The 57671-nt window shown below is 31.4% G+C and carries 48 protein-coding genes and 2 pseudogenes (2 of these 50 cut by a window edge); 20 read left to right on the forward strand and 30 right to left on the reverse strand.

What is annotated here, in order from left to right:
- From BLT88_RS10725 to BLT88_RS10750, 6 genes are all read left to right on the forward strand, one after another.
- Window positions 1-5356: the 3' end of an Ig-like domain-containing protein gene (locus BLT88_RS10725; protein WP_091954718.1), read on the forward strand. 14954 nt of this gene lie to the left of the window's left edge; the window shows 5356 of its 20310 coding nt (coding positions 14955-20310); the start codon falls outside the window, past its left edge; its stop codon occupies window positions 5354-5356.
- 190 nt (window positions 5357-5546) lie between these two features.
- On the forward strand, window positions 5547-5948 hold the full coding sequence (locus BLT88_RS10730; protein ID WP_091954720.1) for a hypothetical protein: 402 nt from the start codon (window positions 5547-5549) through the stop codon (window positions 5946-5948).
- A gap of 28 nt (window positions 5949-5976) precedes the next feature.
- Window positions 5977-6624, forward strand: coding sequence for a pyridoxamine 5'-phosphate oxidase (gene pdxH / locus BLT88_RS10735; protein WP_036783903.1), 648 nt, complete (start codon window positions 5977-5979; stop codon window positions 6622-6624).
- Window positions 6625-6655: 31 nt separating this feature from the next.
- Window positions 6656-7144, forward strand: coding sequence for a histidine phosphatase family protein (locus tag BLT88_RS10740; protein ID WP_036783901.1), 489 nt, complete (start codon window positions 6656-6658; stop codon window positions 7142-7144).
- Between the two features lie 6 nt (window positions 7145-7150).
- The gene (locus tag BLT88_RS10745; RefSeq protein WP_091954721.1) at window positions 7151-8047 is read left to right on the forward strand and encodes a Ppx/GppA phosphatase family protein; all 897 of its coding nucleotides are present in this window, start codon (window positions 7151-7153) and stop codon (window positions 8045-8047) included.
- A 95-nt stretch (window positions 8048-8142) separates the two neighbouring features.
- On the forward strand, window positions 8143-9243 hold the full coding sequence (locus tag BLT88_RS10750) for an OmpA family protein (protein ID WP_231959981.1): 1101 nt from the start codon (window positions 8143-8145) through the stop codon (window positions 9241-9243).
- A 66-nt stretch (window positions 9244-9309) separates the two neighbouring features.
- On the opposite strand, the gene BLT88_RS10755 is transcribed toward BLT88_RS10750, so the two are convergent.
- Window positions 9310-9798 carry a thioredoxin family protein gene (locus BLT88_RS10755; protein WP_157691211.1) on the reverse strand — a complete coding sequence of 163 codons (489 nt, stop codon included), beginning with the start codon at window positions 9796-9798 and terminating at the stop codon, window positions 9310-9312.
- A gap of 150 nt (window positions 9799-9948) precedes the next feature.
- The gene (gene lpxK, locus BLT88_RS10760) at window positions 9949-10974 is read right to left on the reverse strand and encodes a tetraacyldisaccharide 4'-kinase (protein ID WP_091954726.1); all 1026 of its coding nucleotides are present in this window, start codon (window positions 10972-10974) and stop codon (window positions 9949-9951) included.
- A 53-nt stretch (window positions 10975-11027) separates the two neighbouring features.
- On the opposite strand from lpxK, the gene BLT88_RS10765 reads away from it, so the two are divergent.
- A complete protein-coding gene (locus BLT88_RS10765; protein ID WP_091954727.1) occupies window positions 11028-12122 on the forward strand; it encodes a Nif3-like dinuclear metal center hexameric protein in 1095 nt (364 codons plus the stop codon).
- A 2-nt stretch (window positions 12123-12124) separates the two neighbouring features.
- The gene (locus BLT88_RS10770; RefSeq protein ID WP_036783891.1) at window positions 12125-12898 is read left to right on the forward strand and encodes a zinc ribbon domain-containing protein; all 774 of its coding nucleotides are present in this window, start codon (window positions 12125-12127) and stop codon (window positions 12896-12898) included.
- Between the two features lie 72 nt (window positions 12899-12970).
- Here the strand turns inward: BLT88_RS10770 and BLT88_RS10775 are convergent, their stop codons facing one another.
- The 4 genes from BLT88_RS10775 to BLT88_RS10790 all read right to left on the reverse strand — a co-directional run bounded on the left by BLT88_RS10775 (window position 12971) and on the right by BLT88_RS10790 (window position 17733).
- Window positions 12971-14956, reverse strand: coding sequence for a DUF349 domain-containing protein (locus BLT88_RS10775; RefSeq protein ID WP_091954729.1), 1986 nt, complete (start codon window positions 14954-14956; stop codon window positions 12971-12973).
- A 106-nt stretch (window positions 14957-15062) separates the two neighbouring features.
- The gene (locus BLT88_RS10780; protein ID WP_091954730.1) at window positions 15063-15821 is read right to left on the reverse strand and encodes a shikimate dehydrogenase; all 759 of its coding nucleotides are present in this window, start codon (window positions 15819-15821) and stop codon (window positions 15063-15065) included.
- Window positions 15802-16809: a DUF368 domain-containing protein gene (locus tag BLT88_RS10785; protein ID WP_091954732.1), complete on the reverse strand. Its 1008-nt coding sequence runs from the start codon at window positions 16807-16809 to the stop codon at window positions 15802-15804. The genes BLT88_RS10780 and BLT88_RS10785 overlap by 20 nt, the downstream gene beginning before the upstream one ends.
- Window positions 16810-17733, reverse strand: a complete 924-nt coding sequence (locus BLT88_RS10790; RefSeq protein ID WP_091954733.1) for a DUF368 domain-containing protein — start codon at window positions 17731-17733, stop codon at window positions 16810-16812.
- Window positions 17734-17904: 171 nt separating this feature from the next.
- On the opposite strand from BLT88_RS10790, the gene BLT88_RS10795 reads away from it, so the two are divergent.
- From BLT88_RS10795 to BLT88_RS10815, 5 genes are all read left to right on the forward strand, one after another.
- Entirely contained in the window at window positions 17905-18471 is a 567-nt protein-coding gene (locus BLT88_RS10795) for a Crp/Fnr family transcriptional regulator (protein ID WP_036783882.1), read from the forward strand.
- An 83-nt stretch (window positions 18472-18554) separates the two neighbouring features.
- The gene (locus BLT88_RS10800) at window positions 18555-19922 is read left to right on the forward strand and encodes a TolC family protein (protein WP_091954735.1); all 1368 of its coding nucleotides are present in this window, start codon (window positions 18555-18557) and stop codon (window positions 19920-19922) included.
- A 22-nt stretch (window positions 19923-19944) separates the two neighbouring features.
- On the forward strand, window positions 19945-20904 hold the full coding sequence (locus tag BLT88_RS10805) for an HlyD family secretion protein (RefSeq protein ID WP_091954736.1): 960 nt from the start codon (window positions 19945-19947) through the stop codon (window positions 20902-20904).
- Window positions 20905-20911: 7 nt separating this feature from the next.
- Complete coding sequence (locus tag BLT88_RS10810) at window positions 20912-22090, forward strand: ABC transporter permease (protein WP_091954738.1); 1179 nt, start codon at window positions 20912-20914, stop codon at window positions 22088-22090.
- A 158-nt stretch (window positions 22091-22248) separates the two neighbouring features.
- Window positions 22249-23163 carry a phospholipase A gene (locus tag BLT88_RS10815; RefSeq protein ID WP_091954739.1) on the forward strand — a complete coding sequence of 305 codons (915 nt, stop codon included), beginning with the start codon at window positions 22249-22251 and terminating at the stop codon, window positions 23161-23163.
- A 141-nt stretch (window positions 23164-23304) separates the two neighbouring features.
- Here BLT88_RS10815 and BLT88_RS10820 read toward each other — a convergent pair whose 3' ends face one another.
- The gene (locus tag BLT88_RS10820) at window positions 23305-24675 is read right to left on the reverse strand and encodes a lipopolysaccharide assembly protein LapB (protein WP_091954741.1); all 1371 of its coding nucleotides are present in this window, start codon (window positions 24673-24675) and stop codon (window positions 23305-23307) included.
- Between the two features lie 222 nt (window positions 24676-24897).
- On the opposite strand from BLT88_RS10820, the gene pyrR reads away from it, so the two are divergent.
- From pyrR to BLT88_RS10845, 4 genes are all read left to right on the forward strand, one after another.
- Window positions 24898-25437 (forward strand): bifunctional pyr operon transcriptional regulator/uracil phosphoribosyltransferase PyrR, encoded by a 540-nt coding sequence (gene pyrR / locus BLT88_RS10825; RefSeq protein ID WP_091954742.1) that lies wholly within the window; start codon window positions 24898-24900, stop codon window positions 25435-25437.
- Between the two features lies 1 nt (window position 25438).
- On the forward strand, window positions 25439-26368 hold the full coding sequence (locus tag BLT88_RS10830; protein ID WP_036783869.1) for an aspartate carbamoyltransferase catalytic subunit: 930 nt from the start codon (window positions 25439-25441) through the stop codon (window positions 26366-26368).
- Between the two features lie 4 nt (window positions 26369-26372).
- On the forward strand, window positions 26373-26705 hold the full coding sequence (locus tag BLT88_RS10835; protein ID WP_091954744.1) for a hypothetical protein: 333 nt from the start codon (window positions 26373-26375) through the stop codon (window positions 26703-26705).
- A gap of 261 nt (window positions 26706-26966) precedes the next feature.
- Window positions 26967-27881 (forward strand): ribonuclease Z, encoded by a 915-nt coding sequence (locus BLT88_RS10845; protein WP_091954746.1) that lies wholly within the window; start codon window positions 26967-26969, stop codon window positions 27879-27881.
- A gap of 71 nt (window positions 27882-27952) precedes the next feature.
- Here the strand turns inward: BLT88_RS10845 and BLT88_RS10850 are convergent, their stop codons facing one another.
- The 4 genes from BLT88_RS10850 to BLT88_RS10865 form a co-directional block, all read right to left on the reverse strand.
- Window positions 27953-28315 (reverse strand): CoA-binding protein, encoded by a 363-nt coding sequence (locus tag BLT88_RS10850; RefSeq protein WP_091954748.1) that lies wholly within the window; start codon window positions 28313-28315, stop codon window positions 27953-27955.
- Window positions 28316-28587: 272 nt separating this feature from the next.
- Complete coding sequence (locus tag BLT88_RS10855) at window positions 28588-29403, reverse strand: GLPGLI family protein (RefSeq protein WP_091954749.1); 816 nt, start codon at window positions 29401-29403, stop codon at window positions 28588-28590.
- Window positions 29404-29659: 256 nt separating this feature from the next.
- Window positions 29660-30667, reverse strand: a complete 1008-nt coding sequence (locus tag BLT88_RS10860) for a 3-oxoacyl-ACP synthase III family protein (protein ID WP_091954751.1) — start codon at window positions 30665-30667, stop codon at window positions 29660-29662.
- Window positions 30668-30779: 112 nt separating this feature from the next.
- Entirely contained in the window at window positions 30780-32360 is a 1581-nt protein-coding gene (locus BLT88_RS10865) for a GMC oxidoreductase (protein ID WP_231959983.1), read from the reverse strand.
- A gap of 148 nt (window positions 32361-32508) precedes the next feature.
- On the opposite strand from BLT88_RS10865, the gene htpG reads away from it, so the two are divergent.
- Complete coding sequence (htpG, locus tag BLT88_RS10870) at window positions 32509-34419, forward strand: molecular chaperone HtpG (protein WP_091954752.1); 1911 nt, start codon at window positions 32509-32511, stop codon at window positions 34417-34419.
- Between the two features lie 256 nt (window positions 34420-34675).
- On the opposite strand, the gene BLT88_RS10875 is transcribed toward htpG, so the two are convergent.
- The 19 genes and pseudogenes from BLT88_RS10875 to BLT88_RS10960 form a co-directional block, all read right to left on the reverse strand.
- Complete coding sequence (locus tag BLT88_RS10875; protein ID WP_091954754.1) at window positions 34676-36688, reverse strand: LruC domain-containing protein; 2013 nt, start codon at window positions 36686-36688, stop codon at window positions 34676-34678.
- A 440-nt stretch (window positions 36689-37128) separates the two neighbouring features.
- Window positions 37129-38178, reverse strand: a complete 1050-nt coding sequence (locus tag BLT88_RS10880) for a cytochrome D1 domain-containing protein (RefSeq protein WP_231959984.1) — start codon at window positions 38176-38178, stop codon at window positions 37129-37131.
- The gene (locus tag BLT88_RS10885; RefSeq protein ID WP_091954755.1) at window positions 38178-39857 is read right to left on the reverse strand and encodes a GMC oxidoreductase; all 1680 of its coding nucleotides are present in this window, start codon (window positions 39855-39857) and stop codon (window positions 38178-38180) included. The genes BLT88_RS10880 and BLT88_RS10885 overlap by 1 nt, the downstream gene beginning before the upstream one ends.
- 8 nt (window positions 39858-39865) lie before the next feature.
- The gene (locus tag BLT88_RS10890; RefSeq protein WP_091954757.1) at window positions 39866-40441 is read right to left on the reverse strand and encodes a gluconate 2-dehydrogenase subunit 3 family protein; all 576 of its coding nucleotides are present in this window, start codon (window positions 40439-40441) and stop codon (window positions 39866-39868) included.
- A 198-nt stretch (window positions 40442-40639) separates the two neighbouring features.
- Window positions 40640-41830: a glycosyltransferase family 2 protein gene (locus tag BLT88_RS10895; RefSeq protein ID WP_091954758.1), complete on the reverse strand. Its 1191-nt coding sequence runs from the start codon at window positions 41828-41830 to the stop codon at window positions 40640-40642.
- Between the two features lie 9 nt (window positions 41831-41839).
- On the reverse strand, window positions 41840-42439 hold the full coding sequence (locus BLT88_RS14405) for a DapH/DapD/GlmU-related protein (RefSeq protein ID WP_091954760.1): 600 nt from the start codon (window positions 42437-42439) through the stop codon (window positions 41840-41842).
- Window positions 42433-43662, reverse strand: coding sequence for a glycosyltransferase (locus tag BLT88_RS10905; protein ID WP_091954761.1), 1230 nt, complete (start codon window positions 43660-43662; stop codon window positions 42433-42435). Before BLT88_RS10905 ends, BLT88_RS14405 begins: the two co-directional genes overlap by 7 nt.
- A gap of 60 nt (window positions 43663-43722) precedes the next feature.
- A complete protein-coding gene (locus tag BLT88_RS10910) occupies window positions 43723-44910 on the reverse strand; it encodes a glycosyltransferase family 2 protein (protein WP_091954763.1) in 1188 nt (395 codons plus the stop codon).
- Entirely contained in the window at window positions 44907-45818 is a 912-nt protein-coding gene (locus BLT88_RS10915) for a glycosyltransferase family 2 protein (RefSeq protein ID WP_091954764.1), read from the reverse strand. Before BLT88_RS10915 ends, BLT88_RS10910 begins: the two co-directional genes overlap by 4 nt.
- A 6-nt stretch (window positions 45819-45824) precedes the next feature.
- Window positions 45825-46985, reverse strand: coding sequence for a glycosyltransferase family 1 protein (locus tag BLT88_RS10920; RefSeq protein ID WP_091954766.1), 1161 nt, complete (start codon window positions 46983-46985; stop codon window positions 45825-45827).
- A 53-nt stretch (window positions 46986-47038) separates the two neighbouring features.
- Entirely contained in the window at window positions 47039-47329 is a 291-nt protein-coding gene (locus BLT88_RS10925; protein WP_091954767.1) for a hypothetical protein, read from the reverse strand.
- 62 nt (window positions 47330-47391) lie between these two features.
- Window positions 47392-48873: an O-antigen ligase family protein gene (locus tag BLT88_RS10930; RefSeq protein ID WP_091954769.1), complete on the reverse strand. Its 1482-nt coding sequence runs from the start codon at window positions 48871-48873 to the stop codon at window positions 47392-47394.
- A 1-nt stretch (window position 48874) separates the two neighbouring features.
- The gene (locus tag BLT88_RS10935) at window positions 48875-50251 is read right to left on the reverse strand and encodes a lipopolysaccharide biosynthesis protein (RefSeq protein ID WP_091954770.1); all 1377 of its coding nucleotides are present in this window, start codon (window positions 50249-50251) and stop codon (window positions 48875-48877) included.
- 12 nt (window positions 50252-50263) lie between these two features.
- Window positions 50264-52642 carry a hypothetical protein gene (locus tag BLT88_RS10940; protein ID WP_091954772.1) on the reverse strand — a complete coding sequence of 793 codons (2379 nt, stop codon included), beginning with the start codon at window positions 52640-52642 and terminating at the stop codon, window positions 50264-50266.
- Window positions 52643-52646: 4 nt separating this feature from the next.
- Complete coding sequence (locus BLT88_RS10945) at window positions 52647-53396, reverse strand: TolC family protein (RefSeq protein ID WP_091954774.1); 750 nt, start codon at window positions 53394-53396, stop codon at window positions 52647-52649.
- 26 nt (window positions 53397-53422) lie between these two features.
- Window positions 53423-53794, reverse strand: a pseudogene (locus BLT88_RS14540) (sugar transferase); the annotation flags it as partial.
- Window positions 53795-53983: 189 nt separating this feature from the next.
- Window positions 53984-54622, reverse strand: a pseudogene (locus tag BLT88_RS14545) (sugar transferase); the annotation flags it as partial.
- 34 nt (window positions 54623-54656) lie between these two features.
- Window positions 54657-55058 carry a response regulator gene (locus tag BLT88_RS10955; RefSeq protein ID WP_368086541.1) on the reverse strand — a complete coding sequence of 134 codons (402 nt, stop codon included), beginning with the start codon at window positions 55056-55058 and terminating at the stop codon, window positions 54657-54659.
- Window positions 55058-55432 carry a hypothetical protein gene (locus BLT88_RS10960; RefSeq protein ID WP_091954776.1) on the reverse strand — a complete coding sequence of 125 codons (375 nt, stop codon included), beginning with the start codon at window positions 55430-55432 and terminating at the stop codon, window positions 55058-55060. The genes BLT88_RS10955 and BLT88_RS10960 overlap by 1 nt, the downstream gene beginning before the upstream one ends.
- Before the next feature lie 587 nt (window positions 55433-56019).
- On the opposite strand from BLT88_RS10960, the gene BLT88_RS10965 reads away from it, so the two are divergent.
- Window positions 56020-57372, forward strand: coding sequence for a sigma-54 dependent transcriptional regulator (locus BLT88_RS10965; protein WP_091954778.1), 1353 nt, complete (start codon window positions 56020-56022; stop codon window positions 57370-57372).
- A 157-nt stretch (window positions 57373-57529) separates the two neighbouring features.
- Window positions 57530-57671, forward strand: the 5' end (the start) of a protein-coding gene (locus BLT88_RS10970) for an FIST N-terminal domain-containing protein (RefSeq protein ID WP_091954779.1). The gene runs 731 nt beyond the window's last position; 142 of the gene's 873 nt are visible here — the first part of the coding sequence; it begins with the start codon at window positions 57530-57532; the stop codon falls past the right edge of the window.

A 57671-nucleotide genomic window follows, 5' to 3' on the forward strand; every position in this document is an offset into this window, starting at 1 on the left:
TATTAGATATACGATTGCTGCTGATGGTGATTGTGCTGCAACAACTGATGATGTTACTTTTGATGTAACTCCTGTCTGTGATGTAGTTGCAAACAATACGACTTCAACTGCTGATATTACTGAAGGACAAACGAAAACATTGATAGCAACTCCTGCTGGAGGAACTTGGTCAATCGTTTCTGGAGGCGGATCTATTACTGGATCAACGTATACGCCTGATGATATCAATACTGATACAACAATCGTAATTAGATATACAATTGCTGCTGATGGTGATTGTGCTGCAACAACTGATGATGTTACTTTTGATGTAACTCCTGTCTGTGATGTAGTTGCTAACAATACGACTTCAACTGCTGCTATTACTGAAGGACAAACGAAAACATTGATAGCAACTCCTGCTGGAGGAACTTGGTCAATCGTTTCTGGAGGCGGATCTATTACAGGAACTACCTACACTCCTGCAGATATCAATACAGATACAACGGTAACGATTCGATATACAATTGCTGCTGATGGCGATTGTGCTGCAACAACTGATGATGTTACTTTTGATGTAACTCCTGTCTGTGATGTAGTTGCAAACAATACGACTTCAACTGCTGCTATTACTGAAGGACAAACGAAAACATTGATAGCAACTCCTGCTGGAGGAACTTGGTCAATCGTTTCTGGAGGCGGATCTATTACAGGAACTACCTACACTCCTGCAGATATCAATACAGATACAACGGTAACGATTCGATATACAATTGCTGCAGATGGTGATTGTGCTGCAACAACTTCAGATGTTACTTTTGATGTAACTCCTGTCTGTGATGTAGTTGCAAACAATACGACTTCAACTGCTGATATTACTGAAGGACAAACGAAAACATTAACTGGTACTCCTGCTGGAGGAACTTGGTCAATCGTTTCTGGAGGCGGATTTATTACTGGAACAACATATACTCCTGCTGATATCAATACAGATACAACGGTGACTATTAGATATACGATTGCTGCTGATGGTGATTGTGCTGCAACAACTGATGATGTTACTTTTGATGTAACTCCTGTCTGTGATGTAGTTGCAAACAATACGACTTCAACTGCTGATATTACTGAAGGACAAACGAAAACATTGATAGCAACTCCTGCTGGAGGAACTTGGTCAATCGTTTCTGGAGGCGGATCTATTACTGGATCAACGTATACGCCTGATGATATCAATACTGATACAACAATCGTAATTAGATATACAATTGCTGCTGATGGTGATTGTGCTGCAACAACTGATGATGTTACTTTTGATGTAACTCCTGTCTGTGATGTAGTTGCTAACAATACGACTTCAACTGCTGCTATTACTGAAGGACAAACGAAAACATTGATAGCAACTCCTGCTGGAGGAACTTGGTCAATCGTTTCTGGAGGCGGATCTATTACAGGAACTACCTACACTCCTGCAGATATCAATACAGATACAACGGTAACGATTCGATATACAATTGCTGCTGATGGCGATTGTGCTGCAACAACTGATGATGTTACTTTTGATGTAACTCCTGTCTGTGATGTAGTTGCAAACAATACGACTTCAACTGCTGCTATTACTGAAGGACAAACGAAAACATTGATAGCAACTCCTGCTGGAGGAACTTGGTCAATCGTTTCTGGAGGCGGATCTATTACAGGAACTACCTACACTCCTGCAGATATCAATACAGATACAACGGTAACGATTCGTTATACAATTGCTGTTGATGGAGATTGTGCTGCAACAACAGATGATGTTACTTTTGATGTAACACCTGTCTGTGATGTAGTTGCTAACAATACGACTTCAACTGCTGATATTACTGAAGGACAAACGAAAACATTGATAGCAACTCCTGCTGGAGGAACTTGGTCAATCGTTTCTGGAGGCGGATCTATTACAGGAACTACCTACACTCCTGCAGATATCAATACAGATACAACGGTAACGATTCGATATACAATTGCTGCTGATGGTGATTGTGCTGCAACAACTTCAGATGTTACTTTTGATGTAACTCCTGTCTGTGATGTAGTTGCAAACAATACGACTTCAACTGCTGCTATTACTGAAGGACAAACCAAAACATTAACTGGTACTCCTGCTGGAGGAACTTGGTCAATCGTTTCTGGAAGTGGGTCTATTACTGGATCAACGTATACGCCTGATGATATCAATACTGATACAACGGTAACGATTCGATATACAATTGCTGCTGATGGCGATTGTGCTGCAACAACTGATGATGTTACTTTTGATGTAACTCCTGTCTGTGATGTAGTTGCAAACAATACGACTTCAACTGCTGCTATTACTGAAGGACAAACGAAAACATTAACTGGTACTCCTGCTGGAGGAACTTGGTCAATCGTTTCTGGAGGCGGATCTATTACAGGAACTACCTACACTCCTGCAGATATCAATACAGATACAACGGTAACGATTCGATATACAATTGCTGCAGATGGTGATTGTGCTGCAACAACTGATGATGTTACTTTTGATGTAACTCCTGTCTGTGATGTAGTTGCAAACAATACGACTTCAACTGCTGCTATTACTGAAGGACAAACGAAAACATTAACTGGTACTCCTGCTGGAGGAACTTGGTCAATCGTTTCTGGAGGCGGATCTATTACAGGAACTACCTACACTCCTGCAGATATCAATACAGATACAACGGTAACGATTCGATATACAATTGCTGCTGATGGTGATTGTGCTGCAACAACTTCAGATGTTACTTTTGATGTAACTCCTGTCTGTGATGTAGTTGCAAACAATACGACTTCAACTGCTGCTATTACTGAAGGACAAACCAAAACATTAACTGGTAGTCCTGCTGGAGGAACTTGGTCAATCGTTTCTGGAGGCGGATCTATTACAGGAACTACCTACACTCCTGCAGATATCAATACAGATACAACGGTAACGATTCGATATACAATTGCTGCCGATGGAGACTGTGCTGCAACAACTGATGATGTTACTTTTGATGTAACTCCTGTCTGTGATGTAGTTGCTAACAATACGACTTCAACTGCTGATATTACTGAAGGACAAACGAAAACATTAACTGGTACTCCTGCTGGAGGAACTTGGTCAATCGTTTCTGGAGGCGGATCTATTACAGGAACTACCTACACTCCTGCAGATATCAATACAGATACAACGGTAACGATTCGATATACAATTGCTGCTGATGGCGATTGTGCTGCTACCACTTCAGATGTTACTTTTACAGTAACAACAGGTTTAGGAAGTATTGGAGATACAGTTTGGTTTGATACTGATGGAGATGCTATAAAAGATGCAAATGAAGATGGATTAGGAGGTGCAACTGTTACTTTAGACCCAGGTACACCAGGAGATCCTAGCGATGATACAACAGCGACAACCGATGTAAATGGAAACTATTTATTTAACAATTTACCACCAGGACATTACATAATAAGTGTAGATGTAAGCGCAGTAACTTCTGGAATTCCAGTGGGTAAAACACCTTCAGACTTGATACAAACATATGATTTTGATAGTGTAGGTACTCCAAATAACAGCGCGATTAATTTACCTTTAGGTCAAAACAATCTAGATCAAGATTTTGCTTATGGAGTTTCTTCAGGAAACACGGGAACAGGTAATAACGGTGGAGTTGAGTCAGAATCTTTAGGAGATGCAATTTCTAAGATTTACGTAGGTAGAAAGAAGAATTCTATGCCAACTGAATTTGTGAAATCAAGTGAGAACTTGTACAATAAAGTGAAGTTAAAATCCATACAGCCTTATCAAGGAAAAGGACAAACTTTATTAGACATGTTCCCTACCGAATTAGTAGCTGGAAATGTAGCCAATGTAACTTCACCAACTGATATTTTAGATTATACCATTGCTGATGAAGTATTATCTGTAGATTTCTCTATAAATGGAGAAACAAAAGGAGTTGTATTAGGAATTAAAACTTCAGATAAGATTTACAATCACACCAAAGCATCTTGTGATCGTTTAAGAGGTGCTGAAATATTGAATGTGCAAAAGGTTCGATTAGAAGGTTATAATTTCTTGATGCAAGGAATTAAGCAAAGAAACGGTGTTGTAGAGTATGCGATCTCATTTGCGGTTTCTAAGAACAACAATGATGATAAGTATACAATTCAGACAAACTGGTATGTAAATAACTATATCAAGTTTAACGATGTCTATAACTTCCAAGTATGGTCTACAAAGCCAGCGGATACTCAAAAATTAGTACAAGATATTTTAGATAACTTGAAATCTTATATTCCTGTACAACAAACAGAAATTCAGAAATTTCCAGAAACCTATGCTTCTAAAATTTACAGAGAAAAAGGGGAATTAGTGGTGAATTTAAGAAGTACTGAAGTTGGAAATACTGCTGAAGTTTCTATGGTAGAGTTATATTCTGAAACTGCAAATAATAACAAACACAGATACAATTCTTTAGATACTGAAATACAGCAATCGTTAAGATTAGACATTGCTGATGGATATGAGTATAATGGTCTTGTAACAGTAGAGGATGAAGTAGAAGATGCATTTTATCATGCGGATGGTAACTGGGGCTTAGATTATGATTCGGATTATACAGAGATACTAAACTACTTTGTATGGAATGATTTTGATAGAACATATCAAGATGATGAATATTCAATAAACAGAAATGTTGAGATCAAGGCAACTAGTGAGTATGATTACTTAACGGTTTACAAATCATTATTACCTGGTACATTGTCTGCTGATTACTCTGAGTACAAGTACTTATCATTTACTGCTAAAGGATCTGGTTTAATGGAATTAGGATTGATTAAATCTTCCATAGAACGATGGAAACAACAATACAGAGTGATGGTCGATTTATCTAAAGAAGAACAAACGTACTATGTGCCTTTTGATATATTTTCTTCTACAGGTACAACGAATAAAATAACTGCAGATGACTTAACCACTCTAGCATTTACTTTCTTGCCTGTTGAAGCGAATACTAAAGACTTAGATTTATTTATTTCTAACGTGAAATTCACTAAAACGGCTATTGAAGACCAGATAGTAAATAAAATTGAGAAGTTTGAAAATAACTTTATGGCATACCCAAATCCTTCTAAAGGAAGTGTAAATGTTATGATATTTAGTAAAGTGGACACCAAAGCAACTATCTCTTTATTTGATGTAACCGGAAAAGAAATCTATGTAGCTCCGGTGCAATTAATAAACGGTAAGAATGAAATAGACTTCAATGTAAAAGTGAAGCCTGGTGTTTTATTCTTAAAGGTGAATAGTAAAAAAGTTAATTATGGAGTTTCTAAAATTATCTTTAGATAGTATAAAATAATATCAATTGTATTTATTCAAAAAATTAAGCTGCATTTTGTGGGGAAAAGCAGCTTATGTATTCAATTGTTTTGAAGGAGAAGAGCTGTTAATTCAGCTCTTTTTTTTTGCAAAAAATGAAAATTCAAAAAGTTGAAGAATTCTTTTTAATAAATTATATTTGTTTCACATAAAATATAGAATGAAGACAAATATCTTTTTATTTATCATTTTATCCTCAACAGCAATGTTAAGTCAATTTAAAGTTAAAGGTTATTTTAAAGGTGAAATAAATTTAACTTATAAACTTTTTGAAAATTTGCAAGCAAAACAACGTGTTCAAGATAATTTAGGAATTGAATTTAATTCAGCTTTATGGCTATTAAAAAAAATCCTTTACATAGAAGAATACAATTTAAATATAGGTGCAGAAGTTTCTAACCTCCCATTTCATTTTAGTAATATTGACTTTTTCGAAAGTTATTTTTTACCAATTCCATTAGAAATTATATCCTTTAATAAAATAAAATCTTTTGGATTCTTATTAGAAAATACATACCATTTTTCTGATATTGTAATGCATCCGGGGTTAGAAACTCAATAGGAATTAGATATATTTTTAAATAAAATAAATGTTAAAAGACTTAAGTAATTATCGAAAATCTTACAAAAAAAAAGAACTCTTAGAAAGCAATTGTCCAGAAAACCCCATACAATTATTTCAAACATGGTTTTTAAATGCAGATAGTTCTGAGGCCGTTGATGAAAGTAATGCCATGACCATTGCATCTATTGGTTTAGATGGGTTTCCTAAAAACAGAGTTGTATTGTTAAAAAAATATACTTGGGAAGGTTTTATTTTTTACACTAACTATAATTCAGAAAAAGGAGAAGCTATTGCTCATAACAATCATATTTGTTTGTCTTTTTTTTGGGCAGGTTTAGAACAGCAAATTATTATAAAGGGAAAAGCCGAAAAATTACCAGATAATTTATCTGATGGTTACTTTGAATCCAGACCAGATGGAAGCAAATTAGGAGCCTGGGCCTCTAACCAAAGTAAAGTTGTTTCATCCAGAGAGGAACTAGATAAAAACTTATCATCTTATGAAAAAAAGTTTGAAGGAAAAGAAATTTTAAGGCCCAAACATTGGGGAGGGTATTTAGTACGTCCGATTTCTATAGAATTTTGGCAAGGTAGACCCAATAGAATGCATGATAGAATAAGGTATTCTTTACAAAAAGATTTTTCTTGGAAATTAGAGCGGTTATCGCCTTAATTTTTATATTTACATTTCAACAATCATTTTAATGAAAACGATATATATAGTTCGTCATGCAAAATCTTCTTGGGAGTATAAAGGAATAGAAGATATCGATAGACCTTTAAAGAAGCGCGGAATTAAAGATGCTCATTTATTGTCTAAGATCTTATCAAACAAAATTTCTAGACCCGATGTTTTTGTTACTAGTAGCGCAAATAGAGCTTTACACACGGCTGTAATTTTTTGTGAGAATTTCGAATATCCCTTATCAAACTTAAAAATTAGACGCCAACTGTATAGTTTTAGTGATGGTTACCTGGTAAAAACGGTAAAAGCGCTTGATGATGGTTTTAGCACGGCAATTATTTTTAGTCATGACCACGGTATCAACACATTTGTAAATAAATTTGGTAATAAACCCATAGCCCATGTACCCACGTGTGGTGTCATCGGAATTCAATTTGACGAAAAGCACTGGAAAAATATCAAAAAAGGAAAAACTATTTTATCTGAATCACCTAAAAATCATAAATAGAAAAAATTGTTGAAAATAAAAAAATATGGTGCTATAGATATAGGTTCCAACGCAATAAGATTACTGGTATCTAACGTAATTGTTGAAAAAGGAAAAGAAGCTCAATTTAAAAAATCTTCTTTAGTACGCGTGCCAATTCGACTTGGTGCAGATGCTTTTGTAAGCGGTAAAATTAGCGCAGAGAATACGAAAAGAATGATTGATGCTATGGAAGCTTTTAAATTACTTATGAAAGTTCATAATGTAGAAAAATATAAAGCCTGTGCTACTTCCGCAATGAGAGAAGCAAAAAATGGTATTGAAGTTGCTGATGAAATTTTAAAAGAGACTGGAATTAAAATTGATATTATAGGGGGAAAAGAAGAAGCCGCTATTATTTCATCTACAGATTTAAATGATTTAATAGAAGGAGATAATTCTTATTTATATGTTGACGTAGGAGGTGGAAGTACAGAGTTTACCGTTTTTTCTAGAGGTAAAATCGTTAATTCCAAATCTTTTAAAATGGGAACAGTACGCTTACTGAAAAATAAAAAAGCTATAAATAAAGAAATTTTTGAGGATGTAGAAAAATGGATTAAAAAGAATACTAAAAATCTAAAAAAAGTTTCCTTAATTGGCTCTGGTGGTAACATTAACAAACTCTTTAAAATGTCTGGCAGAACTGAAGGGAAGCCAATTTCTTTTATTTACTTAAACGCCCAATATCAGTTTTTAAAACAAATGAGTTATCAAGAAAGAATATCGGAATTAAGCTTAAACCCAGACAGAGCTGATGTTATTATACCTGCTACAAAAATTTATTTATCTGCAATGAAATGGAGTGGAGCGACAAAAATATATGTTCCCAAAATTGGTCTTTCGGACGGAATTATTAAAAGTTTGTTTTACAATAAGCTATAATTTCTAGTTATTTCCTTATCGTTTATAAATGTTTTTTATTACATTTGGCACATTGTTTATTTATTTTAAATGTATTCTTCCTAATGTTTAATTGTATGAAAAAAATCTTATTCAGTATCACTTTTCTAATGATGGCTACTGTTACTTTTGGGCAAGATTTACCTGAGAACCCAGAGCCAGGAAAGTGTTACGTTCGTTGTAAAACTCCAGACATTTACAGAAACGAAACGATTAATGTTGCAGTTTCACCAGAGTACAAAAAAATTACTACATACCCGGCACAATACAGAACTATTCAAGAAAAAGTTTTGACTAAAGAAGCTGGTGAAGAAGTTCTAATAGTTCCTGCTGTTTGGGGAACTCAAGAAGTGACCTATTACAGAAAAGAAGATGGTTCAAGATTAGAAGTTCGGAAAGCTATTTTTAATCAAGGTTTTGAAACTGTAGAAACAAGGGCAGCCTCTGCAAGTTGGGAAATGAGTGAAAAAATGGCAGGTTGTGATTCTGATGATCCTGATGATTGTAGATACTGGTGTTATAAACCTATGCCTGCTGAGTTCAAAACAATGCCCGTAGAGAAATTATTGAGTGATGCAATGACCTTAAAAATTCCTCTTCCAGGAATAAGAGAAACATATAAAAGGAAGGTTATGGTAAAAAGACCCTCGACCTCTATAGTTCAAACTGAACCTGAATATATATCTATTGAAAAAACGATACTGGTAAAAGATGCTTTTACTGAAGAGATAACAATTCCCGCTGTTTATCGATCTATCACAAAACAAATATTAGTTAAACAAGGAGGATTGACCTCATGGAAAGCAGTGGATTGTAAGTTAGTAAACAACACTCCATTACCTATAAATTGGGATTTTTCTAGTGCTACTTTAAATGAAGGTGCGAAACAAATTATTGACGCTAGGTTATTACCAATCCTAAACGATGGTGTTGCTGTTTTTATTGAATCTCATACCGACATGAGGGGAACGAAAAGAGAAAACCAAAATTTATCTGACAGAAGAGCAAAAGCGGTAACTGATTATATTATCTCTAAAGGTATTAATGCTTCGCAGTTATATGCCAAAGGTTTTGGAGAATCTAGATTATTGAATAAATGTTCTGATGGAATTGTTTGTTCTGAAGCAGAGCACTCCATAAATAGGAGAACAACATTTAGAGTCGTGAATCAAAAATAAATTATTTTTCATATCATACAACAAAAACGAAGCAGTAATTGCTTCGTTTTTTTTTATTATATAGCTTTAGTATTTATTAATTTCCGATTGTAAAAACTGATAATAGTATACAGTCATAATATAACCTTTTTTCTCTGCAATTTTTTTCCCTCTATGATTAACGATCATTAATGTTGGAAAAGAGTTGACTCTATATTTTTTTTGAATAATTTTATTTTCTTTCATTCTATCTGGTGAAATAATATCTAATCTTCTAGGAATATCAACTTCTAAAAGAATTAAATCTTCTTCAGCTAATGCTTTAAATTTTTCTGTATGAAATAAATCCTTATCCAAAACCTTGCAAGGTCCACACCAATCTGAACCCGTGAAATAAATTAAAACTGGTTTTTTTTCTCTTTTAGATTTCTTTAATGCTTCTTTATAAGTTGGCATCCAATTTAATTTAACCTCATTACTCTTTGCATACTCAGAAACTGATAAAAGGCTGTCCTGTGCAAAATAAACTTGAGTTGTGAATAGATAAATAATAAAAGCGAAAACCAATTTCCTCATAATAAACATTGTTTAATCAAAAGTATCAAAAATAATACCAATTATAAAAACTTAAATTGTGACTTCATAAACTTTATCGTGTCGAAAGAGTGTTCGGTAATCTTAAAAGAATACTTCTAACAACAATCAAAAAAGAAAAAACCGATGTTTTTAGCATCGGTTTTGTTGAATATGGGATTTTATAATTGCATTAAATTTATTTTCTCCATCTAAAAACCGAGTTTTAATTTCTAAAAAAGACAATTCTTTGAGCTTCCTAGAAAGCCTGGTATAATCCTTTTCTGTTGTTAAAATTAGCTTGTTAGCAGCACTCATCGCCTCAAATTTTTGTTGAATTTCTTCTATTTCTCTGGATGAAAAATGATGATGATCTGAAAATTTTAAGTGTGTAAACTTGATTTCTTTTTTAGTTAAAAATTCTAATAATGGATTTGGATTCGCAATTCCAGTTATTAGTAATACCTCAATATTTTTTAAATCATCTAAAGATAATTGCTGACTTCCTGATGTTTTATCAGCATAAGAAATTGTCGTAAAATAAACCTCCTTTTTATATCGCTGTAACTTTCTTTTAATCTTATTCTTTTCGACTTCCTTTAAATCAAAAGGACATTTTGTAACTATAATTAAATCTGCTCTTTTCGCTCCTGCTCTACTTTCTCTTAAATTCCCCATTGGTAATAAAAAATCATCAGTAAATAAATCATCGTGCTTCGTTAGCAGAATATAGAAACTTCCTTTTATTTTTCTGTGCTGATATGCATCATCTAACAAGACGACTTCTGGAGCTATCTGCTGTACTAAATTATTGACACCCTCTACTCTATTCTCATCTACAGCAACAGTAATTTGTGAGAATTTTTTAAAATATTGTAAAGGTTCATCACCGACATCCTTTGCGGTATGATTCTCATTTAAACGCACAAAACCTTTTGTTTTACGCTTATAACCTCTACTTAAAACTGAAATATTGTAAACATCTTTTAACAACCTTACTAAATACTCAATTTGAGGCGTTTTCCCGGTCCCTCCTACACTTAAATTACCAACTACTATTATTGGCGTCTGAAACGAAGTTTCCTTCAAAAAACCACTATTAAAAAAGAAATTACGAATTGAGGTTATCAAATCATATAAAATTGCAAAAGGAAACAATAAAAATCTAACAAATTTCATCAATGTAAAAATACATTAAAATTGTTAACTTTGGTTTTCAATACAATCTTAAAATGACCATAAAAGACATCACAAATTATATTGAAGAATTAGCACCTTTAAACTATGCAGAAGAGTTTGATAATGTTGGTTTGTTAGTCGGTAATTATAACTCAAAAGTTTCTGGTATTTTAGTTACCTTAGATACTTTAGAAGAAACTATAGAGGAAGCAATCGCTAAAAAATGCAACTTGATTATTAGTTTTCATCCTATAATTTTTAGCGGATTAAAAAAAATAAATGGTAATTCTTATGTAGAAAGAGTCGTTTTAAAAGCGATTAAAAATGAGATTGCTGTTTATGCGACTCACACCGCTTTAGACAATTCTAAAAATGGCGTTTCTGCAAAAATATGTGCAGTTTTAGGACTGCAAAAAACTAAAATCTTAATTCCAAAAAAAGGAATTATAAAAAAGCTCACAACTTACGTTCCTGCAAAAAATGCAGATGCTTTAAAAAATTCTCTATTTTTAGCGGGTGCAGGAAATATTGGTAATTACGATAATTGTTCGTTTACTATTTTAGGAGAAGGCACTTATAAAGGGAACGAAGCATCCAATCCTGTTTTAGGTGAAAAAGGAAAACTTCATACAGAAAAAGAAATAAAAATTTCGGTTGTCTTTGAAAGAAAAAATGAAACTGTTATTTTAAAAACTTTGAAAGAAAATCATCCTTATGAAGAAGTAGCCTACGAAATTGTAACTACGGAAAATGTACATCAAAATATTGGCATGGGAATGATTGGTGAATTATCATCAGAAATGGAAGAAAAAGATTTTCTATTATATTTAAAAAAAACCATGAAAACAGACTGTATTAGACATTCTGCCTTGATCCACAAAAAAATAAAAAAAGTAGCCGTTTTAGGGGGTTCCGGGAGTTTTGCAATTTCTAATGCTAAAAAAGCTGGAGCAGATGCTTATGTAAGTGCAGATTTTAAATATCATGAGTTTTTTAAAGCAGAAAATAGCATACTTTTGGCAGATATTGGACATTATGAAAGCGAACAGTTTACAAAAAACCTTTTAGTCGATTATCTTACAAAAAAAATTAGTAATTTCGCAGTCATTTTATCAGAAAAAAGTACAAATCCTATTTATTACATATAAACATGGCAAAAAAGAAAGAAGTTTCAGTTGAAGAGAAATTAAGAGCATTATATGATTTACAATTAATTGACTCTAGAATTGACGAAATTAGAAACGTAAGAGGAGAGCTCCCTTTAGAAATTGAAGATTTAGAGGATGAAGTTGCCGGTTTAAATACGAGAGTTTCTAATTTAAACGAAGATGCTACAAATTTAGAAACAGACATCAACAACAAAAAATTAGCCATAGAAGAATCTAAGGTTCTAATGAAAAAGTATGATGAGCAACAACAGAAAGTTAGAAATAACAGAGAGTTTGATTCTTTGTCTAAAGAAATTGAATTTCAAGATTTAGAAATTCAATTGGCTGAAAAAAGAATTACTGAATTCAAGGCCAAAATTGCTCAAAAAAATGAAGTAATTGATGCTACTAAAGAGAAGTTAGATCGACAAGAACAACATTTAGGTCATAAAAAATCTGAATTAGATGCAATCTTAAAAGAAACAGAAAAAGAAGAGGAACTTTTAATTAAAAAGTCTGCTGAATATTCTGAGTCTATAGACGCTCATTTATACACAGCTTATAAAAGAATTAGAACTAAAGTTAAAAACGGTTTAGCAGTAGTTGCAATAGAACGTGGAGCTTCTGGAGGATCTTATTTCACTATTCCACCGCAAGTTCAATTAGAAATTGCAAATAGAAAGAAAATAACTATTGACGAGCATAGTGGTCGTATCTTAGTTGATGCTGCATTAGCTGCTGAAGAAAAAGAAAAAATCGATAAATTATTTTCTTAATCTCAGATTATAAATTCATAAAAAAACTCGAAGCTTTAGCTTCGAGTTTTTTTATGTTTTAAATTAAACGGATTAGTAGTCTAACTTTTTAATATAACTTAATTTTTGCTTCCAAATTAATAAGTCCGCTTTAAATTCATTCACTCTATTTCGAACATTTAAAACTAAAGGGTTGTCTGCTTTTGCATTCGAGAAGAAGCCCAAGTTATTTTCTAATTGTTGAATTTCTCTAACAACTTCATCAATCTTTTTTCTAACGAACATTTGTTCTGAGTCTAACTTTCTAAAATCTTCATCTGCAAGGAAACTATCCACAGCATTTGTAAACTTAAGCATCACTATTTCATTTTTATCTAAAGATAAACCATCGAACATTCTATCTATTTGCTTATTAAATTTACCTTCCAAATGACGAACATTTCTTGGCAAACTACCTAAGTTTTTCCAGTTATAAACTGCTTCTAAAATTGCTTCTTTTGTAACTTCTTTGCTTTCTTTTAAAGCTTCTAAAAACTCTTTTTTAGCAACAACCACACCTTCTTGTTCTTTGCTAATCGCATTTTTTTGTTGATGGTATCTATCAAAATAATGATTACAAGCTGCTTTAAAACGTTTCCAAATATCATCAGAAAACTTACGAGGAACATGCCCAATATTTTTCCAATCTGCTTGTACCTTTTTCATCGCATTCGTTGCCATGTCCCAATCGTCAGTATCTTTTAACGATTCTGCATATTCTATTAAAGCAATTTTGTTTTTTAAATTTTCTTGTTGTTCACCTTTTTCTTCCTTATAGAAAACATTTTTGGCAGCATTAAATTTCTTTGTGGCGTTTTTAAATTTTTGCCAAACTTCCTCACTTTTAGAATAAGGCAATTTACCAGCATTAAAATATTTCTGTCTTAGCTCCTCAATATCTTTAATACTTTTCTGCCAATCATTGTGCGTTTTATTTTTAGATGTATCATACGCATCAATTGTCGCAATAATCGCTATTTTATCATCAATAATTTCTTGATATTTAGAACGCATTTCTTTGAAATAATCATGTCTTTTGTCATGAATTTTTTTAGTAGCTGCACTAAATTTTTTCCAAATTTCTTCACGCATTTCTTTTGCTACAGGACCTACATCTTCTTTCCAAGACTTATGCAGCTCTTGTAATTCATTAGAAGCGAAATTAATATCACTCTCATTTCCTAAAGCCTCTGCTTTCGCTATGATCTTTAATTTTTCTTCTAAATTATGTTTGAAATCTAAATCTCTAAAATCGTTACTTAAATGTAATAAATCATAAAAACGTTCTACATGATGATGATAGGTTTTCCAAGTGTCATTATAATGACTTTTTGGCACAGCACCAATCGAACGCCAAGTATCCTGAATCACTTTAAATTTATTATACATTGTAGAAGTGTCTGCTTCTTCAATTAAGTGCTTTAAATTATCAATTACTTGAACACGTTTTTCTAAGTTTTCCTTTAATTGCTTTTCTATATTATTGTAATAAGCATCTCTGTTTTTCTTATGTTCTGATAATAACTTGTTGTATTCTGATTTTAAAGGACTAGAAAATTGAAAATCTATAGAATTTCCTCCTTCTTCGAGAAAAGCCGCTTTTTTTTCTGCTAATAATGCTCCAAATTTTAAATTGAATGCATTTTTTATGCCGTCTACTTGCGATTTTATTTTCTGAACAGGATTATCAGATAACGTTTTTTCTAATGTTGATACCAATTCTTCTAAAGTACATGCAGCATAATCTACAACCGAAACTTCTTCTTCTTTAGATGCTGATTTTTCAGCATTTTCTGCTACAGATTTCTCAATTTCATCAACAGCTTCTGTTATTTCATCTACTTTTACGGTTGTTGGTAATTCCTCCTTATCATCCTCTTCTTCTACAACTTCTACATCTTTCACTATCGGATTCTTAATTTCATCAACAACTTCAGAAGGCTTATCTGTTCCATCCACATCTTTAGTTATAAAGTCTTCTACTTTTTCTTCAGAATTTACTTCGTTTTTCTCAACGTTTTCTTCATTATTATCTAACATATCTACAATGTTTAAGGTCGTTATACTGCTATACTTATATTGCCTATAAAGATACAGACAACTTACAAAAGCTACAAGTTTACTTTATAACAAATTTTATGACCTATTAGCGCGCATTATTCCAAATTCTCCAAGATTCTTCTGCCTGTAATTCAAGCATTTCAAATCCGTTTTTGATAGCAGCTCCTTTTTCTTTTCCTTTGGATAAAAAAGTAGACACTTCTGGATTGTATATCAAATCAAATAACAAATGCTTTTCTGTTAAATATTGATAAGGAATATTAGGACATTTTTCTATATTTGGTGCAGTTCCTAGAGGTGTACAATTAATAATTACTGAATACTTTTGAAGTACCTCTTGTGTTAAACTATCGTAGGATATTTCTTTTTTTCCTTCGGGGCTTCTAGAGACAAATTTATATTTAATGTTATTCTTTTTTAACACAAAAGCAATGGCTTTAGAGGCTCCTCCTGTTCCTAAAATCAATGCTTTTTTATGATGTTTTTTCAGGAGTGGTTTGATGGAGTTCTCAAAACCGACAACATCAGAATTGTATCCCTTTAAATTTCCTCTTTTCGTAAATTTGATGGTATTTACAGCTCCTATTTTTTTGGCAGTTGTATCTAATTTATCTAAATATTTTATAACCTCTTCTTTGTAAGGAATTGTTACATTAAGCCCTTTTAAATTTTGTTCTTTATTAATTATTGAAGGAAAATCTTCTATCTGCTGAATATCAAAATTTACGTATTTATTTTTTTTAAAATTTAACGCTTTAAACTTATCTGTAAAAAATCCCCTTGAAAATGAATAGGAAATATTTTTCCCTAACAATCCAAAAACGCTACTTTCTTTTTCTTTCATAATAATCTATTGCTAAAATTAAACCAATACCAAAAAAGATAAAAAAGATTGCTAAAAGCGTATCTAAACTATTTAATTCGGGTATAAATCGTTCATAATTTTTAATTATTTTATTTCCTTTTTGATCCAATAAGAAATTTCCACTACCTGTAACATATATTTTATGTTTCCATGGCCAAACAATGCCTAAAGAACCTGTTATAAAACCAATAATAATTGCATTCACAATTTTATTCCAACGTTTTAAAACATACCCTAAAATATGTGATAAAGAAACCAAACCAAAAGCAGAACCTCCCGTAAAAACAGCTATAATTTTTAAATATCTTATTTTAATAGGATCTGATAAAACCTCAAAATTACCAGAGAGAAGACTTGAAAAAACATTTAGTAATACATTTACCGAGTCTACTAAAAGCAATACATAATTACCTAATAAAATTAAGATAAATGACCCAGAAAGCCCAGGAAGTGTCATCCCTGAAACACCGATAATTCCACAAATAAACACAAACCAAAGGTTATCATTTTCTCGAGCAGGGGTTAAAAAACTAATTCCTAATCCTATCAAAGCACCGATGATTAATGAGATACTATTTCTAGTATTCCAAGTGCCAAAATCTTTACCAATATAATAAATGGAACCTATAATCATTCCAAAAAACCAACTCCAAACATAGAGCTCATAATTCTCTAAAAAATAATCCAAAACTAGAGAAACACTAAAGTAACTAAAAATACTCCCTCCAATTATTAAAAATAAAAATGGACCATTTACATATGCGTAAAAACTCTTAAAACGTCCGTTAAAAAGTAACTTAAAAGCTTTTAAATTTATCTTTCTAAAGGAATAAATTAATTCTTCATAAAAACCAAAAACAAAAGATACGGTTCCACCAGAAACTCCGGGAACTTTATTTGCAGCTCCCATTACCAAACCTTTAAAAAAAAGGCTTAATTTCTGCACAAAAGTTCTTTCTCGATGCATTTATTGTTTTTTAACTGCCAATTTTTCCATCAATAAAATTAACCCAAATCCAATAGTTGCTAAAATTATTGCCATTGTTAATTCCGCTTCTCCAACATAAGAAAAAGGCGAAACACTCTGTTGATTAAATGGCACTTCTACTCCATGAGAGTTTGTGCGCCAAGTTAACGTTTCTTTCCAAGGCCAAATTTTATTTAAAGAACCAATTATAAACCCTGTTAAAACTGCTAACGTATAATTTTTATAATGGGTAAATAGCCATTTCAAGACTTTAGAAAAAGCAAGCAACCCTATTATTGCTCCAAAACCTACAGCAGCAATTGTTTTGTAATCTCTATCATTTACAGCCGCTAGAACAGGTTTATATGCTCCTAAAAGAACTAAAATAAATGCTCCTGAAATACCAGGTAAAATCATTGCGCAAATTGCAATAGCACCCGCAATAAACATAAATAATATTGAAGAATTTTCTGAGACTAAAGGATTTAAAGTCGTTATATAATACGCTAAAAACGAACCTAAAATGAGTACCAGAATAGCTACAGAATTCCATTTTGTAATTTGTTTGGCAATATAAATAACACTAGCTAATACTAAACCAAAAAAGAAAGACCAAAGCAAAACCGGTTCATTTTCTAATAAGTACTTTATTGCTTTAGCTAAAGAAACAATACTTACAAATATGCCTATAAAAAGAGATAGTAAAAAATTACCATTAACTTCTTTCCAGGCTGCCTTAAACCCATCCTGTTTTAAGATTTTTAGTAAGTCAAAATTTACATTACTAATAGAACCTAAAAGCTCTTCATAAATGCCAGAAATAAATGCAATTGTACCTCCAGAAACACCAGGTACTACATCTGCTGCTCCCATAGCCATTCCTTTTAAGCCAATTACAAAATAATCTTTAAGATTTCTACTCATCGTATGTTCTGTTTTTTTTAAACGAAGATAGTAGAAATTTGAATAAAAATTGAAATCTCCTTTTTAAATTAGTTCGCTTCTAAACTTATTATCGGATAACTTAGCTACCTTCACTTTTTTAATGCAAAAACCATCATTTTATTCTAGCCCACATATATTAATTCATATTTTATGATTATTACAAAATTTCTAATAGCAGTAGTACCCTTTTCTGAAGACGAACTTAAAGATATAATACCTCATTTTGAAAAAGAAAGTGTCAAAAAAAATGAGCTTTTGAGCAAGGAAGGCCAAGTTTGTAATAAGCTCTATTTTATAGAAAAAGGTATGGGCAGAAGTTATTATATAAAAAAAGATGGAAAAGAAATTACACAATGGTTTTTTGGAGAAGGTCAATTTATGGCAAGTGCTGAAAGTTTTTTTAAACAAAGTCCGAGTTTTTATTATTTAGAAATTTTAGAAGATGCAACTCTTTATAGCATATCTTATGAAAAAATGGAAATACTCTTAGATAAATATCACAGAATGGAAAAATTTATCAGATTATTATCTACAGATATATTTATAAAAATTACGAATAAATTGAATGCTATTCAATTTCATACCGCCAAAGAACGCTATAATTATATGCTCTCTGAATTTCCAGATATTGCACATCGCATCTCTTTAGGTCATATTGCGTCATACCTTGGAATGACGCAAGAAACACTTAGTCGTATTAGAAGAAACGATTTTTAACTAAAATTAAGTTTCACTTTTTGATCTAAGTCAAATGATAATCATTGGAAACTAATATCTTTGCATTTTAAAAAATATTTGCAATGAACAAAAGTAATCGAAGATTAAGTATCTTCTTAATCGCTGCTATAGGAATTTCATCTTTTTCTTCGGCCCAACAATTAGAACCAATTTTAAAAGAGCTTATACAGAAAGGCTTAGAAAAAAGTCATGCTATTAATATCCATAATTTAGATAGTAAACAGGCAAAAGTTGATCAAAAATTAGCAAAAGTAGTTTTCCTTCCTAAAGTTACTTTTAATTCTAGCTTTACAAGATTAGATAATGATATTACGTTTGATGATGATACTCAAAATTTATTAATTGCTACCCAAAAACTGCTTATAAAAGAAGCTATTGGTATTCCGTTTAATGATGCTCTTCCAAACAACATTCCTTTATCCGAGATCCCTAACCTACAAAGCAAAAATATATTAAAATCTTCAGTAGATGTAGATTGGATTCTATTTAGTGGTTTTGAAGCTACTAATGCCTATAAAGCCAGCAAGCACAAAGAAGCTTCATTGAATTATGTTGTTATTGCAAAAAAAGATAAAATAGCTTTAAAAATAATAGAGACGTACGATAAATTGGCCCTCGTTTGCGCTTCAAAACGAGTATTAATCAGTTCGAAAAAATACTTAGATGAACAAGAATATTATGTGAAAAAAGCAATAAAAAACGGTTTAGCAATTCCTTTAAACCGAAAAAAAATTGAATTAGCTAAACAACAATTAGCAGCTAAACAATTAGAATACAATCATAATAAATCCTTATTAGTGGAAGTACTCTATCAACTTACTGGTGAAAATAGAAAAAGTTTATCCTTAGTAAATCCAACACTTCGATCATTTTCAACTGAATTTTCGAATCCTGAAAAACGAAATGAAATTAAAGCTTTAGAAGAAGCCGAAAAAGCGACAATCTTCAAGGCGAAAATGGAGAAAAGTAATTTTATTCCTAAAATTGCTTTAAAAGGGCATTATGAATTTATAGAAGAAGATTTATCACTATTAGATCCAAAATGGTATGTTGGGGTAGGCATCCAATGGAATGCTTTTGATGGCTTTAAATCAAAATTAAAAAGCATAAAAACTAAAATTGAAAGTAAAAAATATAGAGCTCAAATAGAAAATGCGAATGAGATGATTGCGCTTAGTATCATGAAAGCAGAATTATCTTATGAAGCTGCTCTTGAAAACACCAAAATAGTTAAAAAAGAAATTGAGCTAGCAAGTGACACTTATGAGATGATTAATAAACAATATAAAAATAATCTTACATCCATAAATGATGTTTTAGACGCTTTAAATGATTTAGAAAAAGCCAGTTTTAAATTACAAAATTCCTATTATAACGAAAGAAGAGCAATTACTAATTTATTGCATGCTAAGGGAATTCTTAAATACTAATACAACTTAAAGAAATAAAAAAATGAAATTAATTAGAAACCTATTTACTATCAGTCTTACAGTGCTAACGATAAGTGCATGCGGTAATGACGAAAAAATAAGTTACAACAGAGGAAAAGTAAAATTTGAAACGATTTCTATAAGTGGTAAACTAGCAGGGCGTGTGTCCAAAATATATATAAAAGAAGGAGAATCTGTAAAAAAGGGAGATACCCTGGCTTTATTAGATATTCCAGAAATAAATGCTAAAATGATGCAAGCAGAGGGTGCCGTAACTGCAGCGACAGGTTTGCTAAATATGGCTTCTAATGGCGCAACGCTAGAGCAAATGGATCAAATAAATGGAAAAATAGATGCTAGTAAAGCACAATTAAAATTTGCACAAAAATCTTACAATAGATTGCAAAAAATGTATGCCGATTCACTTATTAGTTTGCAACAATTTGATGAAGTAAAAATGAAACGTGAAATGGCTAAAGCACAAGTTTCTGCTTTAGAAGCAAAACGAAATGAGGTTCATAAAAGTGCAAGAACTGAGCAATTAGACCAAGCTAAAGGTCAACTAAAAAGAGCTATGGGAGCCAAACAAGAGGTGCTTACTGCAGCCAATGAAAAACTTATAATTGCACCAGCAGATATGTCTATTGAAACTATTAGTTTACAAGAAGGAGAATTACTAACACCGGGATACGTTTTATTTAATGGATATAAAAAAAACAGTGTCTTTTTTAGATTTACAGTGCCTGAATCGAAAGTATATGACTTCGAAGTTGGCAAATCACTCATACTTACAAACCCGTTTACTAAAGAAGAAGTTACTACAAAAATTGCGAGCATAAAGCAATTAGCACAATATGCAAACATTACAAGCACTGCGCCATTATACGAATTGTCTGAATCTATTTATGAACTAAAAGTAGTTCCAACTTCAGATATTTCTGAACAAAAATTTTATCTAAACGCTACTATTCTTATTAAATAATATAGGCATGAAAGATTTTTTAAAATTACTACGAATAGAGTTTAAGCGTATATTCTCTAATAGTGTTTTGCTTGCTATTTTTATTGGTGCTCCAATATTTTACGGAGTGCTATTTGGTTATGTCTATAAACAAGCAAAAGTTATAAACTTGCCTATTGTAATTATCGATGAAGATCACAGCCCGATGTCTGATAAAATCATAGAAGCTTTTGAAGACAATGAAGCATTACTTGTTAGCGATATCCGTTACACAGCAGGCAATATTTTAGATGAAATGCCGGTTAAACAATTTGATGCTGTAATTACCTTACCTACTAATTTTGAAGCAGATATTCTGCAGAAAAGACATCCAGAAATTAGAGTTGATTTAAATATGGCAAATATATTAAACGCAAATACAGCCAGTAAAAATATTCAAGCAGTTTTAATGACACTAAATGCAGGTATAGAAATAGAAGGACTCAAAAAAAGTGGTCTTCATCCAACCCAAGCTGCAGCAAGCTATGAAAGTTTTAAAATCAATTTTAACAAACTATATAATTCTTCAGGAAATTATATCAATTTTATGCTGCCAGGCTTGCTTATTGCCATTATGCAGCAAATAATATTTTTGGCAATGGCATTAGTATTTGCAAGGGATTTTGAAGATGGTCATTTTGGTGTTCTTGTTAAAAAAAGTAAATCTTCTTTGTATCATATTGCACTTAAATCTACACCATTTATTATAATGATTCCAATAATGTGGTTTTTTATAAGTTTATTGTTTGACTATTTTAGGATTAATGCCGACATCTATAATCTACCCATGCTTCTTTTGACAACCACTTTAACCATGGCTTCTATGTGCATTGGTATGTTATTTTCAATAGCTATTCCTAGTCAATTAAAAGCAACGGAGTTATTAATGGTAATTTCTACACCAGCTTTTATACTAAGCGGTTTTACTTGGCCCACACTTGCTTTCCCAGATGCAATTGCAAATGTTGCTACATACATACCATCGACACAATTTTTAAGTGGTTTTAGAAAAATAGCTTTTTATGGAGGAGATGTTTCTTCTATTAAATCCGAGATAAATACGTTGTTACTAATATGTTGCGTATCGTTTGTAGTTTTAGTCCTTTTATTGCAATTTAAAATATATTTGTTTTCTAAAAAGCAAAGAAAGACATCAACTCAATTATAAAGAGTTTTTAATTTGATTAGTTTCAAGTTTAATACTAAATTATAATTAATGAAAATCCATTAAACGTATGTATAAAATTAAAGAACTACAAACTGTGAAATTAAATATATTGAAAATTAAATCTCAAAACAGTATTACTGTTAAACGATTTTAGAAATATGAAAATAAGAATCCTACTTAAATTTACTTTTTTAGTCATCTTTTGCAATAATTTATTATCTCAGGACTTATTTGATAAAAAGAAAATTTCGCTAAGTTTACAATGGGATTTAAAGGATTCCATAAGCACTGAAAATGGCTTATATAAAATCAATCAATACAAACCTGTATACTTTTTATTAGGGAATTTCACCAATAACATAAATCAAACACCTTTTAGTGATAACCCCATTAATACGGTTAGTTCTGCAATTCCATTAAATAATAAAGAACTTAAATTTCAAATTAGTTTTAAAATTAAGGTTATAAACAATCTATTTAATTTGAAGCGTGGTAGTAGTGGTGACTTATGGGTAGGTTATACACAAACGTCTCGCTGGCAGCTATACAATAGTAAACTATCTCGTCCTTTTCGTGAAACCAATTACGAACCGGAAGTAATGTATATAGTACCTACTAATTATTCCTTTTGGGGTATTAAAAGTGTTTTTGCTGGTATAGGTATCAATCATCAGAGTAATGGTCGTAGTAACCCTTCCTCTAGAAGTTGGAACAGAATTATTGCCCAAATTGCTTGGGAAACTAAAAACACAAGCATCATAATTCGTCCGTGGTGGCGCATAAAGGAAACTGCAGAGAACGATAACAACCCTGGTATTCAAAACTATATGGGTAGAGCTGAAATAATAGTAGCCTATGGAAAAGGCAAACATGACTTGAGTTTAATAACCCGTCATTCGTTACGTTTTGGTGATAGAAATAGAGGCAGTTTGCAATTAGATTATGGAATCCAGGTATTGGATAATCTTAAATTTCATACTCAGATATTTCATGGTTATGGAGAAAGTATGATCGACTTTAATCACAATCAATCCACCATCGGTTTTGGACTATCGTTGGTTGAATGGCGATAAAAAATATTAGAATCTTGTTATTTCACCTTATAAAAAAATTAAAATAAATTCATTCATATTGACAGAATTACATATTCTGAATTTTGTAATTACTAAGAATGTTAACAGGAATTAATTTTCTACTAATAGTTTTAAAAAACACTACTCCAAAGCTTTTTTATAATCCGTCAATAGTTTTTGTACTTTTTCATTCTCGTAAACTATCGGGTATAATTCCTTTAAAAGAACATTAGAATCAAAGTCGATTTTTAAAGCTGCTATTAAATGACTAAATCCATAGTTTTCTTTGTCTAAAACAAAAAACAACCCTGCCAATCTATATTCTATTTCTGCAAAGTTCTTATGGGTTTTCTGAGCTTTGAATAACACTAAAACGGCATCATTAAAATCGCCTAAAAAAGATAGCATATCGGTTAATGCTAGATAGATTTCTATGGCATCATCCTTTAAAGCCAGACATTTTTCAAAACCTATAACTGCTTCCTCAAAAAAGTGAAGCTTCACTTTTATTTCTGAATACCTTCTCCAATATAAAGAATTGCCTTCATCAATTTTTAATGCTTTAGAAATATAATAAGATGCTTTTTGATAATTGCCTTCGTTGTAATACAGATTAGTAAGTAAAATCCAACCTCTATCTAACAAAGGGTCTTCATGAACTGCTTTTTTATAATAAGAAATTGCAGCTTCATATTTTTGTAATCTTTCATAACACTCTCCTATTCTAACATAGGCAAATGCAGTTGGATCATCCAATTCTAAAGTAATTAAATAATTATCTATAGCTTCTTTATAACGTTTTAACTCTTCTAAAGTCTTAGCTTTTTCTAAATAGCCACCAATAAAAGATTCATCAATTAAAACCGCATAATCGAAAGAAGATAAAGCTTCTTTAAATTGCTCCAATATAAAATATTGTCTTCCTAATTGATGCCAAGCAACTTCACAATAAGGATTTATATCAACATAATTATTTAAATAATTAATAGCTGCTTCATGTTTTTTTTCCATATCAAAACAATACACAACGTTGTAAAGAGCAGAATAATCTTCATAATCTACTTCTAAACATTTTGCAAAATTTACACGTGCATTTTCAAAATTGTCTAAATACAAATATTCCATTCCTAATAAAGACCAAACATCGACTTTATCGTCTGTAAAAGTTAATGCTTTTTCTAAATTCATAAGTGCTTCTTTATGATTTCCCGATTTAGAACTGATGGCAGCTTTCTGTATAAAAACTTCCTCATTATTAGGTTCTAAATATTCAATTTTCCTAAGCAAAACAGAAGCCTTATCTATTTTATTTTCAAAAATATAAAGCTCTACTTGCAGTAATTTTAAATCTACAGATTGCGGGTGTTGATCTAGTCCAAGCTTCACTGCTTTTTTTGCTAGTGAGTGTTTGCCAACATCTAAATAATGTACAATAATCTCCTCAAACTCAACTAGGTCAAAAAAATACACGCTGTTGGTTTTTAGCATGGATTCAAATTTCGTTAAAGACATAACTTAAGTATTTGAATTATAAGATAAAAATACTACAACTCTTAAAGGACATTTTAAAAAGCTTTTTTTGTTTTTAACAATTTAATTAACAAGAAATCTTGCGTAAAAACTGCTAAATAGAAAATAACAACTGCTTATTTATAGTCTTAAATTTTGCATATACGTTTATTTACCCTAATTTTGATTTTCAATTACTATCAACTTAAATTTGATAGTTTTCTTATGAGCCGAAAAACCTTACTTAACTCAAAAGATATTGAAATTATTCTTCACAGATTAGCTTGTCAGTTAATTGAAAATCATAATGATTTTTCGAATACAGTATTTATAGGTTTGCAGCCTAGGGGTTCTTTTTTAGCGCACAGATTGGCCAATTTATTAAAAAACCACTACAACATTAAAGACTTAAAGTTAGGTTTGTTAGACATTACTTTTTACCGAGATGATTTTAGAAGAAGAGATGCACCTTTGGCTGCAACTTCAACTGAAATTGATTTTTTAATTGAGGATCAAAAAGTTGTAATTATTGATGATGTACTGTTTTCCGGAAGAAGTATAAGAGCCGCATTAACCGCAATTCAATCTTATGGAAGACCAGAAAATATTGAATTATTAGTTTTAATTGATAGACGATTTAGCAGACATTTACCTATCCAGCCTGACTATAGAGGTCGACAGGTAGACGCTATTAACGAAGAACGAGTTTTAGTTTCGTGGAAAGAGAATAACAAAAAAGACGCAGTTTATATAGAGCAAACATAGAATGGATAAATTAAGTGTAGAACATTTATTAGGCATAAAATATCTGAATCCAAATGATATTGATCTTATTTTTAAAACTGCAGATCATTTTAAAGAAGTTATAAACAGACCTATAAAAAAGGTTCCTTCTTTAAGGGATATAACAATTGCTAATTTATTTTTCGAAAACAGTACCAGAACAAAACTCTCTTTTGAACTAGCTGAAAAAAGACTTTCTGCTGATGTAATTAATTTTTCCGCTGGACAATCTTCAGTAAAAAAGGGAGAAACTTTAATAGACACTGTTAACAATATTTTATCTATGAAAGTAGATATTGTTGTTATGAGACATGGAAATGTTGGCGCGGGTGTTTTTTTATCAAAACATGTAGATGCAAAAATTATAAATGCTGGTGATGGCACGCACGAGCATCCTACACAAGCTTTATTAGATTCTTATTCTATACGAGAAAGATTAGGTTCTGTAAAAGGAAAAAAAATTGTTATTGTAGGTGATATCTTGCATTCAAGAGTTGCTTTATCAAACATATTTGCATTGCAACTGCAGGGAGCACAAGTAAAAGTTTGTGGCCCAACAACATTAATCCCTAAACATATTTCTAGCTTAGGTGTTGAAGTAGAAACTAATCTTAAAAAAGCTTTAGAATGGTGTGATGTTGCCAATGTTTTAAGGGTGCAACATGAAAGAATGGATATTAAATATTTTCCTTCAACAAGAGAATACACGCAACTTTTTGGTATCAATAAAGATATTTTAGATAACCTTGGCAAAAAAATTGTAATCATGCATCCTGGACCAATAAATAGAGGTGTTGAAATTACAAGTGATGTTGCAGATTCAAATGAATCAATCATTTTAAATCAAGTTGAAAATGGTGTGGCTGTAAGAATGGCTGTTATTTATTTGTTGGCCCAGCAAATTAAAAGGTAAATCGATGCTCATAGAAAAAAAAGAAAACTACAAACTTATTTATTCGGATGAAAATTCGTTTTCAAAATTTTATTCCTCTTTTCTAAAAAAAGAAAAAGAATTTGACAAAGAAAATTTAATAGTTCAAATATCTAATGAGATTAACATCACTAAAGAAGATTTTTTACTATTTCTAAGTATTGCAAAACAAAAAAAGGAAAATAGCACATCACTTGTCATTGTTTACAAGGATATAAATATTGATGATTTTCCTGAAGATTTTAATATTGTACCTACATTAGTTGAAGCAGAAGATATTATAGAAATGGAAGCAATTGAAAGAGAATTAGGATTCTAAAAAATGATAAGAAAATTACTTTCTGTTTTTACGTTAACAATTTTCTCAAATAGCTTTTCTAATGGAAAATCAATTGAAAACATATCGATTGCTTCAAATCTGTTTCATAATTCAACCAAAATCACTTGTAAATTTATTACCAATTCAAATATGAATTTTGCAGTAAAACACATTTTGAAAGTAACCGTTTTCAAGGATTTTTTAAGAACTGGAATATACCTGCAAAATAAAGAGATCATTATTTCTAAATTCCGTAATTAAATGAGTTTAAGCTTAACAATTCTAGGTTGTCATTCCGCAACTCCTCGTGTAAATGCATTTCCTACTGCCCAGTATTTAGAGATTAATAACAGTCATTTTTTAATTGATTGCGGTGAAGGTACTCAGCGTCAAATGAGAAAATATAAAGTTGGGTTTTCTAAAATTAACCACATATTTATTTCTCATTTACATGGAGACCACTTTTTTGGCTTAGTTGGTTTGCTATCTACTTATGGCATTTTAAGTAGAGAAAAAGAATTGCATATTTATGGACCAAAAGGCATCAAAGAAGTGACTCTTTTACAGTTGAAAATTTCACAATCTCATGCGCAATATCCTTTAATTTTTCACGAATTAACATCTAAAGAAAGCGAGCTTATTTTTGAAGATGATAAAGTCTCCGTCAGAACAATCCCTTTAAATCATAGAGTCTACACGAATGGATATTTATTTACCGAAAAAGAAAGACCTAGAAAATTGCACATGCAAAACATCAGCAATTATGAAGAAATTGATAAAGCTGATTACTTAAATATTAAAGCTGGTAAAGATGTTATTTTATCCTCTGGCGAAATGATACCAAACTCTGAATTAACATTACCTCGAGATAAAAACTTAAGTTTTGCTTTTTGCAGTGATACTAAATACAAACCAGATATCATTCCTATTATTAAAAATGTTGATTTATTGTATCATGAAGCTACTTTTTTATCTGACAGAGAAGATTTAGCAAAAAAAACAAAACATGCAACTTCTAAACAAGCAGCTCAAATTGCTAAGGATGCTGAAGTTGGTCAACTAATTATCGGTCATTATTCCGGCAGATATAAAGACATTTCTTTATTTCAAAAGGAAGCGAAGGAGATTTTTGAAAACACCAACTTAGCTGAGCCAGGAAAAATATTCAAAATTTAAGGGTTATTAAAATTGATAACCTAGACTTTATTTGTGTAGAAATTTTTAAACCAATTCAATTTGCAACTTTTTTAGTATTGATTTGTAGATAACAAAACCAGAGTGCATGCAATTTCAGCTTCAATATTATTTTCTTGCAATAGTTTTGTAAACTCCATGTTTTCTGTTCCAGGATTAAAAATTACTCTTTTAGGATTTAGATTGATTATATAATCGTAGTATTCTTCTTGCCTTTTAGGGTTGAGATATAAAGTAACTGTGCCTATATTATCATAATCTTGCTTTTTATCCTCAATAGTAACATTTAAAACTTTTCCTTTTCTTAGCCCTAAAGCTAAAGTTGGTAATTCTTTATCTACCAATCTTTTAATTGCAATGTTAGAATATCTATTAGGATTCGTAGATGCCCCAATAACTAATGTCACATTTTTCATATATTCAAAATAAATTAAAGAATGTTGATGATAGCAACATCATATTAAGACTTGTTTGTTTGTGAATTTTTGTTTCGGAATAAAAAATATTAAAGACCAATAAAAACTTTAAAACCTATCTAGGTTCTTGACCAATTATTTTCCTCTAAAAGTATTAAATGAAGAATAAGCTCTTTATCCATAAATAGCACTTCATTAATGTATTATAAAAAACAAATAGAGGAATGAAGCTATTGAGCCAGACCAAAAATTGTTATTAAAAAAATAGGGTATTAACCTCTTCTTCCCATTCTATTATTTCTCATTTCAACCATTTTCTCACGAACAGTCATAGTATAGTCACTTTTAGTAATTTCTGTTCCCTTACTAGGAGCTTCTATATCAGTGTTTTCTTCTTGATTTATAACAATCTCAGTGCATAACAAGGTAGTATTATCTACACTCACCTCTAAAATTAAACCCGGTAAGCCCCAATACTCAGCAGGACCTTGACTCACAGGTATTTGAGGAGTATACCATGCTTCCACCACCGTAAGTTTTTCCTCTATTTCTTTATCCTCGGAATCTTTATTTGTTTTAGGTCTTAAATCGCTCCAAGAAAAGTTATACCAACTTAATTCTGCCGATGGTACAAAAGCTTTTGCTCTATAACAAGTATACTGTCCTATTTTTTTAGTTTCGGTTCCCATACTCCATTCTACACGATATAAAGCATCTTTTACCAAAAACCGTTTACCATAGAACTCTTGGCTTTGAACTATTTTATTTTCTTTTATATTTTTATAATGGTCTCCCCTTGAGAAATAACCTCCCCAAGAATCTGTGGCACCAGAAATAGCATCTATTTTTTCTTCTTCTAAAAAAGTAGACTCTTGGTTATTAAAACTTAACACATAGGTCTTTTCTAATCTATTTTTAAGACGAGCTGCAACTTGTTTTTTCCGAGCTTCACTTAATTTCGCTCCCCAATTACCAAGTTCCATTTTTGATTTCGAAATATAAGTTGCATTTCCACTGAATTTTTGCGCATTTAAACACATTGTGAATAGTACAAAAAATAGGAAAAGCTTGTAAGTATTTGACTTCATGTTTAATATTTTTGTTTAGCTAAACTAATGAAATTTTAAACAAAAAAATTGATCTTGCTTACAATTTAACAATATTTTAAATTTATTATACAACTTTACCTTCACAAATTCTCTAGGGACTAAAAGTTAAAATTAAGTGTTTATATCTGTTCTTAAACTATAATTTAAACTCTTTTTGTAAGGTCCCCCCGAAAAAAAACCGTTTGAAAGACCCCTAATTTATGGATACTTTTTTTAGATTGTATTATTTCGAAAATTACCAACGAATCACTACAGAACCCCAGGTAAATCCACTTCCAAAAGCAGCTAAAAGTACCAAATCATTTTCTTTAATTTTGCCTTGTTCCCAGGCCTCGGTTAAAGCAATAATTACCGATGCAGCCGTTGTATTACCATATTTCATAATATTATTATGCACCTTATCATCTGTTAAGCTAAATTTCTTTTGAATGAATTGCGCAATACGTAAATTCGCTTGATGAGGAATTAACATATCTATATCTTCTTTCCCTAAATTATTCGCAGCTAAACCTTCTACAATTGCTTCAGAAAAGCGTGTAACAGCATGTTTAAAAACAAACTGTCCATTCATATAAGGATAATAAGAAACATCATCAGGATCGTTATTTTCTATAATTTCAGGCACCCATCGTTGTGTTGACGGTCCCTCTAATACGAGCTCTTTGGCATGTTTTCCTTCAAAATGTAAATGAGAAGATAAAATTCCTTTTCCTTTTTCTTCACATCTAGATAAAACTGCAGCTCCTGCTCCATCACCAAAAATAACAGTAACACCTCTACCTCTTGTCGATTTTTCCAAACCTCCAGAATGATTTTCAGAACCAATTACCAAAATATTTTTATACATTCCTGTTTTTATAAACTGGTCTGCCACAGACAAGGCATAAATAAAACCAGAACATTGGTTACGCACATCTAAAGCACCTATAGTGGGCATATCTAACATATCTTGCACTTGCACACCGCCTCCAGGAAAATACATATCAGGACTTAAAGTTGCAAACACAATAAAATCGATATCATCTTTAGTTAGGCCAGCTCTTTCGATAGCAATTCTAGATGCTTTTGCGCCCATAACTGCTGTGGTATCTCCAGATTTAGGATCAATCCAACGTCTTTCTTTAATTCCGGTTCTTTCTTGGATCCATTCGTCCGATGTTTCCATAAATTCCTTTAAATCATCGTTGGTAACCACATTATCTGGAACATAATAACCAAGGCCAGTTATTTTAGAATTGTACATATGTTGATGTTTTTATTTAATTCTTATTTATATTAAGCTAAAATAGGGATAAATTTGCATGTTTACAAAATGGCTAATTGTGGTAGCAAATCATAAACATAAAACAGAAATGTTAAGAGGTATTTAATTCTTTATGAGGAATTTTACTCATTGCATATTCCGATATTGCTGTGATAGATAATGAAGGATTTACTCCTGGATTTGCAGATATCATAGAACCATCACAAATCATCATGTTTTTGTAACCAAAAACATTACAATCTTTATCTATTACGCCAGATTCAATGTCATGCCCCATAACAGAACCTCCTAAAATATGAGCTGTTGTTGTTGTTCCTAATAGAACATCTGTAAAACTTGAATAAGGAATTCCCTTTATTTTTTCTCCAACTTTTTTCCCGAAAGTAATTGCCTCAGGAATAAAAGCATTTGGTTTTTCTCCATTCTTCGCAATTGTTTTCATTTTTGTAAACCTACCTCTTTTTATTTCCAGAGTGCTATCTAGGGTCTGCATAAAGAGTAGAACGGCAGTTTTCTGTGCGTATTTACTAGTAAAAAACGTTTTTAAAATATAAAAAGGTTTGGTTATTAAAACTCCTAAAACTCCTAAAATTCTAAATATTCCGTATTTCCCTTTCACCGTTGGTATGGTCATCAGTTTAAAAAAACCAGATCCTTTTGCATATCTAACGGGTTCTATATGAGTATTCTTATCTGTATGTAAAATAGAACCAATTGCGATTCCTTTGGAGTAATCTTTATCCTCATCTTTTGCAGATGTGATAGATAATAAAGATTCATTATTTGTTCTAATATCTTTACCAACAAAGTTTGATAAATTGGGTAAGGAAGTTTCTTTTAACTTCAATAATAAAGGAATCGTGCCCATAACTCCTCCCGAAAAAATAATCCCTTTTGCAGTAACACTTTCTTTCTTTTTTCTACCAATACTCGATTTATAACTTACATGGTATCCTTTCGAAGTATCACTACTATCTATAGCTTCAACATTAAAAACTTCTTTTTCTGCAATTATTTTAGCACCTAACTTTTGTGCTAAATACAAGTAGTTTTTATCTAATGTATTTTTAGCATTATATCTACAACCAGTCATACATGCACCACAATGTGTGCATCCTTTTCTATCGGGGCCTTTTCCATTAAAATAAGGGTCTTTAGCAGTTTTGCCTGGTTCCCCAAAAAACACCGCTACTTTTGCGGCTTCAAAATCATTTTCTTTCCCCAAGTCTTTTGCAATCTCTTTTATCAATATATCGGCGTCATGCAACTTTGGATTAACTGCAGCACCTAACATTTTATAAGCTGTTTTATAAAAAGGATTTAATATTTCTTGCCAAGAATTTAAACTTGCCCAACTACCTGTTTTAAAAAAATCTTCTTTAGGAATTGGTAAAGTGTTTGCATATGTTAGAGAACCACCACCAACTCCAACTCCAGAGAGCACAGTAACATGATTTAAAAATGTCATTTTAAAAATACCGTGCAAACCAAATTTAGGAAACCACATCCATTTTTTTAAATTCCAATTTGTTTTTGGAAAATCTTCTGCTCCAAACCATTTTCCTTTTTCGATGACTAAAACTTTATACCCTTTTTCAGATAAACGCAGCGCACTCACAGAACCTCCAAAACCACTTCCTACAATTACATAATCATACTCCAAATCTATCATAAAACAAGAACTACATTGCTAGATGATAAAAATAGCGAAAAATCAGTTGTAAAAATAATTTATGTCATCTTGTCATAATAAAATGTTTGGTATTTTTTTTGACTAAGGTTAATTCATAAATAATAAAGTCAAACAAAATATACATAAAATGGCAAAAGGAAATATCAATGTATCAGTAGAAAATATTTTTCCACTGATTAAAAAATTCTTGTATTCTGATCACGAAATCTTTTTACGTGAACTAATTTCTAACGGAACAGACGCAACTACAAAATTAAAGCACTTAATTTCTATAGGCGAAGCCAAAACAGAATTAGGTGATGCTAAGATTGAAATAAGCATAAATAAAGAAGCTAAAACCCTAACAATTAAAGATCAAGGACTAGGAATGACTGCAGATGAAGTTGAAAAATACATCAACCAAATTGCATTTTCTGGAGCTGAAGAATTTTTAGAAAAATATAAAGACGATAAAAACGAAACTGGTGTAATTGGTCATTTTGGTTTAGGATTTTACTCAGCTTTTATGGTTGCAGATAAAGTTGACTTAATTACAAAGTCTTTTAAAGATGAACCAGCAGCTCACTGGAATTGTGATGGCTCTCCAGAATATACTTTAGTTGAACACGACAAATCTGACAGAGGAACAGAAATCATTTTACATATTGCAGAAGATTCTTTAGAATTTTTAGAAGAAGGTAAAATTGAAGGTTTATTATCTAAGTACAATCGTTTTAATCAAGTACCAATTAAATTTGGAACTAAAGAAATTAACGATCCTGAATTTACCCCAGCAACTACTAAAGATGCAGAAGGTAAAGAAACTACCGAGCCGCATAAGCAAATTACTGTTGATAAGATCATCAACAACACAGAACCTGCCTGGACAAAAGCTCCTGCAGATTTAAACGATGAAGATTATAATAATTTCTACAGAGAATTGTATCCAATGCAATTTGAAGAGTCATTATTTCACATTCATTTAAATGTAGATTATCCTTTTAACTTAACAGGAATTTTATTCTTCCCTAAGTTAAGTCCTTCAATGGATATGCAAAAGGATAAGATTCAGTTGTATCAAAACCAAGTATATGTAACTGATAATGTTGAAGGAATTGTACCAGACTTTTTACAAATGTTAAAAGGTGTTATCGATTCTCCAGACATTCCATTAAACGTTTCTCGTTCAGGTTTGCAAGCAGATGGAGCTGTTAAGAAAATATCTGGTTACATTACTAAAAAAGTTGCTGATAAATTAAGTTCTTTATTCAAAAAAGACAGAGCAGATTTTGAAACAAAATGGAATGATATTAAAGTAATTATTGAATACGGAATGTTGTCTGAAGATAAATTCTTTGACAAAGCGAAGAAGTTTGCTTTGTACCCAACAGTATCAAATGCTTATTTTACGTTTGATGAATTGATTGAAAAAACAAAAGATACTCAAACGGATAAAGACGGAAATCAAGTTATTTTATATACTTCTAATAAAGAGGCACAACACAGTTATATTCAAGAGGCAACAGCAAAAGGGTATGAAGTGCTAATTTTAGACTCTCCAATTATTTCTCACTTAATGCAGAAATTAGAAGGTGGAGACGGAAAAGTGAAGTTTACTCGAATAGATTCTGATCATGTTGATAATTTAATTAAAAAAGACGAAAACGTAATTTCTAAATTATCTGATGAAGAAAAAGAAACTTTAAAGCCGATTATTGAAGGTGCTTTAGATTCTAAAACCTACACCGTTCAATTAGAAGCTATGGATTCTGCTTCTTCTCCATTTATGATTACTGTACCAGAATTTATGCGTAGAATGAAAGAAATGCAAGCTTCTGGTGGTGGAGGAATGATGGGAATGGGCAATTTCCCGGACATGTACAACTTGGTTGTAAATACAAACAGTCCATTAGTTTCTGACATTTTAAATAATAAAGATGAAGCAGCACAGAAACACTTAATCTCTCAGGCTTTTGATTTAGCAAAATTATCTCAAAACCTTTTACATGGAGAAGAGTTAACAAACTTTATTAAACGTTCTTACGAACTAATTAAATAGTAAAACCTTAATACGACAAACAGTGAGGCAATCTGTTGATTAAAAAATCTGACTACCATCTCACTCTTCTAAATATTAATTAAAAACCTCTTTATTTTCATAAAGAGGTTTTTTTATGGATTTTTTTTTAGTACGAAAGTAAGGCTGCACTTAACAAAATGTATCGTGGAGCAAGTATTAAAAAAGCGACTTAAAAGAACTAAGTTGTTTTTTTTTTGAAATCTAAACTAGATTTATTGAAAACATATCAAAAGTTCTAATCGTTTATTTTATCCAAATTTCTATGTCCTGGATTATCTTTATACCAATCTGAAAAATTGGCTCCTCCGGATTCAGCCCAAGTACTAAAAAAATTGTAAGCTTCTGTTATCGCCACTTTCTCTTTTGGAACTTTAAAATCATGAATAATACTTATTGCCCACGGAAATCCATTATCTGAAATAAAGTTACCATCAGAGTCTTTATTTACACCAATAAAATCAAGACTTTGAACACCTAAGTTAGTGATATTCTTATAGGGTAAATGAATTTCTTTTTCTCTTTCTTTATTTACTATAATAAATGGATTGAAAGGTGCAACACCCAAGTCAGCTGAGCTTATTGGCTGCGTAAACCTTATAGAAATAGTAGTTTCTGTTAGTATATTATCAACATCATCTGCTAAAATAATAACTGCATTATCTTGATTTGCCTCTGTACCATTTGCATTTACATTGATAAAGTTTTGTGTTAAAACAGGGCCAGTAACACTTTCGATTTGAGCTGGAGCTAAACCTTCAATTTCAAATCCAATTCCATTTGTATATCCAGCACCATTTGCTTTAATATTACAGACGAAATCTAATCCAACAGCTAAATTTTCAGCATTTAGAAATGCAATAGCTTGATAACTTAAAGCTGCATCATTAAAATCATAATCTCCTTTTGATGGCCATAAATCTTCGAAAGCAATTGTTCCTTTACCGTATTTACTTGGTGTAAAAAACTCAAAGGCAACCTCCGGATCTTCAGGATAAGCATCATCAGAATCTAAAATACCATCTCCATCGGTATCAGTTTGATCTATATTATCAGCATATACTCTAAAGGTTGTTAAATCGTTTATAGCTCTACCGAAGTCTGTATTATTAGCCGCATTTGCTCCATAATTGTATTTCCAACCACCGGTCTGAGTATCCATTATAATTAAATCTGAACTACTAGAATTGTCTGCTAACCATAACTCCTGGTTAGAATCAAAAGTCATAGACGTTGGTTTAAAAGGCAGGTTATCTGCACTTATTCTAGTACTTTGATAGTTATTACTTCCATCTAACTCTAAACGATATAAACCAGAAAATGAGCATAAAAATAGGGTACCATCTTCTGCAAAGGCCAAATCTCCTCCACTCGTATTATGAAGTCCAACAATATTCCAAGTATTTAAATTGGCTCCTGTGGAAGGATCAAACGTATAGAGTTTATCCGTTTTACTGAAATATAATAAACCATCAGTTACATTAAAATCTAATCTAGGGCCTCCTATTCCAAGATTTGCAACAGTTTCCCATGTATTATTCATTATTGAATATTTCATTAAGGGATGGGGACTACTTCTTCCTATTGAATACAATTCTTTCTTTTCTTGATCTATAGCACAAGTATAACTACCCATTGGCATACTAGACAAATCGGTAAGCGCTCCAGATAAAGGATCTACTTGAAATAATTGTCCAGATCCGTTTACACAATATAAATAATCAGTTACATTATTAGCTGATTTAGATTTTGTAGCGCTTTTACCTTCAGAAGAATTATAATTTACTTCTTGATTGACAATGTACTTAATTGATGAAGAAAAACCTTGTTGTTCACTTCTACGTATGTACACTTTATTGTAGAATTTAGGTAAGTTAATTGTTTGTTTTAAGACTCCGTTACTAGGTACACCAGAAAAAATTAACTTATCTAAAACATCTGATTTATAAACAGTTTCAGTGACTGTTTCACCAGATTCATTTTCAAAAGTTTCAGTTCCTGCATCATATAATTCCTCTGAATATGCGTAAACATCATATTTAGCATAGTTTAAATTATCTATTATATTAATAGTTACCTCGTGATGAGTACTAAAATCAAATCCGGTGGGTATCTCCAATTTATTTGAAGTTTCATCTATAACATCAATTTTATCTATTACATTAATCTCTTCTGGTGAGGAAAAATTACAACCATAAAGTAATAGTACCGTAAAACTAAAATTAAAAAAATTCCTAATTGCATTTTCCATTATATTGGGGTCTTAATATTATGTGAATAGTGATTAAATATTTATTTTATTCAATGATCTTTCGAACTAAACTGGTTTATAAATCAAACTTGTTAATGCGGTTCTGATCAATTACTGCATTAATTAAAGCTACAAATATACCGTTAGACAAAAACTTATATCACTAAAATTAGATAATATCATTTTAACTATCGTTTAATGAGACAAAGGTGAGGATGAAAGAAGTTAAAACTATTTTGTAAAACTGAATTATTATCCGAAGAGTCTAATTATTATATTTTAAAACTGGTTAAAATTAAATTTATTGAAAAGCATTTTTCTATTTTAATTAAGTTAAAATTTCATAAAAGGCATATCTAATTAATCTAACTATTTTAATGAAATTTCATTAATTTTAACCCAAAATTAAAGTATAAAATTTAATTTGTAGTCTAAAAATTCTATTCTATAAATGCCAAACCATCTGGCACCCTTCCTGTTCCAATCGTACTAATTAAAGTAAACGTTTTCATGTCAATGACTTCAATTTTATCTGCATTTGAATTCGCGACAAAAGCATACAATCCATTCGGATGCATCAAAATTCCAACAGGACGCGGCGTATGGTAGAGTACTTTTTCAAAAAGATTTTTTTTACCTGGAATACTTATTGTTTTAATTTGTTCTTTTAGATATCTATCAAACACTGAAATAGTACCATCCCTAGAATTAGGAACCATACAAATCTTACCATCAATAGAGAACTTAAGTCTTAAAGGCTCTTCTCCAGTAGCCAAAACATCTGTAATTTGGTAAGTCTCAGTATTAATAACAGAGATCGATTCTTTTTTATTATTCGTCACCCAAACTTCCTTTCCATCGGGTGTAATATCAATACCCTCCGTTCCTTTTCCACAAGGAATAATTTTAATAACCCTTTCTTCTTCAAGGTCAATAACGCTTACTGAACCAGAATTAATATTAGTCGCATACGCTATTGGTTTATGAGGGTCAAGAACCAGTAAATGACTCACCACTTGTTCTGTCGATATCCTTTTTTCAACAATACCAGTTTCTACATTCACCACTACTAAATCATTACCTCCATCAGTGACCACCCCAACATTATTAGAATTCGGAAAATCAACAATACCATGCGGTCTAATACTCTCTTCAAGATCAATAATTTTTTCTATTTTATTAGTTTTTGTATTGATTACCGATATACTTTTACCAACAATAGTCTGGTCTCCATAGTTTGTAATGACCACCCTTTCGTAATTATCTAATGCTGTAGCCTCATGCGGTAGCACTTCGATTGGAAATTCTGCAAGCTTTTCACCTTTAAACAAATCAAAAACGGTAATACTGCTACTAAGCTTATTTACAATGTATAATTTTCCATTCGTTTGAATTGTGTAAGAAGGTCTTCTTATTACAAAAAGTGATATCATGAATATTACTAACAAAATGACACTAACAAACACAAGCTGTTTTATTCTCTTCATCATTAATTTGAAAAATATTGTTTTAGAGCAAACTGACATGCTCTTGCGGTTATTGCCATATAAGTTAGTGATGGGTTTTGACTTCCTGAAGAGGTCATACAACTCCCGTCTGTTATAAATACATTTTTAACATCATGCATTTGATTGTGTTTATTTAAAACTGATGTTTTCGGGTCTTTACCCATTCTTGCCGTTCCCATTTCATGAACTGCTGAACCGGGAGCAGGACTTGTTCTATAACTTCCAACATTTTTAAATCCAGCTTTTCTCAACATTTCTTCACTAGATTTAGTCATATGTTCCATCATCGCTAATTCATTAGGGCCATATTCAAAATCAACCTTAACAAGAGGTAAACCCCACTGGTCTTTATTTTCATTATCTAAAGAAATCTTGTTATCATAATTAGGTAATGTTTCTCCACGACCACCTAAAGAAATTTTCCATTCTCCAGGTGTTGCCAATTGTTCTTTTAAGCCCACCCCTATTCCTGAAGTTGCTTTTGATTGCCAATTCTCTCTGTGTCCTTTTCCTTGAATACCATATCCCCTTATAAAATCAACGTCTTTAGTTTCATTCTTTAAATTTTGAAATCTTGGAATATAAATTGTACCAGGAGATTTCCCCTCGTAATATTTATCTTTCAATCCTTCATAAGTTCCAAAAGCACCCTCATTCACTACATGATCCATTAAATTATGACCCAATTGTCCGCTAGTATTTCCCAATCCATTTGGAAAAGAAGGTGAAGTAGAATTTAATAAAATGGCCGTAGTAGCAATTGTTGAAGCATTTAGGAAAATTACTTTCGCATAATAACGAATCTCTTCTTTCGTAATAGCATCAATTATTACAACGCCTATTGCTTTTTTTTGCAGGTCATCATAAATAACTTCTTTTACTACAGAATTTGCTCTCATGGTTAAATTACCGGTTTCATGAGCATCTAATAAGGTGGATGAATTACTACTAAAATAACCTCCAAAAGGACATCCTCTACTACATAAATTTCTATATTGACAAGGTCCTCTTCCTTTTTTAGCCTCCGTTAAATTAGCAACTCTACCATTAATTACAATACGATCTGAGTACTCCTTACTTACCGTTTCTTTTAAATGTTGTTCAATCGCATTCATAGGTATTGGAGGCAAAAAAATACCATCTGGCAACTGAGAAAGGGATTCAGAACTTCCACTAATTCCGACATAATCCTCAACATAATCGTACCATTTAGCTAAATCATTATATCTAATTGGCCAATCAACCCCATAACCATCGTTTTTATTTGCTTCAAAATCCATTTGAGAAAAGCGATAACTTTGTCGACCCCAAGTTAATGAACGGCCTCCTACCTGATAGCCTCTTATCCATTTATAAGGCTTAACTTGTACATAAGGATGTTCACTGTCCTTGACGAAAAAATGTTTGTTCCCAGCATCACTATGACTGCTTTGTATTGGTCTTTCCTCTAATTCTTTATTCGTTAAATGGGATCTATATTTGAAATCCCATGGATTTTTCCAAGCTGTGGGATAATCGACAATATGCGTTACATTTCGACCTCTTTCTAATACCAATGTTTTTAGGCCTCCTTGAGTCAGTTCTTTTGCGGCCCAACCACCACTTATACCCGAACCTACAACTATAGCATCAAAAGTATTTTCTTGTTTTTGATTTGTCATTGTTTAGTTTATTTTGTTGCCCAGGATTTCTGATTAGGACTTAACTCTGTAATAGCCTTATACCTGCCAGGAACGGGCAAGTATGTTAGGTGTTTTGTAGCTCCAATCGAAGAAGTGCAATAACCTTCTATAGTTAACGTTTTTATAATATTAAAAAAAGAACGACCAAGTAGCTTGTTACGAATTTTTGTAAATAGGCTGTTCGAACTTGAGTTGTTGTCTAAGTTTTCTACTTGTTTTATTTTTTGATCTATCGTACAGTTTTCAAAATTACGCCCGTAGGCATCCAAACAATGCTCTTGCAAATCCTTCAATCCATTTAAAAAATTATGATATTCTTTTTTGGAGGAGCAATCTTCCATATAATAGATTATATAATCCTGCACACCTGCTGACTTTGCACCTGGAGAAGCCGCAGTAGTAGGTATAATGACATCAACCAATTCTGAAATCACATCGAAATAAACTTTTATTTCTTCTTTATTTTTATTTAAGTCTTCTAAAAAATATTTGTAACCTCCAAAGGAAGCCAACCCAACTCCTGTAAAACCTAAAATACCTCCGAGAGCTTTTCTTCTATTCATCTATGCAGTCTTTAGTGATAAATACCCTTTTTGTACTTGGAAATTTAATGCTAGCCTAAACAAGACCAAAGTTATGCCAAAAACACAATTGAAATAAAGTGTTAAATATCAATTAATTAAAATCAATATTAATTATCAGATATTCCGAATATCGGAATTGTATTCCTAAAAACGGAACTGTAAGCTTTTAAAAAAATATTAAACTGCTCTTTTAGCCCTTTCCCAATTTACTGATTGTGATTTTTTTATATATCTAAAAAACCCTAATATCACGGAAAGATTCATTATAAAAAAATAATACGGAACAAATAAAGCTTTTACTCTTGTAGATCTATTTTCTAGGAACCAACCTAATAAAGCAGCACAATAAAACAAAACTTGTAGCCAAAATAAAACTGAATACAATCCGACATTAAACACTCCTACATTGTAAGATAATATAAATGAAACCGGAATTAACAAAACAAGGCAAAGTGGTGTTAAAGTCCATCTCAGAACACGGTGAGAAATATACTGAAAAGACAGTGTACCATATTTAAATACATTAAGCAAAGACCTAAGTCTTACAATGGCTTGAATTCCTCCTGCGGAAATTCTAACTTTACGTTTTAATTCTTCCTTCACATTTGCTGAGGCGGTTTCAATAGCGTAAGCTTCAGGATCGTATTGAATGGTATAGCCATCTTGAGCTACTCGCAGCGAGATAATGAAATCATCTAATAAGGTGTCTTTTTCAACATGTCGGTATAGTGGAGTTCTTATTGCAAATAGTTCTCCTGCCGCACCCACAACGGAATACAATTCGGCATCCCACTTTTTTAAAGCTGACTCGTATTTCCAATATAAACCCTCACCTGCTCCAGAGGCGACATCACTTTCTTTAGTTACTATTCGTTTTTCACCAGATACACAGCCTACTTTAGGATTACTAAATAAATTAACAATACGTCTAATCGATTCCTTTCCTAAATTGGTATTTGCGTCACTAAAAATAACGATCGGAGTTTTTACAAAATCCATACCTCTGTTCATCGCACCAATTTTACCATTGCGCTCGTCTAAATGATGCACAGTTGTATTTGGATAGCCTTTTAACAAATCTGGTGTGCCGTCGTCAGAACCATCAGTAACCCAAACAATGTTTATTTTTTCTTTAGGATATTCGAGTTCTAAACTATTTTTCATTTTGGCTGATACATAATCTTTTTCATTATAAGCCGTAATAAATAAGGTTACTTCTGGCTCATAAGATGGGTTTATTTCAACTTTATTTCCAATCTTAAAAAATCGTCTTATTTTAATAATGACAAATAATAAAATACCATAGCCTACATAAGTGTAAACAATAATAAATAATAATGACCAAAAAGTAATTTTTAATGTTTCCATAATATATTCTTAAGGTCTTTCCCACTTTTTAGTTTGGTGATTATATTGTCTTAATACTCTTGCAGGATTTCCACCAACCACAGAATAATCTGGGACATCTTTTGTAACGACACTTCCGGATGCAATTATGCAATGCGTACCAATGGTTAATCCTTGTATTATAACCGAATTACCTCCTATCCAAACATTATCTTTAACAACAGTTAAATCGGCAGTAACCCCTTGCAATTTTATAGGTCTATCAACGTCCATAAAATTGTGAGTCAATCCAGTAATTTGTGCACCGCTTCCAATTGTAACATAATTCCCCAGTGTTACCGGACCTACTAATTTTACTCTTGAAGTAACACTACTGAAATCTCCTATTACAATATCTCCCATACCATTATTTATGATAGAATAATCTTCAATAATTGTTCTATATCCAATCTGAAATTTTTTTGTAGGAATAAGGTCAAGTCTAGCCTTTCTTTTAATTATCGCTCCCCTTCCTTTTTTGATAATAAAAGGATAGCCTAATATCCTAAACCAAAGTCTAGGTCTTGTAGCATAAGAATGAACCATTAAGTAGTGTAAAATTTTCTTTAATTTTGGTTTGTCGTTTAACATTTTATTTTATTTTTTAAATTAATTAACTCTGTGGACTCCAATGCGTGTCCAATTTTTTTTATATTATTTTCCCATGAATGCGTAAGTGCGTATTCGCGTCTAGAATTCTCTAAAACTATAGAATTGGATTTATTCGCCTTCTCTATAAGCAATAAATAGTCCTCTTTTGTTTCTGCTAAAAAGACCCAGTCTTTAAAATATCCCATAGCAATTGTTTTAGTAGCAACTACTGGTTTTCCCATTGCTAAATACTCATCAATTTTCCTAGGATAGTTTCCTTTGGTGGTCTCATTCATCAACTGTGGGTTTATACACACATCAAACCCTTTAATATAATTAGGAAGATTAGTGCCTTCTTTTGCTCCTAAAAAATGAACATTATCATAACTATGCAGATTAGAATTAGCAAAAGTACTATCCTCTGGCCCAACAAGTACGATACTCCAATCTGCTCTACTCTTAGCTATAAACTCTAATAAATCTATATCTAACCTAATACTAGCCAAGTATCCAACATACCCAATAATTGGCCCTTTGATAGCGGTTAATTCTTTTGCCGTTATTATTTCTCGTAATTTAAAATCAAAGAGCGAAACATCGCATCCTTGCCCTACCATATGGCTATTAGTGTTAAAATTACGCGCATATTCCGTATAATATATAGAATTGGTAACCACTACGTCAGCGGCCTTAATTAGCAAAGCTTCATACCTTTTACCATGTAAATTCCAATATGAAAATGGACTATTAACTAAATTATCTCTAATATAATAGATAAATGAACTAGGATTCAAAAGAATTCTAAGTTGTTCTCCTAAAAACATTGAACTATCATTGAATAGAATGTAATCCTTAAATTCTAAATCTGTGAGCGCTCGCAGTATCTCTTTAAATAATTTTTTAGCATTGTATCGGGTTAATCGATCAAAAATAAAATTTTGTTTAATACGGTTTGTCGGCGCAAAAACAGTTTTAGGATTAAACTCCCATAAATTACTGGAAACCTGTTTAAGTCCATTCTCTTTGCCAAAAACAACTCGTTTTCTTTTCTCTAGCGGTTCTGATTTTTTTGCTTTAAAAAAGTCGATGATACTTAAAGGATTGTTTACATATATCACCCTATTATACTTTGCGAATTCCGTTGCAATATTTTTACAATTACTACCAATTTCTATATCCCATGCTTGCATGCCAATTATGACGATATCTTTACCTTTAATCATGATTTCTTATTTTTTAATGTTATCAATTCATTTTTTGATGTGATTTAAATGCTCCCGTAATTAATTTTTGTCTTCTACTTTAACATAAGTATGAGGCGTATGAATAAAAGTTTTATTAGCACCTTTCATTTTAAATAAACCAATAAAAACACCAAAGAAAGCTTTTGGTAATTGCATAAATGCAAAGATCATTTCTACAGAGTAAAACTTGCGTGGTATCGAAATTGCAAAGGATAATATATTGGCGAAAAAGATTACTGTCCATATATAAAAATAAAAATCTGGACTTAAAAAAAAAGCAATAAATACCGAAGCAAGTAAAATACCTGGTAAAATTAACCTTGGTGGTAACATCATTTGAAATGCTCTATCATAATAATCTACATTCCCTCTTGTAATTAGGTGCCAAACAGCTGTTAGAAAGTGTTTTTTTAAATAATGGTATTGAGCCGATATCCATCTGATTCTTTGATTTTTGAATACTTCAGCCTGACTCACTTTTTCATCATAACAGATGGCATCATCTCTATATTCGAACTTATAACCTTGTTTTAATAATTTTAATTCTAGTTCTTTATCAAAACCACCTACCGCATCAATATTCTTCATAGTATTCTTGAATAATTGATAAGAAAATGCCATTCCCGAACCCACTAACCTAGAAGACAAACCAATAGTACGATGGCCTTTACCATAGATATTGTTATTAATTTCTTCACTCATAGCATCTAACATAGCAAAAGCGCCTTTAGTATTTTTAGCGGCTCTATGTCCTTGTACCACCTGATAACCTGCATTAAATGAATCATTTATTTTCGCAATAAAATCAGGAGCCAAAACATTATCTGCATCTAGTATTAGGGCTATATCATATAAATTTTCAGGCAATTCTGCCATTGTTTTATTTAATGCCTTTGCTTTAGTGCTCTTATCAAAAGAAACTTCTTTTACAATTATTGGTAATGAATTTAAATCGTCTAACGTTTTTTGTTGAAACGAATCCGCAATAACAATTACATCAAATAATTTTTTTGGGTACGATTGATTTAAAACCTCTTTAGCAACCTCAAGAATAACAGCATCTTCCTTATATCCTGGTATAAATACTACAAATTTATGCTGTTTATTTTTTGCTGATTTTTTTATTTTCCGCGGTAAGTTGCCAAGGATGGCATAAGTTATTAAAAACAAAACGGATGCTCCTAGATAAATTAATAGAAGATAATGTAATATTTCAAGTAGTATCATAACTGTTGGTTTTTGTTAATATTAAAATTTCTAATGTTCCAGGCTACACCTCTATATAAAGCAGATAAATGCTTTTTAACAAATAAATACTTAATCGTATTTTTTAGAAGTGGAATCAGAAAGAAATAAATCACCCCTAAGAATAAAGTAATTCCGCTACTATTTCTTCTTACAAACAACAACCTATTTCTATTCATATAATAGGTTTTTAGAGGACTATTTTTCCCAGTAGAAATAGATTCTTTATGAAGGATGGAAGAGTTTGGCTGGAAATAAATTTTATATCCTGCTCGCTTAACGCGTTCTGCAAAATCAAGTTCTTCATAATAAAGAAAGTAACCTTCATATAACAACCCTAATTCTTCTAAAACACTCTTTCGTATCATCATGCAAGCACCATGAGGATAAGCTGTCTCTGTCACTTCATCAAGTTGTCCATTATCTATTTCTTTATATCCGTAATGACTTCCTCGAGAGGTAATGGGGTTTATAGGGGATGCTCCGGCATATTGTATGACATTATCTTCATAGAAATAAAGAATTTTTGAGCTCACAATTCCTATTTTTTTATCGGACTCCATCAACTCCACTAAACTCTCTAAAAAGTCTGGTTTCACCTCAGTATCATTGTTTAACAATAAGACATAATCTCCCTTTGCTTGTTTTAAGGCAATGTTATTACCTCCTGCAAAACCCAAGTTTTTTTTACTTATTATTAATTGAATTTCCGGATATTTTTCTTTAATAATATTTGGAGATTTTGTAGGAGAGGCGTTATCTACAATTAACGTTTCAAAATTAGGATATGTAACTTTTTCTAAAGAAGCCAGCATTTCGCAAGTTACTTCGGGTTGGTCGTAGTTTACACTTACGATTGAGACCAAAGGCTGTTGAGATTTTATATTCATAATCTATTATTTTCTCAAATTTTCTAAATGAATTAATTCATATTGTTTCAAATACTCTTTTGCCATATTTTTCCAAGAAAATTGTTTACTGCGTTCTAAACCTTTTTCACAAAGCGATTTTCGATACGCATCATCATTTAAAATTTTAACAATGGCTTCTGTAATTTCTTCGGATTTAAACGGATCTATAATATGAGCTGCATTACCAGAAACTTCTGGCATTGACGAGGTATTTGAGGTTATAACGGGCACATTACAAGACATGGCTTCTAACATCGGAATTCCAAAACTTTCTCGAAGCGAAGGATATAAAAAGATATCGCATTGTGCGTAAATAGCTGGTAAATCTTTATTAATAACGTAACCTGTTAAAACGATATTATTAATAAGCTTTGTGTCATTAATTTCAACTAACAGTTTATTAAGCTCAATTTTATCATAATCTAAGATTACAAGTTTGTGACTTAAACCTGTTTGTTTTAAAAAGTCTGAAAATGCTTTTAAAGTTCCTTTTGTGTTTTTTTTAGGATCAGTATTTCCTATGAAAAAGAAATAGTTGTCTGGTAAATTATAAACCTCCTTTACCCGCTTCAGTTCATCTTTATTGGTAACAGGTTTAAAGTGCTCACTTACGCCATTATAAATAGCATCCAATTTATTGTCACCTTTAATACCAAAAAAATCTCCTATTCTATTTTTCTCAAAAAGAGATACTGTAATTACTTTTTTGCTCTTTTTTACAACGCAAGGCACGACCAATTTCCGGTAGATACTTCCAAATTTTTGATAGGTGCTTGCGCTACTTTTTAGTGTTTTCAAATAACTTCTTTCCATATATATAATATCATGAAGAATCGTGATTAATGGAATATCTGTAAAAAATGGAACGGTATTACTTGTGCAATGTAAAATATCGCATTCATATTCTTTTGCTGCTTTTGGCAATGCAATTTGCTCCCAAGTTGGGTAAGAACAACCATTTAATTTTATGATTTTAAAATTTGATGTTTCTTGCAACACAGAATTATCTTCATCTGGCTTTACAAAGATGAAGTATTCATTTTTATGGTCTATAAGTTGAAGGTTTTTAATAAGCTCCAAAGCAACCATGTCCATTCCATGCTTCTTTTTACGAAAAATACGTTGACCTTCTATTCCTATTCTCATGATATATTGTGTTTCAAAAGGTACTTGTTTACTAAGTTAAGCTTGATGTCGTTTCACAATTTTATTTCTATATTTAGAGCAGGGCTCTGAAAAAACAGAGCGTGTTTCTCGCTTGTTAAAGTATTCTTGAAAGATTCTGATTCTAAAAACATTTTATAATTTTCTTGACAGAGCGGAGGCTGTTCTGATATTCTAGCAGCAGCAACAGCAAGCTGATTGTATGCAGTTCCTAAGCAGAACACATCGGATTTAGAAATGTATGCTTTTGCTCTATAATTGCGATTGTTAATACTCGAATTTTGAAGTATTACAGTATTTAAGTCCTTTATATTTCTATAATTCATGGAGTAGATTTAAGGATATTTATTATTATATTTTTAATACTAAATATAGTATTAGGTATATGCTATGTAGCAATTAATTCAGGTTCTTTCTCTATAATAGGCTCTTCAAAAATTTGTGGATTTGACATGAGCGCCATGGATGCATATATTAATAAACCGGTAGGCATACCACCTAATACACCATTTCCATAGGACGCCAACATAACTCCTACCATCCCTGAAATTAACGCACTCATTTTTAACTTTGTTATTGGATCTCGAATTCTGAACATGACTTTAAAAGAAGCCACTCCAATAACGTAAAACAAAATACATAGATGCAATATCAAGCCAATTATACCCATCTCTGCCCAAATCATAACGTACCAGCTATCTGTGGCGACATGTGAAAGAAATGCATTTGGTAAAAAACGCAGTGCCTTATCGCCCGCATGACCAATACCGCCTCCAAATGGTCTTGAGGCAAGATACCCTTTTAGGATTTGCTGATTTGCTTTTCTGATTAGTAAAGATGGATTATTAGGATCAAAGCCAGTTCTCATTCTTCTTATTTGGGCATTACCATTGGCGATCATCGTAAATTTAAAAAACACAAATAAGAGTACGACAAGTAATATACCAGTGCCAAGCAACCTAATATTTCTCCTTAAAACAAAAAATGTCATAAAACCTGCGAAAGGAACTGCTATAGAACCTCTTGTGCCTGATATCATCATTCCATATAAGCCCAATATTCCGGCGATAAGAAAAAAGATTCTAGGAAACCCCTTTTTAGCCATGGAGAATATAATAAATACGACTCCGGAATATCCTTGATTACCTCCAAATTGGCCTGCATCACTAAAAAATGAAAACACTCTTAATTTACCAAATAATATATGCGTTACGGCACCTCCTCTATCCAACCATGCTTGCTCTGCAGTGTCAACCCCAAAAACCATTTGTCCGATTCCTTTAAGCGTTGCAAGTATAGAAAAAGCACCCCAAAGATATAAAAATGTATCTAGCCTTTTATTAGTGTTTATAAGCATGAACGTAAGAATAATAAAGAAAAAGAAATAAAATCCAGTACCTCTGCCAGCAATCCAGGGTTCTATCATTCTAGCTTCAGGGTTTGCGAGTTGTAATATAAAATATACTAACCAAACCGCAGCTAAAATTGTAATATCCTTATTTGCCGGGGACCAATCAACCCGATCTCTAAATCTAGAAAAAATAAGCGCTAAAAAGGTTAAAATCATAAGCCCATCTATACCAAAACCTAATGGCAGATCTTTTACATAGCGTCCAATGCCAAGCACTATAAAATTGTAACCAATCGCCGTATAAAAACCAATAATGGGATTTTTAAATACTGTATAGATGTAAATGCTACCACAGAAGAGAGCCAACACCAAACCTATACCTGCAATCCCCATTTTAGCAAGTAATAATGCTATTAAAGCTATGCTTCCAAATAATAATAGAATAACCCTTGGTTTAGCTAAACTAGCAGAACCTGATATCTTGTCAAAAGGGTTTATATGGTTATTATTTGTGGTCAACCTAATTTGTTTTATTAAATGTGATAAAGCGATTCTGAGTTACTTTATTAAAAAGAGTTTTATAAAATTTAATTCCACTAGAAAAGATTTCTTGATAAGACAAGGTTAATTCCTTATTTAAAAAGTACATGCCCATCCATATGCCTATTATTGTAAATAGGATAGAGGTAACTGCAACAAGAATTAAGGATTTAAAAACAAAAATTGCTATAAAATCTCCTATTAAATTAGCCGCTACCATAATAAATACTTTTACGGCGTTAATGTTAGGCTTATTGATACTATCCAACCCAATACCTGTCATTCGATCTATTGGCAGTAAGAGTCCATAAATAGAAAACACACGCACGATATCTACAACATTAAACCCTGTAATTGGATCAACTTTTAAATATTGTTCACCTGAAAGAATTAAAACTAAATAATCTGCAAAAACAAAAGTTACTAAACTGATAATTACAAATAAATACGTGAGTGCACCAGAATAGGTGTAAAATAAATCTTTCACTTCTTGAACTCTGCCTTGAACACTAGCTTTAGACATTTTTGGGAAAGCGGTAGCAACAAAACTTCGCAAAGGTATTTGTTGCAATTCGGTAAGTTTTAAAGGAATACTATAAAGTGCTACGGCGGCGCTTCCCATCGGGCTCAAACTAATAATTACGGTATCTGCACTTCTTAATAAGTTAGTGCCTATTAAGGTAAACGTCGTATATTTTCCAAAATTTAATAATGTTTTATTGGTATCGGAACTTGCTTGTGTAATATATTTTGTTCCATCCCAGCCTAAAGTAATAGACACTAGAGATGTAATAGCATTAATAATAAGTAGGGCAATAACCAATTCGTTTAATTCCATTTCGATAAAAAAGAAATGAACTAAAACCACTAAAAAAAAGAGTCCACTATTTATTGATTTTATAATTAAAATTTTATCATATTTTTGGTCTGCCTGCAATACAACAAGCGCATTATTCCAAGGAAGATTTAAAAAAGCTAATAATGGATACCATTTGAAAAAAAGATTATAACCAGAATTACTAATGGCATCATTAAAGAAAGAGTAGCAAAACACTAAGATAATTGCTACAAGAACAGTGGCTCCTAAACCAATTAAAGCATTTGACCCTATTAGTTTAATTCTAGAGTCTTCATCTGCTCCAGATAAAAAACGAATTAAACCTGTATTTGTAATTCCAAATCGAAACATTTCGACAAAAGAACCTCCCGTTATAAATAATACCCATTCACCAAAAACATCTAATGATAAACTTCTGGCCAGTAAAGCGAAGCCTCCAATACCTAAAATAGCAATAACAAGATTTCCTGTTAATGACAGAAAGTTATCTTCTCGAGCTATTTTTTTAATCATTTTCATCAGTTCTTTTTTTTAAATTTGATTTTTTGATAAAAACTGAAACTGAAATACTGATTTTATTTTTTTTCTGAACTTGGTACGCTTTTTTGGTAAATCTCCTAACACGGATTCGATTTCATTTAAATTAACTCCATTTACAATAATTTTAAGATTTGAACCGCAAGCTTCTCTTAAATTAATAATTGCAGATTCATCAGCATCTGACCAAGTTCTATTAGAACGACACACTAGAATATCTAAATCAGCATTCGCAATTAATTCTGCAGGATAATTAGAATAGATTAAAGCAGGTATTTCTATAATGACAAACTCTGGTTTAAAATCCAAAGTAATATTATTTGACTCCAAAATATCAGTATAAGTTCTAGCTCCGTAAAACTTGCTATTCATAGCATAAGAATAGTGTTCTGAAAAATCAAGATAAGTAGATGCATCTGCCAAGAATAAATTATCTAGATCTATACGAGGATCTGGATAACCTAAAATTTTATTTATGATAGGAGATTTTCGTTTGTGTGTTATTGACTCTTGTTTATTATCATGATTGAGCAGTAATACTTTTTTACCCTCTTGTTTTAAAGTCTTCGCAATATTACTAGCTAAAACCGTTTTACCCTCTAATTTTTGATTACTCAATACGATGATAGTTTTTATCTTTTGTTTTGAATTGTGCACACCAATATGTTGTAATATGTTTTGTGTGATAATCTCAATTAATCTTTTTTGAATAAAAGGCAAATTGAGACCTCCTGCATCTAATACTATCTTAGGCATCATTCCTAAGGAGGTAAGTCCTGTTTCTTTACTAGCTTTGATAGAATTTCTAAGGGTGTCATCAAAATACTCCATGACAAAAATAATCCCTAGAGTAAAAAGTCCTCCTAAAAAAGCCGCCGCAATAATAAGAATCAATCTTTTTGTTGGATTTGGGGATAAGGGATAAAATGGAGCATCAACAGTTTTTAAACTAGATGACAAGTCACTGTCTTGTAATTTTAGCTTGGCTAAATTCAATCCATGTAAGATTTCTAAGTAACCCTGTTCTGAAATAGAAATTTCACGTTCTAATCTTTTCATATTAGCCCCAGCAGGAGCATAATTTGCAAATGTTTTCTGAAAAGCGTTACTCTGACCTCCTTTAATTTTAATTTTTGCTTTTAGCTCCTCAGACTCAACCACATTATTTATCCAATCTGGAAGTACTTTAGAAATTGGCAGACCGTCAATAGTATTTTGATATGAATATAATTCGTCAACATCTTTTTTTATTTCGTTAATTAAAAAATCGGCCTGTTTTTGTAAGTCCGTAATTTTTAAAAAATTCATTTCTGTATTACTTGTCTCGAGCTCAGCTTGCACTAGAGCTATTTTAAAATTCAAATTTCCTAAGACTTTCTTTTTATCAAGAATGCCATTATTCTTTGACTGAATAACTTCTTGCAACTGTAACTTCTCTTCTAATGCCTTTGTACCTGCCTCAAGTCCAGCCAACTCTGCTATATTATTCTTATAATCAACCTCCATATCTTCTTTTACCAAAGCAACAGCTCTACTCTGCTCATAATAATTTATAATATTGGTGCTTTTATTGAACTCAAGTAATTCCTCTTCTGCTAGTTTTAATTTTTTTTTGGCCTTATCTAGTTCATTTTGAAAATATTTAACCACGCCATCTGAACTATTTTCCTTTATATGTTTATAATTAATTAAACTAACACGATTATAGATAGCTAATGTTTGCTGACAAATTCCTGGGTCATCAACCGTATAACTTAATTTTAGTAAGTCACTATTGTTAATTCTTTGAACCTCTATTTTAGATATTGCGTTAAGAGAATAATGATTATCATCTTCATAATTTAACAGTTCATATATAAAGTTATCACTGCCACTTCTCATTAATGTCAATAAATTTTGAACAGTTTTTTCGTAATTGTGCCTGTCTATTTCTTCTGGAAACGGATCACTAACAGCTAATATTTCGTCTGTCATAACATTGCCATTGGTTCCATTTTCAATATAATTGTATATTTCTTCAGGAACTTTACTCTTTAGCTTCTCATATAATTCCTTTGAAATATATTTGGGATTTGCTTCTGGCAACATAAGATGAATCGCTAATAATCTGACAGCAACCTCTTCTTGAGTCTCCCTTGATTTAATAATATTAATTAAATTATCAAAAGCCGAATTAGTTGCTTGATAATTATACTTTTTATCCATTTCAATAGATGAACCTGTAGCCAAGCCTGTATATAAAATGGTTTGAGAAGAAAATTCATAAGATGGGTTCATTGTAAGCAAAATAACCATCAAACCAAGAAACAATGGAACTACAATTAATAGAACCAAATGCTTTAAAATTAACCTTACAAATTCAATTATAGTCATCTCTTTAATTTAAGCGTGTTAAACCAAGTACAAACCCAGCCATATCTTCTAACAATAGCTTGGTGGTAATAAATTCAGACATTGCTTTTGCGTAATCTGCTTCCATACTTTCTGTTATTCCAGCTATCCTTACGTACTCGGCTATTGGTACTATTCCATTTCTAAATTCTTTTTCAACCATTTGCATATTTACACGACCGTCACCTAAACTTCTCGATTTTATTTGAAGTATTTTTTGCTTTAATATTAAGTCTTGATATAGGACTATTACCCTTTTTCTTAATTGTTCCTTTTCAAATTCTAACATATCTTTTGCCGCATCAACTTCGAATTTCGCCAATCTAATTTGATTTTTGCGATTAAGACCATCAAACAAAGGAAACTTCACAAAAAAACCGACACTATAATTAAACTGTTTGCTTGTTGTTAAAGCTGCTGTATTAGAAAAACCATCTTCACTGGTCGCAAAATTGCTTAAATTTCCATATCTAGTATCAGCTTGAACTCCTAAATTTTTAGACCAATATATACGCTCCGAGGCTAATGCAGATTTCGTAACTCCAATATTATTCTTCCGGAAACGCACCATAGCACTTCGTTTCAATACAGAATCTATAACAACTTCAAGTGAAGGGAATTTAAATTCATCTTTTATAATAGACACACCTTCTGGTTCGGGTGTTTGAGCCATTAATGAAGGCATGAAGCAACTAAGCACTATAACGATAATTATAAATTTTAAAAAAAAACTCATTGTTAAAATCTTTTATATATTTAATATCACACTGCTGACTTTTGCAATAGTGCTGGAATTGTTCGTAAAATTAGCTTTACATCGTACCAAAATGAAAAATTATTATCGATGAAGTGATGTGCATACTCATTATCTAATTCTATTCTTTCAAGCTCTGACATCGAACCACCTTTTCCTCTTAACTCAACCTGCCATAAACCAGTAATACCAGCAGGAGCCAAAAATCTTTTTGATAAGGTATCGGCTGTAAGCATTTCTGCTTCGTAAACTGGTAAAGGACGGTTACCAACAATAGACATGTCACCTTTTAAAACATTTATAAGTTGTGGTAGTTCGTCTATACTCGTATTTCTGATAAACTTACCTACCTTAGTTACGCGAGGATCATCAAGAATTTTTACAAAAGTAGAATTGTTCTTGGAGGTTTCGTTCTTTTGAACATTGTGCCAATAGTCACAAATATGATACTTATCTACATACATCATTGGAGAACATGTTTCTCCCATTGCTAATTTAAAGCACTTAGGGCATTGGGTATTCATAGAATCAGTTGTTGAACTGGAAGCTGTGTTGTACTGGTTTTTTTCTTTTGCTAGTTTTTTTAGCATCGCATCAGAACCTGTTCGCATGGAACGTAGTTTATAAAAATTGAACGTTTTACGTCCAACTCTTTTTGAAGTATAATAAACTTTACCTTTAGATTCCAATCGGATAGCAATAATTACTACTAAAAGAAAAGGAGCCGCCACCACTAAAACACTAGATGCAACAAAAACATCAAAAATGCGTTTTGAAAATGGCATTTTATACCCTTTCTTCTTTCCATTTTTAACGGGTGAATAAAATGTCTTTCTCTTCAAATCACGAAGGAATTTGATCCGCTTCACTAAGCTTTCGGGTGAAACAGAAGTAGAAATAAAATAATCATCCACTCTTTTGCTAAACGCAAGCTTAAATACTTCGCTATTAAACTTTTTATCCAAAAGAATAAATGGAACTTCATCGTAAATATTTTGTTTTTTTACCCAATCAAACAAAAACATACCATTAGTCTCTGGTAAATCAAAATCGCAAATAATTGCGTCTAGTTTCCTCGTATTATTAAGGAAATTTTCTGCTAACAAATTATTATTCATAACTTTAATAGAAATAGACTCTTGTTTCTGAAGGTTTTCCAAAAACTGTTGCTCATTTCCTACATATAATATATTTAAATAAGATTTCATTAATAGGTATTATTTATTATATATTTTTGAATCACTACCAATTTATAGTATAATGAATTGGAAAAAGATTCTTTTTTACCAATTCTTCAAGCTCTTCAGGATTAAACGGTTTTGTTAGATAATCTTGTGCTCCAAGTTTATAGCACTTTATACGCTCTTTACTTTCAGATTTTGCCGACAACATGATAATGGGTGTATGCTTTGTAAAGCCTCTATCACGAACTTGAACTAAAAATTCATATCCATCCATATTAGGCATTTCAATATCACTGATAATAAGATCAGGAAGATTGCCTTCCAACCATTCGAGGGCGTTTATACCATCATTAAACGAAATAACATCATACTCTTCAGAAAGAAAATTCTCTAACAAAAGGCATATCGTTATTTCATCATCAACCACTAGTATTTTTTTTCTCATAACTTTAATTAACATTACAGTTTAAAATCATTTTTCATTTTAGATATTACTTGATGAACTAAATCCATCAAAATATCAATTCTGGATTGTAAATTAACGATTTCAAGTTCCCCTAAAAATAAAGCTTCTATTACTTTTACTTCATTTTCTAATTTAACCGAGCCAAAATATGTAAAAGACGGTTTTATTTTATGAACTATTGCTCTTATTTTTAAAAAATCATTTTCAGCACTTGCAAACTTTAATTCTAAAATTGACCTTGAAGTTTGACGCATAAAAGCTTGAATCATTTTTTCAATCTGTTTCTCATTTCCTCTGCACATTTTTTTTATTAGGGATAAATTATATAATTGCCCTTCATGTTTATTTTTGTTTGTTTTTAATTTCATAATTCATTGCAATTGAAATAATGGCACAAAACCATTTTTAAATATAGTAATAAAGAAAAACCTGATTTGAAAAATCTATGATTCATTTCAAAAGCAGCATGTAGTATTACCTTTAACAATATTAAAAATCAAAAAAAATGAAATGATTTTAAACTATTTTAAAATTCTAAATGCTTTTTGTATTTCTTACACTTACCAAATAGACAAAACCAATGCCAAAACGTAAACAGCTCATTACTAAGGATTAACAATTTCACTGAAAGCATTTTATTCTATAAAATGGAATAAACCCAATTATTGGAGTGAATATAAAACTTTTTTTTATTAAACTATTTAAAAAATAAAGACTTGTTTTTATTCGACCATTTTAGTTTTTAAGAATGAATAATTGATATTAATTCTTTTTTCAGTGCTTTAAAATCCTACGAAACCAAAAAAATAAAGAAACCTCTTTTTGAGATTAATCTTGAAAGGATAATCGAGAGGTTATCGTGGATTTAAAAAAAAATCTACATTCCGGAAAATATTTTATATTTTGGAAAATTTCTTTATATTGCAATAAACAAGTTAAACAATGAACTTTTTTAATGAATAAATATACTATTTTTATTGTAGAAGACGATCCTTGGTATAGCCAAATATTACAATACCACCTTAGCTTAAATCCGGATTATGAAGTAACTCTTTTTAGTTCAGGTCAGGAATGTCTTTCTAAAATGTCCTTAAAACCAGATTTAATAACATTAGACTTTTTATTACCCGATTTAAGAGGTGATAAAATCTATAAAAAGATAAGAGAGGTTAATCCAAATGTCCCAGTAATCATGATTAGCTCTCAAGAGGATATTGCGGTTGCAGTGAAATTACTTAAAATGGGAGTTAGTGATTATATCATAAAAGATGAGGCAACAAAAGATTTATTATGGAATAGCATTATAAGAATACGAGAAACTCAAAATTTAAAAAAAGAAGTAGCGTATTTAAAAGAAGAATTAGGGCAAAAGTATTCATTTGAAAATACCATTATCGGAAAAAGTGATTCAATAAAAAGAATTTATGGGATGATGGGAAAGGCTATTAAAACAAATATTAATATTTCAATTACAGGAGAAACCGGAACTGGTAAAGAATTAGTTGCAAAGGCTATTCATTATAATAGTTCTAGAAATAAAAAGAATTTTATTGCTGTTAATATGGCTGCCATTCCTTTCGAATTGATTGAAAGCGATCTATTTGGACATGAAAGAGGAGCTTTTACCGGAGCTATTAAACAAAAAATAGGGAAATTTGAAGAAGCTAATGGAGGGACTTTGTTTTTAGACGAAATTGCAGAACTTAATCTGAGCATCCAAGCTAAACTGCTCCGAGTATTACAGGAGCGAGAATTCGTTAGAGTTGGCGGAAATAAAAACATTAAATTAGATGTTCGCTTAATTATTGCCACCCATAAAGATCTTGCAGAAGAGGTACGCAAAGGAACTTTTAGAGAAGACTTGTTTTTTCGTGTTATGGGTTTACCCATAAAACTTCCTCCATTGCGTGAAAGGAGTGAAGATATTTTAATCCTCGCAAAATATTTTGTAGATGATTTTGCCAAAGAAAACAATATGGGAATTATTCATTTTGCTCAAGAAGCAAAAACTAAATTATTGCATTATTATTTCCCAGGTAACGTAAGAGAGTTAAAAGCAATTATCGACTTAGCAGCCGTTTTGTGCGAGAACAATAAAATAACCGCAAATGACATCACTTTTACAACTTCCAAGAACAAAGAAGTTTTTATGAACGAGCAAAAAACTTTAAAACAATATACTCGTGAGATTATAAAATATTATCTTAAGAAAAACAATAATGACGTCATAGCCGCTGCTAAAGATTTAGACATAGGTAAAAGCACAATTTACAAAATGTTGAAAAACGGAGAGTTAGACTCAGATTAAGAGCCTTTTTCCGAAAAATGGAACAATTTCCGGAAATCGGATTAAATAACCACCTAAGCAACACACAATAAATTGAACTACAGGTTATTACAGAAATATTTCATATGGTATGATTTTAGCCCTATAAATGAAAACATCTTAGTTCAATTTTATTTTAATGAATACATCTCTTTATAAATTTACGGAAAAAGCTTGGGGAAATAATCCCAATATCCAATTAATTGATGATAAGAAGTTTCAGCTGGCTTTGTGTTTTGCTTCAAAATCAATACTGGAAAAAGAGACTATTTACAGCAACA

The sequence above is a fragment of the Polaribacter sp. Hel1_33_78 genome, from assembly GCF_900106075.1.
Classification (GTDB): domain Bacteria; phylum Bacteroidota; class Bacteroidia; order Flavobacteriales; family Flavobacteriaceae; genus Polaribacter.

Excerpts from the sequence above, each read along its gene's own strand:
- BLT88_RS10880 (WP_231959984.1), bottom strand. The coding sequence starts at position 38,178 with ATGATGAAGAGAATAAAACAGCTTGTGTTTGTTAGTGTCATTTTGTTA.
- BLT88_RS10935 (WP_091954770.1), bottom strand. The coding sequence starts at position 50,251 with ATGAAAATGATTAAAAAAATAGCTCGAGAAGATAACTTTCTGTCATTA.
- BLT88_RS10740 (WP_036783901.1), top strand. The coding sequence starts at position 6,656 with ATGAAAACGATATATATAGTTCGTCATGCAAAATCTTCTTGGGAGTAT.
- BLT88_RS10895 (WP_091954758.1), bottom strand. The coding sequence starts at position 41,830 with ATGGAAACATTAAAAATTACTTTTTGGTCATTATTATTTATTATTGTT.
- BLT88_RS10875 (WP_091954754.1), bottom strand. The coding sequence starts at position 36,688 with ATGGAAAATGCAATTAGGAATTTTTTTAATTTTAGTTTTACGGTACTA.
- BLT88_RS10800 (WP_091954735.1), top strand. The coding sequence starts at position 18,555 with ATGAACAAAAGTAATCGAAGATTAAGTATCTTCTTAATCGCTGCTATA.
- BLT88_RS10795 (WP_036783882.1), top strand. The coding sequence starts at position 17,905 with ATGATTATTACAAAATTTCTAATAGCAGTAGTACCCTTTTCTGAAGAC.
- BLT88_RS10830 (WP_036783869.1), top strand. The coding sequence starts at position 25,439 with ATGGATAAATTAAGTGTAGAACATTTATTAGGCATAAAATATCTGAAT.
- BLT88_RS14405 (WP_091954760.1), bottom strand. The coding sequence starts at position 42,439 with ATGTTAAACGACAAACCAAAATTAAAGAAAATTTTACACTACTTAATG.
- BLT88_RS10855 (WP_091954749.1), bottom strand. The coding sequence starts at position 29,403 with ATGAAGTCAAATACTTACAAGCTTTTCCTATTTTTTGTACTATTCACA.
- BLT88_RS10805 (WP_091954736.1), top strand. The coding sequence starts at position 19,945 with ATGAAATTAATTAGAAACCTATTTACTATCAGTCTTACAGTGCTAACG.
- lpxK (WP_091954726.1), bottom strand. The coding sequence starts at position 10,974 with ATGAAATTTGTTAGATTTTTATTGTTTCCTTTTGCAATTTTATATGAT.
- BLT88_RS10905 (WP_091954761.1), bottom strand. The coding sequence starts at position 43,662 with ATGATTAAAGGTAAAGATATCGTCATAATTGGCATGCAAGCATGGGAT.
- pdxH (WP_036783903.1), top strand. The coding sequence starts at position 5,977 with ATGTTAAAAGACTTAAGTAATTATCGAAAATCTTACAAAAAAAAAGAA.
- BLT88_RS10920 (WP_091954766.1), bottom strand. The coding sequence starts at position 46,985 with ATGAGAATAGGAATAGAAGGTCAACGTATTTTTCGTAAAAAGAAGCAT.
- BLT88_RS10845 (WP_091954746.1), top strand. The coding sequence starts at position 26,967 with ATGAGTTTAAGCTTAACAATTCTAGGTTGTCATTCCGCAACTCCTCGT.
- BLT88_RS10775 (WP_091954729.1), bottom strand. The coding sequence starts at position 14,956 with ATGTTAGATAATAATGAAGAAAACGTTGAGAAAAACGAAGTAAATTCT.
- BLT88_RS10785 (WP_091954732.1), bottom strand. The coding sequence starts at position 16,809 with ATGCATCGAGAAAGAACTTTTGTGCAGAAATTAAGCCTTTTTTTTAAA.
- htpG (WP_091954752.1), top strand. The coding sequence starts at position 32,509 with ATGGCAAAAGGAAATATCAATGTATCAGTAGAAAATATTTTTCCACTG.
- BLT88_RS10850 (WP_091954748.1), bottom strand. The coding sequence starts at position 28,315 with ATGAAAAATGTGACATTAGTTATTGGGGCATCTACGAATCCTAATAGA.
- BLT88_RS10925 (WP_091954767.1), bottom strand. The coding sequence starts at position 47,329 with ATGAATTATAGAAATATAAAGGACTTAAATACTGTAATACTTCAAAAT.
- BLT88_RS10945 (WP_091954774.1), bottom strand. The coding sequence starts at position 53,396 with ATGAGTTTTTTTTTAAAATTTATAATTATCGTTATAGTGCTTAGTTGC.
- BLT88_RS10955 (WP_368086541.1), bottom strand. The coding sequence starts at position 55,058 with ATGTTAATTAAAGTTATGAGAAAAAAAATACTAGTGGTTGATGATGAA.
- BLT88_RS10835 (WP_091954744.1), top strand. The coding sequence starts at position 26,373 with ATGCTCATAGAAAAAAAAGAAAACTACAAACTTATTTATTCGGATGAA.
- BLT88_RS10910 (WP_091954763.1), bottom strand. The coding sequence starts at position 44,910 with ATGATACTACTTGAAATATTACATTATCTTCTATTAATTTATCTAGGA.
- BLT88_RS10815 (WP_091954739.1), top strand. The coding sequence starts at position 22,249 with ATGAAAATAAGAATCCTACTTAAATTTACTTTTTTAGTCATCTTTTGC.
- BLT88_RS10780 (WP_091954730.1), bottom strand. The coding sequence starts at position 15,821 with ATGAAAGAAAAAGAAAGTAGCGTTTTTGGATTGTTAGGGAAAAATATT.
- BLT88_RS10940 (WP_091954772.1), bottom strand. The coding sequence starts at position 52,642 with ATGACTATAATTGAATTTGTAAGGTTAATTTTAAAGCATTTGGTTCTA.
- BLT88_RS10790 (WP_091954733.1), bottom strand. The coding sequence starts at position 17,733 with ATGAGTAGAAATCTTAAAGATTATTTTGTAATTGGCTTAAAAGGAATG.
- BLT88_RS10915 (WP_091954764.1), bottom strand. The coding sequence starts at position 45,818 with ATGAATATAAAATCTCAACAGCCTTTGGTCTCAATCGTAAGTGTAAAC.
- BLT88_RS10960 (WP_091954776.1), bottom strand. The coding sequence starts at position 55,432 with ATGAAATTAAAAACAAACAAAAATAAACATGAAGGGCAATTATATAAT.
- BLT88_RS10770 (WP_036783891.1), top strand. The coding sequence starts at position 12,125 with ATGGCAAAAAAGAAAGAAGTTTCAGTTGAAGAGAAATTAAGAGCATTA.
- BLT88_RS10730 (WP_091954720.1), top strand. The coding sequence starts at position 5,547 with ATGAAGACAAATATCTTTTTATTTATCATTTTATCCTCAACAGCAATG.
- pyrR (WP_091954742.1), top strand. The coding sequence starts at position 24,898 with ATGAGCCGAAAAACCTTACTTAACTCAAAAGATATTGAAATTATTCTT.
- BLT88_RS10890 (WP_091954757.1), bottom strand. The coding sequence starts at position 40,441 with ATGAATAGAAGAAAAGCTCTCGGAGGTATTTTAGGTTTTACAGGAGTT.
- BLT88_RS10965 (WP_091954778.1), top strand. The coding sequence starts at position 56,020 with ATGAATAAATATACTATTTTTATTGTAGAAGACGATCCTTGGTATAGC.
- BLT88_RS10765 (WP_091954727.1), top strand. The coding sequence starts at position 11,028 with ATGACCATAAAAGACATCACAAATTATATTGAAGAATTAGCACCTTTA.
- BLT88_RS10810 (WP_091954738.1), top strand. The coding sequence starts at position 20,912 with ATGAAAGATTTTTTAAAATTACTACGAATAGAGTTTAAGCGTATATTC.
- BLT88_RS10865 (WP_231959983.1), bottom strand. The coding sequence starts at position 32,360 with ATGATAGATTTGGAGTATGATTATGTAATTGTAGGAAGTGGTTTTGGA.
- BLT88_RS10860 (WP_091954751.1), bottom strand. The coding sequence starts at position 30,667 with ATGTACAATTCTAAAATAACTGGCCTTGGTTATTATGTTCCAGATAAT.
- BLT88_RS10820 (WP_091954741.1), bottom strand. The coding sequence starts at position 24,675 with ATGTCTTTAACGAAATTTGAATCCATGCTAAAAACCAACAGCGTGTAT.
- BLT88_RS10750 (WP_231959981.1), top strand. The coding sequence starts at position 8,143 with ATGAAAAAAATCTTATTCAGTATCACTTTTCTAATGATGGCTACTGTT.
- BLT88_RS10885 (WP_091954755.1), bottom strand. The coding sequence starts at position 39,857 with ATGACAAATCAAAAACAAGAAAATACTTTTGATGCTATAGTTGTAGGT.
- BLT88_RS10755 (WP_157691211.1), bottom strand. The coding sequence starts at position 9,798 with ATGAGGAAATTGGTTTTCGCTTTTATTATTTATCTATTCACAACTCAA.